The sequence below is a fragment of the Lysinibacillus sp. S1 genome, assembly GCF_044986265.1.
GTDB classification, from domain to species: domain Bacteria; phylum Bacillota; class Bacilli; order Bacillales_A; family Planococcaceae; genus Lysinibacillus; species Lysinibacillus capsici.
This window is the reverse complement of sequence record NZ_CP173154.1, coordinates 920,949-978,619: the sequence shown is the minus strand read 5'-3', so window position 1 is coordinate 978,619 and position 57,671 is coordinate 920,949. Positions and strand designations below refer to the sequence as shown.

Annotated in this window: 57 protein-coding genes, 1 pseudogene and 1 riboswitch (1 of these 59 only partly in view); of the genes and pseudogenes, 44 read left to right on the top strand and 14 right to left on the bottom strand. The window is 39.9% G+C overall.

Annotated elements, in window-relative coordinates:
- Positions 1-239 precede the first annotated feature (239 nt).
- The gene (locus ACHZEU_RS05285; RefSeq protein WP_404804138.1) at positions 240-2,144 is read left to right on the top strand and encodes an endonuclease MutS2; all 1,905 of its coding nucleotides are present in this window, start codon (positions 240-242) and stop codon (positions 2,142-2,144) included.
- A gap of 40 nt (positions 2,145-2,184) precedes the next feature.
- Here the strand turns inward: ACHZEU_RS05285 and ACHZEU_RS05280 are convergent, their stop codons facing one another.
- Positions 2,185-3,438, bottom strand: coding sequence for a helix-turn-helix domain-containing protein (locus tag ACHZEU_RS05280; RefSeq protein WP_404804137.1), 1,254 nt, complete (start codon positions 3,436-3,438; stop codon positions 2,185-2,187).
- Positions 3,439-3,559: 121 nt separating this feature from the next.
- On the opposite strand from ACHZEU_RS05280, the gene ACHZEU_RS05275 reads away from it, so the two are divergent.
- Complete coding sequence (locus ACHZEU_RS05275; protein WP_112117793.1) at positions 3,560-4,855, top strand: MFS transporter; 1,296 nt, start codon at positions 3,560-3,562, stop codon at positions 4,853-4,855.
- Positions 4,856-5,278: 423 nt separating this feature from the next.
- On the opposite strand, the gene ACHZEU_RS05270 is transcribed toward ACHZEU_RS05275, so the two are convergent.
- The 4 genes from ACHZEU_RS05270 to ACHZEU_RS05255 form a co-directional block, all read right to left on the bottom strand.
- Complete coding sequence (locus ACHZEU_RS05270; RefSeq protein WP_404804136.1) at positions 5,279-5,995, bottom strand: lactate utilization protein C; 717 nt, start codon at positions 5,993-5,995, stop codon at positions 5,279-5,281.
- A complete protein-coding gene (locus tag ACHZEU_RS05265) occupies positions 5,995-7,422 on the bottom strand; it encodes a LutB/LldF family L-lactate oxidation iron-sulfur protein (protein ID WP_048390194.1) in 1,428 nt (475 codons plus the stop codon). Before ACHZEU_RS05265 ends, ACHZEU_RS05270 begins: the two co-directional genes overlap by 1 nt.
- A gap of 15 nt (positions 7,423-7,437) precedes the next feature.
- Positions 7,438-8,154 carry a (Fe-S)-binding protein gene (locus tag ACHZEU_RS05260; RefSeq protein WP_048390196.1) on the bottom strand — a complete coding sequence of 239 codons (717 nt, stop codon included), beginning with the start codon at positions 8,152-8,154 and terminating at the stop codon, positions 7,438-7,440.
- A 141-nt stretch (positions 8,155-8,295) separates the two neighbouring features.
- Entirely contained in the window at positions 8,296-9,027 is a 732-nt protein-coding gene (locus tag ACHZEU_RS05255) for a FadR/GntR family transcriptional regulator (protein ID WP_048390198.1), read from the bottom strand.
- Between the two features lie 503 nt (positions 9,028-9,530).
- Between ACHZEU_RS05255 and ACHZEU_RS05250 the strand changes: the two genes are divergently transcribed.
- The 3 genes from ACHZEU_RS05250 to ACHZEU_RS05240 are packed head-to-tail and all read left to right on the top strand — an operon-like array spanning position 9,531 to position 11,182.
- Positions 9,531-10,241 carry a cytochrome c biogenesis CcdA family protein gene (locus ACHZEU_RS05250; RefSeq protein ID WP_016995208.1) on the top strand — a complete coding sequence of 237 codons (711 nt, stop codon included), beginning with the start codon at positions 9,531-9,533 and terminating at the stop codon, positions 10,239-10,241.
- Positions 10,242-10,275: 34 nt separating this feature from the next.
- The gene (locus ACHZEU_RS05245) at positions 10,276-10,662 is read left to right on the top strand and encodes a response regulator (protein WP_004229473.1); all 387 of its coding nucleotides are present in this window, start codon (positions 10,276-10,278) and stop codon (positions 10,660-10,662) included.
- A gap of 25 nt (positions 10,663-10,687) precedes the next feature.
- Entirely contained in the window at positions 10,688-11,182 is a 495-nt protein-coding gene (locus ACHZEU_RS05240; RefSeq protein WP_004229470.1) for a CcdC family protein, read from the top strand.
- A gap of 914 nt (positions 11,183-12,096) precedes the next feature.
- Here ACHZEU_RS05240 and ACHZEU_RS05235 read toward each other — a convergent pair.
- On the bottom strand, positions 12,097-12,525 hold the full coding sequence (locus tag ACHZEU_RS05235) for a DUF2621 domain-containing protein (protein ID WP_004229468.1): 429 nt from the start codon (positions 12,523-12,525) through the stop codon (positions 12,097-12,099).
- Between the two features lie 121 nt (positions 12,526-12,646).
- On the opposite strand from ACHZEU_RS05235, the gene ACHZEU_RS05230 reads away from it, so the two are divergent.
- The 7 genes from ACHZEU_RS05230 (at position 12,647) to ACHZEU_RS05200 (ending at position 16,107) form a co-directional block, all read left to right on the top strand.
- Positions 12,647-12,862 carry a DUF1659 domain-containing protein gene (locus ACHZEU_RS05230; RefSeq protein ID WP_048390201.1) on the top strand — a complete coding sequence of 72 codons (216 nt, stop codon included), beginning with the start codon at positions 12,647-12,649 and terminating at the stop codon, positions 12,860-12,862.
- A 14-nt stretch (positions 12,863-12,876) separates the two neighbouring features.
- Complete coding sequence (locus tag ACHZEU_RS05225; protein ID WP_048390203.1) at positions 12,877-13,101, top strand: DUF2922 domain-containing protein; 225 nt, start codon at positions 12,877-12,879, stop codon at positions 13,099-13,101.
- A 65-nt stretch (positions 13,102-13,166) separates the two neighbouring features.
- Complete coding sequence (locus ACHZEU_RS05220) at positions 13,167-13,289, top strand: YvrJ family protein (protein WP_004229459.1); 123 nt, start codon at positions 13,167-13,169, stop codon at positions 13,287-13,289.
- A 104-nt stretch (positions 13,290-13,393) separates the two neighbouring features.
- Positions 13,394-14,002 carry an SCO family protein gene (locus tag ACHZEU_RS05215; protein ID WP_048390205.1) on the top strand — a complete coding sequence of 203 codons (609 nt, stop codon included), beginning with the start codon at positions 13,394-13,396 and terminating at the stop codon, positions 14,000-14,002.
- Between the two features lie 115 nt (positions 14,003-14,117).
- Complete coding sequence (locus ACHZEU_RS05210; protein WP_048390207.1) at positions 14,118-14,633, top strand: RNA polymerase sigma factor; 516 nt, start codon at positions 14,118-14,120, stop codon at positions 14,631-14,633.
- Positions 14,626-15,507 carry a hypothetical protein gene (locus tag ACHZEU_RS05205; RefSeq protein ID WP_048390209.1) on the top strand — a complete coding sequence of 294 codons (882 nt, stop codon included), beginning with the start codon at positions 14,626-14,628 and terminating at the stop codon, positions 15,505-15,507. The genes ACHZEU_RS05210 and ACHZEU_RS05205 overlap by 8 nt, the downstream gene beginning before the upstream one ends.
- A 63-nt stretch (positions 15,508-15,570) precedes the next feature.
- Positions 15,571-16,107 (top strand): DUF1572 family protein, encoded by a 537-nt coding sequence (locus tag ACHZEU_RS05200; RefSeq protein ID WP_404804135.1) that lies wholly within the window; start codon positions 15,571-15,573, stop codon positions 16,105-16,107.
- A 30-nt stretch (positions 16,108-16,137) separates the two neighbouring features.
- Here ACHZEU_RS05200 and ACHZEU_RS05195 read toward each other — a convergent pair whose 3' ends face one another.
- Entirely contained in the window at positions 16,138-16,704 is a 567-nt protein-coding gene (locus tag ACHZEU_RS05195; RefSeq protein WP_004229454.1) for a hypothetical protein, read from the bottom strand.
- Positions 16,705-16,805: 101 nt separating this feature from the next.
- Between ACHZEU_RS05195 and ACHZEU_RS05190 the strand changes: the two genes are divergently transcribed.
- From ACHZEU_RS05190 to ACHZEU_RS05180, 3 genes are all read left to right on the top strand, one after another.
- Entirely contained in the window at positions 16,806-17,624 is an 819-nt protein-coding gene (locus ACHZEU_RS05190) for a hypothetical protein (RefSeq protein ID WP_288580259.1), read from the top strand.
- Between the two features lie 155 nt (positions 17,625-17,779).
- Entirely contained in the window at positions 17,780-19,459 is a 1,680-nt protein-coding gene (locus tag ACHZEU_RS05185) for a methyl-accepting chemotaxis protein (RefSeq protein WP_279494592.1), read from the top strand.
- 174 nt (positions 19,460-19,633) lie between these two features.
- A complete protein-coding gene (locus ACHZEU_RS05180; protein ID WP_404804134.1) occupies positions 19,634-21,595 on the top strand; it encodes a methyl-accepting chemotaxis protein in 1,962 nt (653 codons plus the stop codon).
- Between the two features lie 140 nt (positions 21,596-21,735).
- Here ACHZEU_RS05180 and ACHZEU_RS05175 read toward each other — a convergent pair whose 3' ends face one another.
- Positions 21,736-23,133, bottom strand: coding sequence for an alanine/glycine:cation symporter family protein (locus ACHZEU_RS05175; protein ID WP_404804133.1), 1,398 nt, complete (start codon positions 23,131-23,133; stop codon positions 21,736-21,738).
- Positions 23,134-23,357: 224 nt separating this feature from the next.
- On the opposite strand from ACHZEU_RS05175, the gene ACHZEU_RS05170 reads away from it, so the two are divergent.
- From ACHZEU_RS05170 to ACHZEU_RS05115, 12 genes and pseudogenes are all read left to right on the top strand, one after another.
- Positions 23,358-24,056, top strand: coding sequence for an aspartate/glutamate racemase family protein (locus tag ACHZEU_RS05170; RefSeq protein ID WP_048390223.1), 699 nt, complete (start codon positions 23,358-23,360; stop codon positions 24,054-24,056).
- Position 24,057: 1 nt separating this feature from the next.
- Complete coding sequence (locus ACHZEU_RS05165) at positions 24,058-25,116, top strand: P1 family peptidase (RefSeq protein ID WP_404804132.1); 1,059 nt, start codon at positions 24,058-24,060, stop codon at positions 25,114-25,116.
- A gap of 287 nt (positions 25,117-25,403) precedes the next feature.
- Complete coding sequence (locus ACHZEU_RS05160) at positions 25,404-26,135, top strand: M15 family metallopeptidase (protein ID WP_048390226.1); 732 nt, start codon at positions 25,404-25,406, stop codon at positions 26,133-26,135.
- A complete protein-coding gene (locus ACHZEU_RS05155) occupies positions 26,132-26,926 on the top strand; it encodes a M55 family metallopeptidase (protein WP_404804131.1) in 795 nt (264 codons plus the stop codon). The genes ACHZEU_RS05160 and ACHZEU_RS05155 overlap by 4 nt, the downstream gene beginning before the upstream one ends.
- Positions 26,927-27,229: 303 nt before the next feature.
- Positions 27,230-29,053 carry a peptide ABC transporter substrate-binding protein gene (locus ACHZEU_RS05150; RefSeq protein WP_404804130.1) on the top strand — a complete coding sequence of 608 codons (1,824 nt, stop codon included), beginning with the start codon at positions 27,230-27,232 and terminating at the stop codon, positions 29,051-29,053.
- A gap of 82 nt (positions 29,054-29,135) precedes the next feature.
- Positions 29,136-30,080, top strand: a complete 945-nt coding sequence (locus ACHZEU_RS05145; protein ID WP_054550857.1) for an ABC transporter permease — start codon at positions 29,136-29,138, stop codon at positions 30,078-30,080.
- Positions 30,080-31,054: an ABC transporter permease gene (locus ACHZEU_RS05140; RefSeq protein WP_404804129.1), complete on the top strand. Its 975-nt coding sequence runs from the start codon at positions 30,080-30,082 to the stop codon at positions 31,052-31,054. Before ACHZEU_RS05145 ends, ACHZEU_RS05140 begins: the two co-directional genes overlap by 1 nt.
- Positions 31,047-32,120: an ABC transporter ATP-binding protein gene (locus ACHZEU_RS05135; RefSeq protein WP_404804572.1), complete on the top strand. Its 1,074-nt coding sequence runs from the start codon at positions 31,047-31,049 to the stop codon at positions 32,118-32,120. The genes ACHZEU_RS05140 and ACHZEU_RS05135 overlap by 8 nt, the downstream gene beginning before the upstream one ends.
- The gene (locus ACHZEU_RS05130; RefSeq protein WP_404804128.1) at positions 32,113-33,060 is read left to right on the top strand and encodes an ATP-binding cassette domain-containing protein; all 948 of its coding nucleotides are present in this window, start codon (positions 32,113-32,115) and stop codon (positions 33,058-33,060) included. The genes ACHZEU_RS05135 and ACHZEU_RS05130 overlap by 8 nt, the downstream gene beginning before the upstream one ends.
- Positions 33,057-33,989 carry an LD-carboxypeptidase gene (locus ACHZEU_RS05125; RefSeq protein ID WP_404804127.1) on the top strand — a complete coding sequence of 311 codons (933 nt, stop codon included), beginning with the start codon at positions 33,057-33,059 and terminating at the stop codon, positions 33,987-33,989. The genes ACHZEU_RS05130 and ACHZEU_RS05125 overlap by 4 nt, the downstream gene beginning before the upstream one ends.
- Before the next feature lie 7 nt (positions 33,990-33,996).
- Positions 33,997-34,809: pseudogene (locus tag ACHZEU_RS05120) on the top strand (serine hydrolase).
- Entirely contained in the window at positions 34,778-35,608 is an 831-nt protein-coding gene (locus ACHZEU_RS05115) for a C40 family peptidase (RefSeq protein ID WP_404804126.1), read from the top strand. The pseudogene ACHZEU_RS05120 and the gene ACHZEU_RS05115 overlap by 32 nt, the downstream one beginning before the upstream one ends.
- On the opposite strand, the gene ACHZEU_RS05110 is transcribed toward ACHZEU_RS05115, so the two are convergent.
- From ACHZEU_RS05110 to ACHZEU_RS05100, 3 genes are all read right to left on the bottom strand, one after another.
- Positions 35,605-36,021, bottom strand: a complete 417-nt coding sequence (locus ACHZEU_RS05110; protein ID WP_404804125.1) for a hypothetical protein — start codon at positions 36,019-36,021, stop codon at positions 35,605-35,607. The two genes, ACHZEU_RS05115 and ACHZEU_RS05110, sit on opposite strands and share 4 nt — an antisense overlap.
- Before the next feature lie 106 nt (positions 36,022-36,127).
- Positions 36,128-36,886 (bottom strand): glucosaminidase domain-containing protein, encoded by a 759-nt coding sequence (locus ACHZEU_RS05105; RefSeq protein ID WP_048390248.1) that lies wholly within the window; start codon positions 36,884-36,886, stop codon positions 36,128-36,130.
- Positions 36,887-37,016: 130 nt separating this feature from the next.
- Complete coding sequence (locus tag ACHZEU_RS05100; RefSeq protein ID WP_048390250.1) at positions 37,017-38,405, bottom strand: hypothetical protein; 1,389 nt, start codon at positions 38,403-38,405, stop codon at positions 37,017-37,019.
- A gap of 146 nt (positions 38,406-38,551) precedes the next feature.
- Between ACHZEU_RS05100 and ACHZEU_RS05095 the strand changes: the two genes are divergently transcribed.
- The 11 genes from ACHZEU_RS05095 to ACHZEU_RS05045 all read left to right on the top strand — a co-directional run bounded on the left by ACHZEU_RS05095 (position 38,552) and on the right by ACHZEU_RS05045 (position 49,340).
- Entirely contained in the window at positions 38,552-39,610 is a 1,059-nt protein-coding gene (locus tag ACHZEU_RS05095; RefSeq protein WP_404804124.1) for an AAA family ATPase, read from the top strand.
- 3 nt (positions 39,611-39,613) lie between these two features.
- Positions 39,614-41,410, top strand: coding sequence for a DUF2201 family putative metallopeptidase (locus tag ACHZEU_RS05090; RefSeq protein WP_404804123.1), 1,797 nt, complete (start codon positions 39,614-39,616; stop codon positions 41,408-41,410).
- A 93-nt stretch (positions 41,411-41,503) separates the two neighbouring features.
- On the top strand, positions 41,504-42,460 hold the full coding sequence (locus tag ACHZEU_RS05085) for an ABC transporter ATP-binding protein (protein ID WP_404804121.1): 957 nt from the start codon (positions 41,504-41,506) through the stop codon (positions 42,458-42,460).
- Positions 42,450-43,970: an osmoprotectant update ABC transporter permease/substrate-binding subunit OpuFB gene (opuFB, locus tag ACHZEU_RS05080; RefSeq protein ID WP_404804120.1), complete on the top strand. Its 1,521-nt coding sequence runs from the start codon at positions 42,450-42,452 to the stop codon at positions 43,968-43,970. Before ACHZEU_RS05085 ends, opuFB begins: the two co-directional genes overlap by 11 nt.
- 118 nt (positions 43,971-44,088) lie before the next feature.
- Positions 44,089-44,727, top strand: coding sequence for a DUF2975 domain-containing protein (locus tag ACHZEU_RS05075; RefSeq protein ID WP_257961310.1), 639 nt, complete (start codon positions 44,089-44,091; stop codon positions 44,725-44,727).
- 11 nt (positions 44,728-44,738) lie between these two features.
- A complete protein-coding gene (locus tag ACHZEU_RS05070) occupies positions 44,739-44,957 on the top strand; it encodes a helix-turn-helix transcriptional regulator (RefSeq protein ID WP_004229412.1) in 219 nt (72 codons plus the stop codon).
- Positions 44,958-44,982: 25 nt separating this feature from the next.
- Positions 44,983-45,306: a multidrug efflux SMR transporter gene (locus ACHZEU_RS05065; RefSeq protein ID WP_048390263.1), complete on the top strand. Its 324-nt coding sequence runs from the start codon at positions 44,983-44,985 to the stop codon at positions 45,304-45,306.
- 13 nt (positions 45,307-45,319) lie between these two features.
- Positions 45,320-45,682, top strand: coding sequence for a DMT family transporter (locus tag ACHZEU_RS05060; protein ID WP_404804119.1), 363 nt, complete (start codon positions 45,320-45,322; stop codon positions 45,680-45,682).
- Positions 45,683-45,836: 154 nt separating this feature from the next.
- Positions 45,837-46,487 (top strand): HAD family phosphatase, encoded by a 651-nt coding sequence (locus tag ACHZEU_RS05055; RefSeq protein ID WP_257961308.1) that lies wholly within the window; start codon positions 45,837-45,839, stop codon positions 46,485-46,487.
- Positions 46,488-46,636: 149 nt separating this feature from the next.
- Positions 46,637-47,068, top strand: coding sequence for a hypothetical protein (locus ACHZEU_RS05050; protein WP_066037421.1), 432 nt, complete (start codon positions 46,637-46,639; stop codon positions 47,066-47,068).
- 79 nt (positions 47,069-47,147) lie between these two features.
- Positions 47,148-49,340, top strand: coding sequence for a YheC/YheD family protein (locus ACHZEU_RS05045; protein ID WP_404804118.1), 2,193 nt, complete (start codon positions 47,148-47,150; stop codon positions 49,338-49,340).
- A 76-nt stretch (positions 49,341-49,416) separates the two neighbouring features.
- On the opposite strand, the gene ACHZEU_RS05040 is transcribed toward ACHZEU_RS05045, so the two are convergent.
- Entirely contained in the window at positions 49,417-50,628 is a 1,212-nt protein-coding gene (locus ACHZEU_RS05040; RefSeq protein ID WP_048390271.1) for an ATP-grasp domain-containing protein, read from the bottom strand.
- Between the two features lie 140 nt (positions 50,629-50,768).
- On the opposite strand from ACHZEU_RS05040, the gene ACHZEU_RS05035 reads away from it, so the two are divergent.
- Positions 50,769-52,163 (top strand): UDP-N-acetylmuramoyl-tripeptide--D-alanyl-D-alanine ligase, encoded by a 1,395-nt coding sequence (locus ACHZEU_RS05035; protein WP_054550872.1) that lies wholly within the window; start codon positions 50,769-50,771, stop codon positions 52,161-52,163.
- Between the two features lie 156 nt (positions 52,164-52,319).
- Positions 52,320-53,690, top strand: a complete 1,371-nt coding sequence (murF, locus tag ACHZEU_RS05030; RefSeq protein ID WP_254660028.1) for a UDP-N-acetylmuramoyl-tripeptide--D-alanyl-D-alanine ligase — start codon at positions 52,320-52,322, stop codon at positions 53,688-53,690.
- Between the two features lie 341 nt (positions 53,691-54,031).
- Here murF and ACHZEU_RS05025 read toward each other — a convergent pair whose 3' ends face one another.
- Both ACHZEU_RS05025 and ACHZEU_RS05020 read right to left on the bottom strand, forming a co-directional pair.
- Complete coding sequence (locus tag ACHZEU_RS05025; RefSeq protein ID WP_404804117.1) at positions 54,032-54,973, bottom strand: C40 family peptidase; 942 nt, start codon at positions 54,971-54,973, stop codon at positions 54,032-54,034.
- 241 nt (positions 54,974-55,214) lie between these two features.
- Positions 55,215-55,580 (bottom strand): VOC family protein, encoded by a 366-nt coding sequence (locus ACHZEU_RS05020; protein ID WP_404804116.1) that lies wholly within the window; start codon positions 55,578-55,580, stop codon positions 55,215-55,217.
- A gap of 479 nt (positions 55,581-56,059) precedes the next feature.
- Positions 56,060-56,252: riboswitch (cobalamin riboswitch) on the top strand.
- A gap of 29 nt (positions 56,253-56,281) precedes the next feature.
- On the opposite strand from ACHZEU_RS05020, the gene ACHZEU_RS05015 reads away from it, so the two are divergent.
- The 4 genes from ACHZEU_RS05015 to ACHZEU_RS05000 form a co-directional block, all read left to right on the top strand.
- On the top strand, positions 56,282-56,404 hold the full coding sequence (locus tag ACHZEU_RS05015; RefSeq protein WP_004229388.1) for a hypothetical protein: 123 nt from the start codon (positions 56,282-56,284) through the stop codon (positions 56,402-56,404).
- A 62-nt stretch (positions 56,405-56,466) separates the two neighbouring features.
- On the top strand, positions 56,467-56,634 hold the full coding sequence (locus ACHZEU_RS05010) for a hypothetical protein (protein WP_167444835.1): 168 nt from the start codon (positions 56,467-56,469) through the stop codon (positions 56,632-56,634).
- 98 nt (positions 56,635-56,732) lie between these two features.
- The gene (locus tag ACHZEU_RS05005; protein ID WP_259948774.1) at positions 56,733-57,350 is read left to right on the top strand and encodes a TetR/AcrR family transcriptional regulator; all 618 of its coding nucleotides are present in this window, start codon (positions 56,733-56,735) and stop codon (positions 57,348-57,350) included.
- 15 nt (positions 57,351-57,365) lie between these two features.
- A protein-coding gene (locus tag ACHZEU_RS05000; RefSeq protein ID WP_054550874.1) for a 2,3-butanediol dehydrogenase crosses the window boundary here: on the top strand, positions 57,366-57,671 show its 5' portion. It continues 714 nt past the right edge of the window; 306 of the gene's 1,020 nt are visible here — the first part of the coding sequence; it begins with the start codon at positions 57,366-57,368; the stop codon falls past the right edge of the window.

The window sequence follows — 57,671 nt, the reverse complement described above, 5'->3', positions numbered from 1 at the left end:
CATGGATCTATTTCAACAACCTATGTAGATACCTACAATACTTTATTAAGCGTGGCAGATAGGATAGAAACTTCAATTAGCTGAAGTTTTATTTGTGATGCCAGGAAAACGCGCCTTTTAAAGATAGAGCTGTGGGGATTCCTCACAGCTTTTTTATTTTGTTTAAACCATCATTGCTATCTATTATTGGGTAGGTATCTTCATGTATGATAAAACATTACAATGAGGAGCAAAAAGAAATGAATAATACTACACTTGAAAAATTACAATATCATGAATTAAAGGACATCGTTAAATCCTATTGTGTCAGCGGGTTAGGAAAACAGCTTTTAGATAAATTAATGCCAAGCTCAAACTTAACAGTGGTAAAAAATCGGTTGAATGAAACAACAGAAGCTCGTGCAATATTGGATGCAGAGGGGCATGTTCCGTTTTTAGGGGTATCGAATATTGAGCATATTATGACAAAGCTTGAAAAGGGAATGCTTCTAGATCCCAGTGAGCTAGTGAGTATCTCTGATTTTTTACGAGGCTGCCGCAATATCAAAAAATTTATGTTAGATAAGGCATTTTTTGCGCCTGTTCTTTCCTCTTACGCTCATTCTATGGCTGAATTTAAAAGCGTGGAGGAGGAAATTAATTTTGCGATCAAAGCCAATCGTGTAGATTCGGCTGCTAGTCGTGAATTAAAACGCATCCGACATCATATGGAAACGACAGAAGAAAAAATTAAAGAACGTTTAACGAAATTTTTAAATAACAGTGCTAATAAACCGTATATTCAGGAATTTTTTATTAGTCAAAAGGATGATCGCTATACGATTCCGATTAAGGCGAMCTATAAAAATCATGTACAGGGTACGGTCGTTGAAATTTCCTCCAAAGGGGCAACCGTTTTTATGGAGCCAAGTGTTGTCGCTAAATTAAATGTAGAATTAGCTACCTTAAAGGCTGAGGAAGCCGTGGAGGAATACCAGATTTTAGCGTCTTTATCAGGGCTATTGATGGAACATCTTCATGCCATCACCATTAACATGGAGTTGATTAGTCAATATGATATGGTTTTTGCCAAAGCGAAGTTCAGTAGACAAATTGGTGGTAGGGAGCCACGTATAAATGATTACGGTTATATTCAACTAATCAATGGTAAGCATCCATTACTACCAGGAAATGCGGTACCCCTTCAATTTTCCATCGCGAAAGACTACCGTAGCTTAATTATTACAGGTCCAAACGCTGGTGGGAAAACAGTTGTGTTGAAAACCATTGGCCTCTTAACATTAGCTACGATGTCGGGCTTCCATATTGTAGCGGACGAAGGAACGGAAATGGCTGTATTTGATCATATCTTTGTTGATATTGGCGATAATCAAAGTATAGAGAATGCACTTAGTACGTTTTCTTCTCATATGAAAAATCTTTCCGATATTATGAGAGCTGCTAATAATCATACACTCTTACTGTTTGATGAAATTGGCAGTGGAACAGAGCCAAATGAAGGAGCTGCACTAGCCATTGCGATATTAGAAGAATTTTATCAAATGGGCTGTATAACTGTGGCAACTACACATTATGGTGAAATTAAACGATTTTCTGAAATGCATCCTGATTTTATGAATGCGGCAATGCGCTTCCATGCTGATACATTAGAGCCTTTGTACCAATTACTCATCGGCACCTCTGGAGAAAGCAATGCCTTATGGATTTCTAAAAAAATGAATGTCCGCGAAGGTGTTTTACAAAGAGCAAAGGATTATATAAATAATAAACAATATCAACTGACGATCGTTCAGGACAGTAAAATTCGAAAGCCTAAAGAAGAGAAAAAAAGCTTGGCAGCGGCTTATACATTTGCAAAGGGGGATCGTGTGAAATTATTGGACTATGATGATGTGGGATTGGTATATGAAGAAATGAATCCGTACAATAATGTCAGCGTATTCTATCAGGGGCAAATACTAGAGGTGAATGTAAAGCGGCTTGCCCTTGAATTACCTGCAACAGAGTTATACCCTGAAGGCTATGATTTAGAGACATTATTTGTAGACTATCAGGATCGGAAGCTTCAGCACGATATCGAACGTGGGTCGAAAAAAGCGTTACGCAAGATCCATAAACAAATAAAGAGTGATCGTCAGCAATAAAAACAAGGGATTGCACAGCCTCGTGCAATCCCTTTACTAATTAAGTTATGGAATCAATCTGTGCCGTAATCGTTCGATAGACTTCCTCAATTTTTCGTTTATAGGGCAAATCCACTAAATCCAGTGAATCTGTATAGGCCATTTTTGCAATTTCATAGGCTGTTGTTAGCTCACCAAAATGTGCATAGCAAAGGGCTTTATAGGAAAAGCATTCATTTAAGCTTAAAATATCATATGGATGATTAATATAGATCGGTCTGTGTTTATACTGTTCGAATGCAGCCTTCGCCTCCTCATATTGTCCTAGTAAATATAAGGATTTTCCTTTTTCAGCATAGTAAAAGTTTGGATCTAGCTTGTCTAAATAATCATCGTGTCTAAGCTGATAAAAACGTTCTATTTCCATCAGAGCCTGCTCATAATTATTGCTGTAATTATTACAATAATGTGCCTTCAATACAAAAATAAAAGCATCAACCTCAACACGTTCAGCAAATGCCTGATATTGCTCCAGTTTCATAAACATATGATTGGTTTGTTCAAAATCACGATCAATCATGGCACAATAGGCACCAATTCTGTACATATTATCAATCTGATAGAACAATTGGTTTTTATGAGCATTGGCAATCGTCTCTTGAATTAATTTTTTCCCTTCCTCATGCTCACCAATTGCAAGTTGGAAAATACTTGTATAATAAGTCATTAATAAGGCATCACGAGAATCGAGCTGATAGTCCTCTTGTTCGATAATTTCCTTTGCCTGTAAGATACGATCGTACGCCAATGTATATTGACGTTTTGCTGCTAAAATAGCCATCTCGAGGATAAAGGTTTTGAACCAATGGCTGAGTAAATTAATTTCCTTAAAAATAGTGCGGGCTTGCTGAAGCGGGACTTCCCATGTTGTTAATCCAGCTTCATACTGGGCATCTGCGTAAATATACAATAAACGGCCAGCTTCATAACTTTGAGGCAGGCCCTCCACAGACGGCTTAATTAAATCGACAATTTCTTGATGATGATGAGCATCACCACGTTTTACTTCTGCAAATAAACTTTCCACCTGCTCTAATAGCTGGCGTATGGAGGATGGGGTTACTTCTTCCAGTAATTCACTAGCTTTTACACCTAAACGTTCAGCAATATAGTCAAGGCTTTCCATAGAAGGCTTAGCCTTATCATTTTCTATTTGGCTTAACATTCCTTTAGTTAGACGATCACCGGCAAGTGCCTCTAATGTTAATTTTTGTTCTTTCCTTAATTTGCGAATTCGTGTGCCTAAAGAGTCCACTGCCTCGCCTCCTTTTGTTTAATTATATTAAACTTTCGCTTGCATGAAAAGAGGGAGCTGTGGTATATTTTGTTTAACATAATTAAACTTTTTAATTTAGTTAAATAATGGAGGGATTTAGATGAATGAAGCGGAAAAATTAAAAAAGGCGACCTATCACTTATGGACGTTCACGGCGAGTAAAATGATTGCCATGTTGGGTGCAAACGTCATGGCATTCGGTATTAGCTTGTATATTTTAGCGATGACTGGGTCGGCAATGAGCTTCGCTACCAATATGATTTGTTCAGTATTACCCCGCGCACTTGTGGCACCCTTAGCAGGCTATGTCGCAGATAATTTTTCAAAAAAACGCACAATATTAATAGCACAGGCAGGAACCATTTTGACAGTAGGGGGATTACTGCTTTATACAGAAACAGTAGGAATGTCCGTTTATGCTATATACATAGCTACTGTTTTTAATACTATTTGCTCAGCCTTTTCTGGTGTAACGTTTTCATCAGCAATTGCCACACTTGTCAATCCAGAGAGATTACAACGTGCGATGTCATTTAACCAAATGTCAATGTCCGTAGCTGCAATTGGAGGACCAGTCATTGGTGGTATGATGTATGGATTTTTTAATATGGATGTATTTTTAATGGTGAATATGGTGGCCTATGCGATTGCCTTTTGTTTAGAGGCAACAATGGATTTTAACCTTTATAGTACAAGAGGGGAAGATACGAAAAAAGAAAAGATGTGGGAAGGGCTGAAAAGTGGTTTTCATTATATCAAGCAACGTAACGTCATTAAGACCATTATGTGGGTAGCATTGTGGATCAACCTATTCTTTTCTGCCATCGCTGTTGGAGGAACGTACATCATTATTGAATTGCTAAAAGTAGAATCCACACACTTTGGCTTTATTGAAGCGTCTGGTGCATTAGGTATGCTCTTAGCATCCCTTTATTTCGCAACAAGATCTGAAGTAAAGGTCCCTTTACGCTTTTCGAAAATCAGCTTATTACTATTGGCGGGAAGTGTTGGCTTAGCAGTCATCCCTTTAGTTACTGATTTTACCTATATAGCTATTGTGATCTTCTATCTCATCATTTACTTTATTTTCGCAATTTTCGAAATGGGGATTAATATGCCCATCGGGGTGTATATGCAAAAAATCATTGCGGAAGAGTACCGTGGGCGTGTTTTTGGGCTAATGGAGACGATGGCGATGTCCATGATGCCGATTGGTATGGTAGTCTATGGCATGTTATATGATACATTACCAGCAACTATTATTTTACCAGTAACGAGTGTCATTATTATTATCATTTCACTTGTGATGCTGCGCTCATCTATTTTAAAAGAGGCACATCCAGAGTATTATGAAAAAGCAGCTCTCCCAGAAGGTGTTGCGAACACAACAACTTAAAATAACGAGGCTGGGACAGAACTCGATTATATTGAAAAACAATAAAAATGGATATTAGCTTTTTCACTTTAAGAAGTTAAATATGCCTTCCTAAATCAAAAAAATGTTAGACTAATTATATCTTGGTCTAACATTTTTTCTTTTAATAGGCTAATTTGATTACTACGGCTAGSTAGTATGAAAGATAAGGAAAAGCATCTTTTGCAGAATGGTTGATTGGAGTGGAGCCAGCGTCACTCCTAGGGGATTGAGCGTCACAGAGGAGACCCTGGAGCGAACGGAAGTGAGTGAAGCGGCTCATCGGACGCCCCCTGGAAAGGACGCTGGCGGAACGGAAATCAACCCCTCACCTTGCAAAGTTGCTTTTTCTGCAGTTGACATCATCTTTTTCAACAACAAGAACAGGCATGCGGTGAAATGCCTTTACTGATCATCAATAACAATATAGGTTGCTTGAATAGGGCCATGGACACCAACGATAAGAATCATTTCGATATCGGCTGAGTTACTTGGTCCCGTAACAAAGTTGATACAGGAAGCAATTTTTTCACCCTGACGGATTTTTTCACTAATCCAACGAGCTGCCTGTGTCATACGAGGCACAATTGTACTTTTAGGAATGATAATGATCGACTTTTCAGGTAAAAAGCTAATGCTTCTCCCTCTATCTTTGCTACTAAAAAGCACGGCAGTTCCCGATTCTGCTAACGTCATTTCACTAATTGTCACGCCAATATTTGCTTTTTCAGCTTGACGGATATTTTCCTCAGGTTGCTGTGAATCCCATTCATAAAGCTGAATATTGGCTTGTGGCCATTGTTCGTTCATAAGTGCGGATAACCCGTAGTCCTGGAACCGTTTATCCTTCCATGTAATAACAGACTGACCTCCATACTTGTCAACAACGTCCTGTAAATCCTCTGGMAGTGTGGCAGTATTAGAAATGACAATATTGGTATGGATGTTGGCACACTGCTTAATTAATATTTCCACCAATTCATCCTTTGTCGCATCTTTGAGCACACGATCTTGTGGCTGATACTGCCAAGTTGGTCGTGGTAGTTTTGTCTTAGGCGAACGTCCGAGCTGCTTCGCAATATTTGCTAAAAAGGTTTCTCGACGCTGAATCATACCAGTCATTATTGCCCGCCTCCTTTTGGACGATGCTTCATCCAGTCTCTAAAGCTGTCTTTACTTGGTGCAGGGAAATCCCTTGCCTCAGTCCATGCTTTTAATGGGCCTGGACCATTAGAAATAGTCTTGTTTTTGATAAATGGAGACATGGCAGGTGCAGCCATTTTTGTCGCCATTTTATAAAGGGTAGGGGAGGAAGCCCCTAGACCAAATGCCTTCATTAAAAGCTTTTCAGAGATAGGTGCCTTGCCCTCATTTTCAACAATGACCTGACGATGGCGATGAATGAGCTGATGTAATGGAATTTTAACAGGGCAAGCATCTGTACAAGCACCGCACAATGTAGAAGCATAGGGCAGTTCTTTAAAATCATCGTAGCCTCCTAAAAGTGGAGAGAGCACAACACCTACAGGTCCAGAGTAGATAGAGCCATACGTATGCCCACCAACATGACGATAGACAGGGCAAGCATTAACACAGGCAGCACAGCGAATGCATTGTAAAATAGGCTGGAATTCACTACCTAAAATAGCCGAGCGTCCATTATCAACAATAACTAAATGAAATTCCTCTGGTCCATCCGTATCCTCTTCGTCCTTTACGCCTGTTAATGTTGTAATATAGCTCGTTAGCTTTTGACCGACAGCACTTCTTGTTAATAAACTAACAAGGACCTCCATTTCTTCAAATGTAGGAACTATTCTTTCCATTCCCATAACTGTGATTTGTGTTTTTGGTAGCGCTGTTACTAAATCAGCATTGCCCTCATTCGTAACGAGTGTAATCGATCCACTTTCAGCAATAGCAAAATTACAGCCTGTAATACCAATATCGGCTGTTAAATATTCCTGTCTTAATTTTTCACGTACATAAAGGGCAAGTTCCTCTGGCTTTTCTGTTTGGCTGTAGCCTTGTTTTTCCTTAAAAACATCTCGAATTTGCTCCTTATTTTTATGCAAGGCTGGCGCCACAATATGCGAAGGGGGCTCGTGATCTGCCACCTGCAAAATATATTCACCTAGGTCTGTCTCAATCACTTCACAACCAAGCGCTTCTAAAGCCGTATTTAAGTTAATTTCTTCTGTCACCATTGATTTGGATTTCACAATTTTTGCCGCATTTTTCTTTTTAGCAATGCTTTGAATATAGTCGGTTGCTTCCTGTGCAGTTTGCGCAAAGAACACATGCCCACCTCGTTTGGCAACATTTTCACTTAATTGATAAAGATAATAATCAAGATTTGCTAAAACATGCTTGCGAATTTCCTCTCCATGAGAACGCCATTCTTCCCAATGTCCTAATTCCTCTGCTTGTTGAAGGCGACGTGTTTGAAAACGTTCTTGGGCACTCGAAACCGCACGACGCATAAACTGATTATCTAGCTCTTTCGTGACACGTTGTTGAAACCGTTCATCACTTGTTTTCATGGCCATGTTTATTTCCCCCTTTTATCGGCAATTTAACACTTCTGCAATATGCATCACTTTAATTGGCTTACCCTGACGTTGAATGCGGCCACCGATATTCAATAAGCAGCCTGCGTCAGCTCCTATCAAAATGTCAGCGCCTGTTTCTTCCACATTCAGTACTTTTTCATTGACCATTTCTCCAGAAATATTGCCCATTTTAACAGAAAATGTACCACCAAATCCGCAGCATCGATCCTTACCAGGGAGATCCACATAATGCAAGCCCTTGACGTTCTTTAATAATCGGAAGGGTGCCTCTGTTACACCAAGTAATCTTGTCATATGGCATGACGTATGATAAGTAGCTTTACCTTCTAGATACGCTCCTACATCTTCTATCTTTAATACGTTGACAATAAACTCTGTGAATTCATAGGTTTTACCTGCTAATGCTTGCGCTTTTGGCTCCCATATGGGGTCTCCTTTAAAAACTTCTGGATATTCCTTCAACATATAAGCGCAGGAACCAGAGGGAGAGACTACATATTCAGCATGCTCAAAGGCTGTGATCATTTTTTTTATCGCATTTTTCGATTCTTCGACATAGCCGCTATTGTAAGCAGGCTGTCCACAGCAAATTTGATCCTCTGGAAAGTCGATGTCACAGCCAAGTCTTTCTAATACTTCAACAACTGCTTTTCCCACATCCCCTTGAAACATATCCACTAAGCAAGTGGCGAATAGTGTGACTTTCATATTTCATCGCTCCTTTTATAAACAACTGGTCATCAGATGACTTTTTGATAATTTAATCTTACAACAAATTTGAAAAAGTGAAAACGTTTTTTTTATGAATTTTCAGAAAAGAAAAACTACCTAGCTTGTACTAGGTAGTTTTTAGTGTGAATTGGATTCTGTTGTTTCGAAATATTGTAATAGCACTTTTTCAACGTTGCTTAAATGAGATGCCATTGCATGTTTGGCTAGCTCTTCGTTTTGCTGTTTAATCGCGAGGAAAATCTGCATATGTTCATCATATAATTGTTCGCTCGTTGTTTTTTGTGAATACAACCAAATTCGCCGTGTCTCTTTCATCGTTTCGATCATTAAACCAGAAATTTGATCTAAAATTGTAGTGAGTAGGGGGTTTTGAGAGGCATTGGAAATAGCTGCATGAAATTGATAATCTGCTTTTTCACCAAGCTCGCCATCACCATGTGCCTGCTTCATATCCTCTAAAATTTGTACCATTGCCTGAATATCCTGATCTGTACGTTGGAGGGCTGCACGTCCTGCTGCTCCCACTTCAATAATTTTGCGCACTTCTAGTAAATGAGCAATATCCTGTTTATTCGTTAACATAGCGGTGGATAAAGGAAAGTCAAGCTGATGGGCTGGCACACTTTTGACAAACGTTCCAGAGCCTTGTTTGATTTCAATCAATCCCATTGCTTTTAACGCAGATAATGCCTCCCGTACAGCGGAACGACTCACTTGTAATTGCTCGGCAAGCTGCTCAACTGAGTCAAGCCGATCACCTGGCTTTAGGACACCAGCTCGTATTTTTTCATGCAAGATTTCGGATACTTCTTCATAGATCTTTTTTGGTCGAATCTTTCTTAATTCCAAGGGCTACACCTCTTTTTTCGCTCATTTGCTATCATCATTATACATGAAAATAAGTCATTTACTCATGGTTTACCATGAACACTTTGTGTAGAGTAGAGGACTGTCGAAATTTAAAGAAATAATAATTAAACATATAATAAGGTCATCAGATGACTGTATTTCCAGATGATTTAAAAGATGAGTATAAAATAAATAGTTTCTTACTATAACATGGGCGTGATAGTGTCTATGAAAAACAGAAGCTTCTTTCAACATTAATGACAAGTAATCGACACTGTCAAGAAAAAGGTAGAAAAATTAGCTATGCTCCTTTTGGAAAAGGGGGAAGATTGGCGGATTTTGTTGACAGAAAATCAACAGGAGCGCATAATGCAGAAGTAGCTTGGTGGGACTTCTCAGAAATCTCATCATTTTGCCATGAAACGTTCACAAACTAGAAGGGCGCTTTTTATTTTGTTTTTTGGTACGATGGATGCAGTAACTGTAAGGAGCGAATAAAAAATATGGGATCTGATATTAACGTATTTTTAGCTTTTGGTGCAGGGTTCTTAAGTTTTATTTCACCATGTACTCTTCCACTATATCCAGCATTTTTATCGTACATAACGGGTATGACATTAGATGAGCTAAAATCAGAAAAAGGTATGCTACAAAAACGTGCCATTTTCCACACACTATTCTTTTTACTAGGCTTTTCCATTATCTTTATCATTATTGGACTAAGTGCTTCATATGCAGCAGAATTCTTCCTAAATTATCAAACATTATTACGACAGGTTGGGGCTATTTTAATCGTCGTATTCGGTTTAATGATTGTGGGATTATTGCAGATAGACTTCTTAATGAAGGATCGAAAGTTCCAATTTAAAAATAGACCATCTGGCTATTTTGGGTCTGTCTTAATTGGTATTGCCTTTGCGGCAGGCTGGACACCATGTACAGGACCAATCCTTGCATCGATTATCATGTTAGCAAGTACAAACCCAGGTGCGGGCTTTAGCTATATGTTTGCGTATTATTTAGGATTCGCCATTCCATTCTTCGTGCTATCTTTCTTCATTTCACGAATGACTTGGATTCGTACACACAGCCAGAAAATTGTAAAAATCGGCGGTTACATCATGATTGCCGTTGGGATTTTATTATTCTTTGATGGCTTAACGTATATTACACGCGTTTTACAGCCTATTTTCGGTGGATTTACAGGGTTTTAATTTGTTAAACTAAAGAGGCATACCGAACTTTAACGTGGAGGGAGATGAACATGTGCCTACAGTTTTAGTAGTAGATGATACGCTATTTATGCGTGTTGCAATCAGTAATATGTTTACAGAATGGGGCTATGAGGTAGTCGGTAAGGCAGTAAATGGTAAGGAAGCTGTGGCGATGTATCGTGAGTTACAACCAGATTTAGTCACAATGGATGTAACGATGCCCGTTATGACAGGTATTGCAGCCGTAAAAAAAATCATCCCAGAATTTCCAGATGCAAAAATCATTATGGTAACAGCATTAGGGCAGCAAAAATTAATCGTAGAAGCGATTGAGAGTGGGGCAAAGGATTTTATTACAAAGCCTTTCGAGCCAGAACGATTAAAGGCTGTTGCTGATCAATTACTTGGACAAAATTGTTAATTAGACATTAGAGGAGGATTTTTTTATGTTAAGCAGCATCCCTTCTCACTATTATGTTATAGGGTCGACCATTATGGCCATTCTTATGGGGAGCTTTGTGATGGTCATACGAATGAGAGCTTCAAAAATGCCGACAAATGAGAAGAAAATTATTATTCCACCAATAGCGATGTCCTCAGGTGCACTGATGTTTTTATTCGAGCAATTCCGTGTACCACCGATGCAAATCTTAGAGGCGGCAGCTGTAGGAATGGTATTCTCGACAATATTAATTGCTACTTCTAAATTTGAAGTAAAGGGTCGAGATATTTATTTAAAACGTTCAAAAGCATTCGCTTTTATATTAATCGGATTGTTAATATTCCGAGTGGTGGCGAAAATGATTTTAAGTAGCTCCATCGATGTCGGTGAATTAGCAGGTATGTTCTGGATATTAGCCTTTGCCATGTTGGTACCTTGGCGTATCGCAATGCTTATCCAGTTTAAACGCGTCAAAAAAACAATTCCAAAACTACACTAGTGCTGAAGCTAGTGTAGTTTTTTTATGCATTTAAGCGCTGGAGGAACTGGATAGCCTCATAAAAGTGGCGGATAAAGCAGCAAAGCGCGGTTAGAAGTCCAAAAAAAGAGGATAAAGCTATCAAAGTGCAGGATAACTTCTTAAAAGTGGCGGATAAAAACTCAAAAGTAGAGGATAGAGCAGCAATGCGCGATTAGAAGTCCAAAAAAAGAGGATAAAGCWASCAAAGKGCAGGATAGCMTCATAAAAGTAGCGGATAGAGCAGCAAAGCGCGGTTAGAAGTCCAACTAAAGAGGAAAAAGCTAGCAAAGTGCAGGATAGCCTCATAAAAGTGGCGGATAGAATCCCAAAAGTAGAGGATAGAGCAGCAAAGCATGGATAGAGGTCCAACTAAAGAGGATAAAGCTAGCAAAGTGCAGGATAGCTTCATAAAAGTGGCGGATAAAAATTCAAAAGTAGAGGATAGAGCAGCAAAGCGCGGTTAGAAGTCCAACTAAAGAGGATAAAGCTAGAAAAGTGCAGGATAGCMTCATAAAAGTGGCGGATAGAATCTCAAAAGTAGAGGATAGAGCAGCAAAGCGCGGTTAGAAGTCCAAAAAAAGAGGATAAAGCTATCAAAGTGCAGGATAACTTCTTAAAAGTGGCGGATAAAAACTCAAAAGTAGAGGATAGAGCAGCAATGCGCGATTAGAAGTCCAAAAAAAGAGGATAAAGCTAGCAAAGTGCAGGATAGCCTCATAAAAGTGGCGGATAGAACCTCAAAAGTAGAGGATAGAGCTAGCAAAGCGCGGTTAGAAGTCCAACTAAAGAGGATAAAGCTAGGAAAGTGCAGGATAGCTTCTTAAAAACACAGGTTAGGACAATAATCCCATAGCTAAGTAAAAACGCTGCACAAAGATTTGTGCAGCGTTTACTCATTCGAATAGATGTTCATAGGGGGAGATGTCAATTTGCATTTGCTCTAATTTTTTGCGTAAAAATTTGTGATCGCGTTTTGGTGTTGCTTGGATATAGCCGCGAATAATGAGGTCATTGTTAATGGCAGCTGCTTTTTCTTCTAATGCGAGCTCGCCAATTTTTCCTGCAATTTTTTCCTTCGCCACTTGTCTAAAAAGCTCAGGGACGGGGCTTACGAGTTCATAGAGTAATTCTTTTTCAGCTTGTCCCCACAAGTGAACAGTTTTATCTAAATAATATTCTTGCCAATCTAAATCAGATTTTCCATCCTGCTTTGGGAGTGCCTTTAAAAATTTGCGGAACATGAARAATCCGCCAATAGCCATCAATGAAATGAGGACGACAACCCAAAATAAAATAAACCATAAAAACCAACCTTGTAACAAATCGTTCACCTCTTTGCCTTCTCTCACTCTATTATAAAAGCTTCCGAAAAAAAATTCATCCTTAATGTCCCTTTTTTAGCAATTCGCCTTTATATAGTGTGCAGAAGGGAGGTGATGCTACATGGCTAATGTTAACTTTGTAAATGCTACACTGCGTCTCAAGTATGTGGATGGCTACGATGAGAACAATGAACCTACGTTCACCACGAAATCGTATCTAAATATTAACAACACACATAGCGCGGACGATTTGTTAGCTGTTGCTTATGCTATTGCTAGTCTTTCATCACAATCACTGGCTGGCATTGCGAAACAGGAAACACACGATTTATCTTAAGGAGGGATCACAGAATGACACAAGTTCTAGAATTACAATTTGCCACAACTGATGGGAAAACGACAACCCTTTCGATTGATGCACCAAAGCCGAATATCACGGTGACTGACATTCAGCAGGCAATGGCAACGATTATGGCTAAAAATGTTTTTACTGGGCAAGGTGGTGCACTGTCAGCCATCAAGGGAGCTCGTATTGTAGATCGTCAAGTCACAGAATTTGAAGTAGTAACAGAATAATTCAACAATGGTCTTTGCTACGAGAAGTGCAAAGACCATTTTTAACGTGAGAGAGGAGGAGAAGGATGGAACAGTGGTTGAACATGATATCCGATATCGGTTTTCCGATTTTAGTGTCATTTTATTTATTGCACCGCGTCGAAGTAAAGCTTGATGCGATTCATGCTGCACTCGTTTCATTAAAATGAAATGGATTTCACAAAGATGTACGAAAGCTGTCACTTAGAAGTTCTTGTCAACGCTTACAACCTACGTTAGGATGGGGATAGTGTAGGTTAGGGAGAGTGTTGACATGAAACGTAAAATAATAGGGCTAGTGCTGCTGTTAGCCTGTGCATCTGTGCTAGGCGCATGTGGAAACTCAAAATTTAAAGCAGATTATAGTCTAGAAATACCCGATTTTGAACATGTTAATCAACGTGGTGAAACGGTTTCGCTTGAAAGCTTAAAAGGTAAGCCTTGGATTGGTATGTATATTTTCACAAACTGTGTGTCCATCTGCCCGCCCATGTCATTAAACATGGCACAAGTCCAAGAAAAGCTTCAGAAAAAAGGAGTAGAGGACTATAACATCGTTGCCTTTTCAGTAGATCCAGATGTTGATCAACCAGATGTGTTAGCGGATTATCTTAGTAAATACAATGTTCCAGATGAATCTAAATGGAACCTTCTTACAGGGTATTCACAGAAATATATCGAACAATTTGCGGTGAAAAATACAAAGATTTTAGTGAAAAACGACCCTAACAGTGACCAAGTCATTCATGGCAATCAATTTTTCTTAGTCGATAAAGATGGTGTCCTCGTCAAAATGTATAATGGTTATGCTGAAAACATTGAAGATGTACCGATTGATACGATAGCTTCTGATATCGAAACATATATTGATGAAAATTTATAAAGTAACAGTAAACCGTCTCAAATGCTTGAGGCGGTTTTTTTATGTATTTTTCTATCTGGAAAAATAATCTTTTTCTGGTTGTGAGTCGTTTATAGTGTAGAAGGAGGATGATGGTGTGTCTGATCATGAAAAATTCGAGCAGTTAATGGCTATACATACGGAGCAATTGTTTCGAATTGCTTATTACTATACAAAGGATTTACAAATAGCCGAGGATATTGTACAGGATGTGTTTATTAAGTTCTATCATCAAAAACAATATGAGGAACGAGGAGAGATGAAGGCATACTTAGCTCGCATGACAATCAATAAATGCAAAGATTATTTAAAAAGCTGGGCATACAGAAAAATAACATTTCAGCATAAATTTTTTACCAAACAAAAATCAACATTGCCGGACACACTGATTCGTCAAGATGAACAAGCGCTGTTAGATGATGCCATTTTAAGCTTACCTCTCAAACCACGAGAAGCAATTGTCTATTTTTACTTGGAGGAGATGACGATTAAAGAGATTGCGGAGCTACTTGCGATTCCTGAAGGTACTGTGAAATCACGTTTAAAGAAAGGAAAGGAGCTATTAAAAATAGAGTTACAACATATTGAATGGGAGGTGCTTTTCCATGGATAAGCATACAATGCAGGTACTACAAGATGTTTCAGCACACAAGGGAGCCATTATTCATAAGGTTCGACAACAAATTCAGCAAGAGCCTGTTATGCCCAAGCCAAGATGGACATATCGTGCCGTTACGATAATGATTACCTGCTCTATTTTATTATTCATTGCCTGGCAAGCTGCAAAACCGATGGGCGAGTTGGCTACACAGGATGAAGGAGAAACACCTACATTCACGGATTTATTTCAAACAGAAGTGGAGGGAAAAGCCACAGCATACAGTAATTTTCTTCCACTTGCTAATTATTTAAGTCAGGCAAAACATATCCAATATTATGCACCACTTCAAGGTTTAGAGGCGATGCAATCAGTAGCAACATCACTGGAGGATGTCGTTCATCTCACTGATCCTGAAAATTTACCATTTCAACCAAATATACATGAGGTCTATGCAATTTCAGCAAAAATGGAGGATGGTAGCCAACAAACGCAATTTCAATTTAGCTATAAAGAAAAATCCTCTACTGGGGTGGATTTACAATTTATTAATTTTACCGTGACAAATGTAAAGTATAATCCTTTAGCGAGCTATGTGAAGTCTAAAAATATGGAAGAAACTTTAGGGATGAAAGTTTCGAATATAGGCTTAAATTTTATGAATCCCCTGTTTTATCGGGAGATGTCACCAGAACGAGGTTATGTATATACTTATTATAATTATGATGAGACGGATAAGCGAATCTTTCAAATGACTACTAGAGCCAATGAGTTTTATTCTTACTATAACGGCTATGTCTATCATATCGGGTATCAACTTGATGGAGAACCACAGGAGGTTCAAGAAAAAATGGCAATCCTTGCAAGAGATTTTATTCTTGGCGAATAAGTCATGAGACATTTCAATTGAGCTATAATAGAATGATAGAAAAGAGGGGATGGAGGTTCGACTATGACAATTGCACAAACCTATTTACAAGTTGTTCAGAAAAGATTTCAAAGTGTGAAAGAGCTAGGGGATAAAACACTTGCCCAAATGGAAGAGGCACAATTGCACTGGGCATACAATGAAGAATCCAATAGTATTGCAGTGATTGTAAAGCATATAAGTGGAAATATGGTTTCCCGCTGGACAGATTTTTTAACGACAGATGGAGAAAAGCCAACGAGAAATCGAGATGATGAGTTTGAGGATAGTCTTCACACCAAAGAAGCAATCATCTCAGCTTGGGACAAGGGGTGGCAAGTGTTTTTAGAGGCCTTGGCGAGTTTAACAGAATCCGATTTACAGGGACATGTCACGATTAGAGGGGAGCGGCTAGCAGTCATTGATGCTATTGRAAGACAAATGGCACACTATGCACAGCACGTCGGTCAAATCATTTATATCGCCAAATTGGTAAAGGGCTCTGATTGGCAAACACTCAGTATTCCTAAAGGACAGTCACAAGCTTTTACTGAAGCCATGCTAGATAAACATCAACGCTAAAGAAGAAAGATCGTAGTCAAGTAGTAGGTGCTACGATCTTTTTTCTGCTAAATAGAGCTTGTATAAGGCTGTTTCTAGGTCGGTCGCTTGAGCGAGTTCAAATGCCTCCTGCTGACTTCTATGATTTGTGATTATCTCATAGAAAAAGTGAATTAGAAACATGAGATTAGCATTACCCTCAATATAATCATCAGGAGCTAGGTAGGAATGACAGCCACTCTCTAAAAAGGCTGTCGCTAGCTGCTGCCAGCCTAATGTACAGCCTGCCGCAATGACCTTGACACCCTGTAGCTGACAATAGGTTAAGACATCTTGAGGGTCAAAATAGATACTCCTTGGTTCATTTTCTTCATATACCTCTTCTCCTAGCTCAGGCAGACAAAATCGCCCCTCATCGCCGTGAAAGTTTAATAGCAAATAATCCATTTTGTGAGGAAGATCATTTCCAGATAAAATATCAATTAAATCATTTGGTCTGCCAATTAAATCGAGTGTCACTCCTGCACCAAAAGATTCCAGTGCTGCTCGAATGGCCATGGATTCAAAATCACAGTCAGGACCAACTACTAAATGTACGTATAATTCTGGTCTACTCATACATCATCACCTCTATTTAAGTATAGCTGAAACTTATTAGAGTAGTAAATCGTATATGACAATAATTACTATAAATGTAAAGTGGTAAAGGAGGTGATAAAGTGTACAAGAGTGGTTATATTCATACACTTATTCTGGGCATTGTTCTAAGTATAAGCACACTACTACTCTTCATTTACAATGAAAGGCAGCGGGAGGAGCTAGTGCCGCTGCATACTCCCATTCAATCAATTAAAGAGGCTTGGTATTTGTCTGGAAGTAATGGCAAAGAGCAATATTTATATCCATTAAAGCAAGTATTCTACGTCGACCGCTATGAGGTGAAAGATACAGATCGCCTTCAGCAAGTTTTACAAACTAAAAAGGACCTTAGCAGTCGACCAGCAGACCATGAAGCAGTAAGTGATTTATACATACACTTCCATAATGGCAAGGAAACGGCCTTGAAAGTAATAGTCGAGGATGAACGATTCTTCCTAATGGATCAAAAAACAGGATTGTATTATGTACTGCAAGCACAAGAAGCTGAGGATTATTTTCATTTGTTAAATGAGAAAAGCAAAATGTCGTGGCTATTATTTATTGTTTATACAATTTTATTTTTTGGTCTTGTCTATATGCTTGTAAAGAAACTAATAGCCGCTAAATCCACAGAGAAAGAAAGCATTCCCTCCGATACGAGGGAAAAAAGATCACTAGCAGATTCTATTTATCCAGCCATCCTGCCCTTGGTCATCACATTCTCTATGCAGATTTATGGGGCTCAACATAGCTTACTATTACTGAGTGCGATGATGCTAACTTCAGGCATTCGAGAGTTTTTAGAAAAAAGAGGTCATTTTCTGAAAATGCTCCTACTTCTTCCGCTCTTTTGGTGTTATCTCTATGGTTTCCAAATGATTACTTCCTATTTCAACTAGTAAAATAGTGGATATTATTGTCAATAGATTAGATGCGAAATTCTCATTATTGTTAAATTTTAGCGATAGTTTAGGAGGAGGAGCATAGATTTTATAGGCTAATAGGTTTAGGTAGGCTATACTCAAGTGGATTATAGAAGAATAGAGGGAATCATATGAGACTAACTGTGGAACGGAAATTGCAATTTGCTTTTGGTATTGTCCTCATCTTTTTACTGCTTATATCAGGGATTGCTATGTACTACTTGAATAATAATAATCAGACATTAGCAGAAATCGAAGACAATACGGAATTAATCCATTTATATCAAGATATCTCGTTCCAAACCGTACGAGCGAATGCGGCTATTCGTGGGTATATGTTATATGGCAAGGAAGAAATGCTCAACAATCATCATGAAATCCGAAATACCTTACATACGTCGATTAATCGACTTCAAGAAGTAGGCGATAGTAATCAAGATTTTGATCAATTTTTATCGCAGCTTGACGACTGGGAAAAGGCTATAGATGGGCAGATTGTGCCTCTTTATCAGCGAGGGGATCATCAGCAAGCACAACAAATGGCTTTACCGATTTTAGGTGAGGGCTCTCAGAAATTGGTTGTCTTTGGAAAAACGATGGCAACAGCTCAGCAAGAAGATATGCAGGCTCATATTGAGGCTACCAAGCAAAAAGGAGAAAGAAGTGGCCTGGAAATTATGATTCTAGTGGCTATTTCTCTACTTATAAGCATTATCATTGCAACACTATTTGGTAGACGAATCGCAAAAAATATTCAACAAACAGTAGTTGAAATGGATAAGTTTTCGGAAGGGAATTTGCATACGCATTTACAATTTAAAACCAAGGATGAGTTTGCGCACTTAGCCGATTCCTTCAATAGTATGTCAGAAAAGCTTCGACTGATGATGAAACAAGTCGGAAACTCCTCTGAGCAAGTTGCCGCAACATCCGAACAGCTAACAGCAAGTAGCATGGAGGTTACACAGGCGACAGAGGTGGTAACAGAATCTATTCATGATATTGCACAAGGTATTGATCAGCAGGATACATTAACAAGTGATGTACGAAATTTATCTGCCCATATTTTGAAGAAAATGAATGATATTTCTACAAGCATACAAAGCGTGAATCAAGCAACAGTCAACACGAAAAATATGGCACAAACAGGTCGTTCTTCGGTACATGATGTTACAGCGCAAATGAATGAAATTTCTACTAACACAAGTGAGCTAAATACACGTGTGCAAGATTTAGATGACAATACAGCGGCGATTGTATCAGCAGTAAATGTCATTAAGAGTATAGCGACACAGACCAATTTACTAGCAATCAATGCCTCTATTGAAGCCGCAAGGAGCGGGGAGCATGGGAAAGGCTTTGCGGTAGTGGCAGAGGAAGTCCGCAAGCTAGCAGATGAGTCAAATCTTGCTGCAGTCGATATTGAAAAAGTAGTGGCCCAAATTACAGATAGCACGAGGATTATCGAGGAAGATATGGTTAATAGTAATGATTCTGTCCATGTAGGTCGTGAAAAGGTTAATGTGGCAAGGGATAACTTTATACAAATTGATGATGCCATTAATGATGTACAAGCACAGACCGAGCTAGTAACGGCAGCCATTCAAGCAATTCATCAAGATATTGAAAAGTTAGTGCAGGAAATGGACTATATGAGTGAAGTGTCGATAAAATCAAGCCATCATGTGCAAAGTGTTGCAGCCTCTTCAGAGGAACAAAATGCAGCTATGGAGGAGGTAGCAGCAGCCTCTACCCATCTAGCAAAGATGGCAATAGACCTGCAAGAATCCATTCAATCGTTTAAATACTAAACTCAATTGACCCCTGTCTAGTTACAGGGGTTTTATTTGTCGGTAAAGCCTGAATAATATGAAAATCGTAAAAATGTTAGAAAAAATTTTTTTCGTCCGATAAAAGCTTTGGGAGAAATGTTAAGCAGATAAAGAGAGGGAGAGGTTTAGAAAAAATCAAAAGGAGATTGATATATGAAGAAACTATTTAGCAGTTTTAAGGGCAAGCTTTATACGCTATTCGCGCTAGTATTACTGATCCCTGTCATATCTGTTGGGAGTTTGTCTTATTTATCTGCAAAAGACTCGATTGAAGAAGAAATTTTATTTAGTGCCAATGAAAGTGTAGGCATTTTAAATAAGCTCATTGACAAAACGATTAGTGAGAAAATGAGTGACATCAATGTATTTAGTAGTGAAATAGATGCGCGTCAATATGAAGAAGCACAAGCTTCGATTGTGGCTAAATTTCAGCAATATACAAAGCTTAATGCAGATGTATTGAGTGTTTATATTGGCATGAATGACGGTCGATTTACACAGGAGCCAAAATTGAATGGTGCAGACTATAATCCATTAGATCGAGATTGGTATAAAGAGGCCACAGCTTTAAAAGGTGAAACCTTAATCACCAACCCTTACAAGGATGCGGGGACGGGTGATATGGTGGTAACAGTTGCTAAGCAGACGAAGGATCATGCTGGAGTTGTGGCAATCGATATTAAATTAACCGATCTTCAAAAAATTGCTGATTCAATTCGAATCGGAAAAAATGGGTATCCTTCAATTTTTGGAGAAGACAAGATGGTCATTTCACATCCTACACTTGAAGCGGGAGGGGAGCTGAAAGAAAGTTTCCTTGATAAAATGTACGAAAGTCCATCAGGTACGTATGAATATGTCTTTAATGGTGATGATCGTCTATTATTCTATACGACAANTGAACTGACAWATTGGAMAATRACAGGAACGATTTTTGCTGAAGAAATTGATGAGTCTGCTTCCTCGATTTTATACCATACGATTCTAGTCCTCATAGCAGCAATTATCATCAGTTCCATCATTTTTTATTTTGTAATGAGGGCTGTCATTAAACCAATTAAAGCCTTAAAGGATAGTGCGGTTACGATCAGCAAAGGGGATCTCACGGAAATGGTAACGATTACGTCAAAAGATGAGATTGGCCAATTAGGACAAGCCTTTAATGATATGCAAGAAAGCTTACGGACACTAATACAAAAAATTGAACAAAATGCAGAGGAGGTTGCTTCTTCAGCAGAAGAGCTAACTGCCAATGCCAATCAGACAAGCATTGCAACAGAAAAAGTGGCGATTTCCATTCAGGATGTTGCAACAAGTGCTGATTCTCAAACGATTAGTGCCAATAAAAATGCAGCTTCTTTACACGAGCTTTCTACTGCCATTCTGCATATTGCTGAAATCTCCTCCGCTGTGACGGACCTTTCACAGCATGCGACATTACAGGCGGATGAAGGCGGACAAGCTGTTCAAAATACAAAGAATCAAATGCAATCCATTCATTTATCCGTAGCAGACTCCAATGCGAAAATCCAGACATTGCATGAACGCTCTCAGCAAATTACATCCATTTTAGATGTGATTACAAGCATTGCAGATCAAACAAATTTACTAGCTTTAAATGCAGCTATCGAAGCAGCGAGAGCAGGAGAGCATGGGAAAGGCTTTGCAGTCGTAGCAGACGAAGTGCGTAAGCTTGCAGAGCAATCACAGGAATCAGCTAAACAAATATTTGAGCTTATCCGAGGGATTCAGCAAGAAACGGAGCAATCTGTCAGTATTATGGCGAAGGTTACAGAGGATGTGCAAAGTGGATTGCATATTTCCGATGAAGCCATTGCAAAATTCCAAGTCATTATGACAAGTATGAATGAGATTACCCCTAAAATGGAGGAGGTCTCCTCAGCCTCTGAACAGATGTCTGCAGGTGTTCAAGAGGTAGCGGCAGTAACAGAAGATTTGGCATTCTCCGCGAAAGGCAATGCAGCGGCGTCTGAGGATGTAGCGGCATCAACAGAGGAGCAATTAGCCTCAATGGAGGAAATCAATGCCTCTGCGCAAGCACTCGCACATATGGCGGATGAATTAAAGCTACTGATTAGTCAGTTTAAATATTAAAGCACAACGCCACTCCAAAATTTTGGGGTGGCGTTAAGTGTTGATTACTAGTAGAGCAAAGTAACCGTTTTTTATAAAATTACCATTTATTTAAATATCGAAAAAACGCCAYTCTAATTTTAGAAGTNGCRTTCAGTATTTTATCGATCTTCTTCTTCCCAACAGTCTGTATTTTTTAAGGTTGGGATTGATTTTGCATAGAAGACAGGATTTTTTCCTGCTCTACGTTGCTCAGTAAAGTCGTCTAGCACAAGGAAGGCAATTTTACCGAGCATCATAATGATGGCGATATTGATAAGTGCCATCAGCCCCATAAAGAGGTCAGCGAGATTCCATACAAGCTGTACCTGTGCGATGGAGCCGAACATGACCATAACTAACACTAAAATTCGATAGCAAAACATCCAAGCTTTATGGGCATCCATAAATTCAATATTGGATTCACCATAATAATAATTACCAATAATCGAACTAAAAGCGAAGAAAATGATGGAGATGGCAATAAAATAAGGAGCCCAATCACCAACATGAACAGCTAAAGAATTTTGCGTMAAAATAATACCATCACTCTCACCTTTATCATATAAGCCCGCTAAAATAATGATAAAGGCAGTGGCTGTACAAATCATAATCGTATCAAAAAAGACACCTAAGCTTTGTACAAGTCCTTGCTTAGCAGGATGCGAAGTATTAGCAGTCGCAGCAGCATTCGGTACACTTCCCATCCCTGCTTCATTGGAAAATAAACCGCGACGTACGCCCTGCATGATTGCTGCCCCAATTGCGCCACCAGCAGCTTCCTGTAGGCCAAATGCATGAGTGAAAATTAATGAAAAAACATGTGGGATTTCCGATAAATTAGTCACCACTACAAAAAGAGCTACAAGTAAATAGAAGATGGCCATAACTGGAACAAGAACTTGTGTCACCTTTACAATTCGATGGACACCACCAAAAATAATTAATCCAGTTAAAATGACAAGTATAGCCCCGATTATCTTTGGATTTACATCGAAGGCTTCGCCGACTGAAGTGGCAATTGTGTTGGATTGCACAGCATTAAAAATAAAGCCAAAGCTTAATGTTAATAGAATACTAAAAATAATGCCAAGCTTTCGCTGACCTAATGCTTTCTCCATATAGTAGGCGGGCCCACCACGGAATGTATCGCCATCCTTCACTTTATAGACCTGTGCTAAGGTACTTTCAATGAAGGCAGTGGCCATCCCTAAAATCGCGATTATCCACATCCAAAATACTGCACCAGGACCGCCTACACCAATGGCTAAGGCTACCCCTGTAATATTTCCTGTGCCGACACGTGAAGCAGCACTAATGGTAAAGGCTTGGAACGGAGAAACCCCCGAATCGCCCTCTCTTTTTTCTACAATTAAACGAAACATTTCTGGAAAAAGACGAATTTGTACAAACTTCGTACCGAATGAAAAATATAGTCCTGCTGCTAAAAGTAAGATAATGAGGATATATGTCCATAAAATATTATTTCCACTGTCAACTATTGTTGAGATCCATTCCATAAGTTGTCCTCCTTTCACAATACGCTTTAGTCTACACTGTTTTTTTATTAAAAATCAACTTTTCTAAAATAATGAATTATACTAAAATTTTGATATTTATAATTTATTAATTGAGAAAACTCATTTTATCTACTATTTTCCAATCCTTATATATTATTTTTGGAAAATTCCCTTATTTTTGTGTGAGGGAGGCGTATAATAATAGAAAAAGGAGTGATGTAGACATGAAAACAATCGGCTTAATCGGTGGGATGAGCTGGGAGTCATCTGCTGAATATTACAGACTTATCAATGAACAGGTTAAACATAGGCTAGGGGGCCTACACTCTGCGAAATGTATTTTGTTTAGTGTAGATTTCCAGCAAATTGAGCATTTTCAAGCTAGCGGGGAGTGGGACAAAGCAGGTGAGGTTCTAGCTCAAGCTGCACAAGCACTTGAGCGGGCAGGCGCAGACCTAGTCATCATTTGTACCAATACAATGCATAAGGTCATTGATGTTATCGAGTCTGCTATAACCATCCCTATTTTACATATTGCGGATGCCACAGCTAAGCAAATCAAAGAAGCGGGGTTACAGAAAATAGCGCTTCTTGGCACAAAGTACACAATGGAGCAAGCGTTTTATAAGGCAAGGGTAGAAAGCTTTGCCATAGAGGTGATTGTGCCTGACAGCAACGACCGAATGGAAGTAAACCGAATTATTTACGATGAATTGTGTCTTGGTACCATTGTACCAGCATCTAAAACGTACTATAGCCAAGTGATCGAGGAGCTTGTACATGCGGGGGCGCAAGGGGTAATTTTGGGCTGTACGGAAATAGGCTTACTGATTCAGCAGGAGGATGTCAGCATTCCCGTGTTTGATACAACGGCTATCCATGCACAGGCTGCTGTGTTAATGGCGATTCAGGAGGATGCATAATATGCAGGGAAAAGTAAGACAATTGGGTATTGAAATTGGTGTGTTACCAGTTGGTCAGAAAAACTGCATCACCGATGTAGAAGGAGTTCAAGTGGGGCATGTGACATTGGATGAGCCATTAGATCAGAATGGGGCCTATGCGTGTACAGGCGTTACAGCTATTTTACCGCATGGAGGCAATGTATTTCAGCAAAAGGTAACAGCGGCAAGCTATGTACTAAATGGCTTTGGGAAAACAACGGGACTTGTGCAAGTGAATGAACTAGGTGTACTGGAATCGCCCATTATGTTAACCAATACTTTTGGCGTACCCGCTGTGACACAAGGTACATTAAGCTATATGCTTGATAGGAATGAAGACATTGGACTGACAACAGGAACCATTAATCTCGTTGTGGGCGAGTGTAATGATAGTTATCTTAATTCGATTCGAGCTTGTCCAGTGACACCTGCGCATGCCATAGAAGCCATTCGTCAAGCCTCTACAAAGACGGCACAGGAAGGCGCTGTTGGTGCAGGAAAAGGGATGATGTGTTTCGGCTACAAAGGAGGAATTGGTTCTTCCTCTCGCATCGTCAAAGTAGAATCAAATGAAGTGAACTATACAGTAGGCTGCCTAGTTCTTAGTAACTTTGGACAAGACAGGGAGTTTTTAGCCGAGCATTACAAAGTCTCAACTATGCAAAACCAATCTACTCTATCACCAACAGATGGCTCCATTATCATTGTCCTTGCGACAGATGCCCCGCTAAGTAATCGACAATTAACACGTGTCATTAAACGCTGTGGTATCGGTTTGGGACGGACAGGCAGTCATTTTTCACATGGTAGTGGCGATATTGTGATTGGCTTCACGACSGCACATTGTATTCCTCATACCGCTGATCAGCTTATTGAGACTAGAACTCAGCTTCGTGAGGATCATCCCATCATGAATCAACTGTTTACAGCCGCAGCGGAAGCGACAGAGGAAGCGATACTAAATTCATTATCCCAGGCACAGACAACAACTGGCCGCAATGGACATACTGTACAAGCTTACTCCTTTCAACAGGCATAAAAGAAAAGGCTATTGAAACAGCAATTGTGTTTCAATGGCTTTTTTTAGGCCACCAAACAGTTTTCGTTAATTTTTTAGCATGAGCGAGCTATAAGATGAATAAAATCCTTAATTAGAGGATATAAGTGGTTTTTCGACCCGTCAATTGCTGGAATATGTATCATTGTAAGAATATATCCATTATTTTGTAATTATTCTTTTTTTATCTAGTCAATGGTAGAGAGATATGATAACATTCAACTTAAAAAACTGAATTATCTAACTATTTAAAGGAGGGTTCTGTTATTATGAACCTTTTTCAACCGATAGCACCCTCTCTAAATGGAAGCCCCTCGCCATCACCAGTTGTCTGTGAAAACAATGAGCCGCTTATCCAGCTTACAGGTGCTCATCCTAGGATATTTATGGAACCCATCTACTATCAGCAACAGATTTCTAATAGTTTACGAGTTATTCATGTAAGAGAAGGAGTCTATGAGCGTTTGCAACAGGTGTTAACATTATTACCTCAAGAGTATTGCTTATTACTTTATGATGGCTATCGTCCATTTCAAGTACAGCAGCATTTGTTTAGCCATTTTTCTCAGCAATTAGCAAAAAGGATGCCGCAGTTAACATCACAAGAGATTGTGCAGGCGACCAAAAAATATGTAGCATTTCCAAGTAAAGATGCAGCCCATTTAGCCCCCCATTTAACAGGGGGTGCCATCGATGTAACACTGGCTGATGTTCATGGTAAAGCCCTCGATCTTGGGACAGCGTTTGATGAAATGAATGAAAAATCCGCGACCCGTTATTTTGAACAACATACGCATGAAAATCCGCTTGCCTGTCAGTACCGACGTTTGCTGTATAACTGTATGACACTTGCTGGATTTACGAACTATGCGGAGGAATGGTGGCATTATGATTATGGCAATGTGGCATGGGCTAGACGTGTTCAAGCGCAGGCAGCGCATTACGGAGCAGTACACGCAACAATTCAAAATCACCATGTAAAGGAGTTTCGATTTCTATGAAAGTTTATATTAGTGCAGATATTGAAGGGATTACAGGTACAACTTCGTGGAGTGAGACCGAGTTAAACGCACCTGACTATCAGTTTTTCCAAAGACAAATGACACGTGAAGTAGAAGCTGCCATTGAAGGAGCGATAGCGGGGGGCGCAACCGAAATTTTAGTAAAGGACGCACATGATTCAGCCCGCAATCTAGACATTTCCAATTTACCAATCAACTGTAAAGTTATCCGTGGCTGGACATACGACCCTATGTGTATGGTAGCGGGTCTCGATAAAAGCTTCGATCGTRCTATTTTTATCGGCTATCACAGCAAGGGTGGCMGTGAGCGTAACCCACTAGCCCATACACTTTGCACATACGCGGATGTCAAAATCAATGGCGAATATGCGAGTGAATTTCTGATCAATACGTATGCAGCAGCCTTACACGGTGTTCCTGTGTCCTTTGTGAGTGGGGATGTGGGGTTAACAGAAGAGATTCAGGCCGTAAACGAACACATTGTCACATTTGCTACTAAAGAAGGAATCGGCAATGCGACGATTAGTGTCAGTCCACAACTAACTATCATGGAAACCAAGCGNCTGGTAGAGTCKTCTATGAAGATTCCTCGTACCGCATTACAGGTAACGTTGCCAGAACACTTTAGGGTAGAGCTTATTTATCGTGATCATACACGAGCCTATCGTAATTCATTTTATCCAAATGCCAAATTCAAACCGCATAATACCGTGGAGTTCATGACCCATGATTTTTATGAGGTGCTGCGTGTCCTGCAATTTTTAACATGATGGAAAGGTTTAGTGAGAGCTTTTAAATCAAGTGAGGATTCTAATTCATGAAAGGTGAGAAGTGATCAAAAAAGTGGTGGACCCGCTCAAAAAGCAGTGGGACACGCTGTCTGAGTGGTTTGGTAGTTGATAGAACCAACAATTTAATCTCATAACTGTGACAATGAGTATGTACCGTTGTTCATTTCATCGATAGATGGTCAATTTAGACAGACCTAGCTTATGTTTGAATGATCCTATTGAAGATGCAATCCATCCTACCAATAGGATTTTCATTATAAAAAGATGACTAGGGGGATGCTTGTGAGAAAATATTGGTTGCTGTTCGTATGTCTGGTCGTATTATTTTGTGTAGCCTGTAATGACAAATCAGCGAGTGAAAAAGCATCGGAATATCGAGTGGTGTATTCAGGGGAAATTAAAACGTTAAATTATTTAAAGACGTCAGAAACAAATGAATTTGCGGTAGCTGCGAATATGGTGGATGGGCTCATTGAATATGACAACTATGGGGTGGTCCAACCAGGATTAGCGAAAGAGTGGTCTGCGAATGAGGATGCTACGGTGTGGACATTCAAATTGCGTGATGACGCAAAATGGGTGACACATGAGGGCAAGGAATATGCTGATGTTGTGGCACAAGACTTTGTGGATGGCTTACACTATGTGCTTGATGCTAAAAATGAATCGTCGACAGCTTGGATTGCGACGGTGGTGAAAAATGGGGAAGCCTTCTATAATGGCGAGATGAACGATTTCAAGGAAGTAGGCATAAAGGCGCTAGATGAACATACAGTAGAATATACTTTAGAGGCGCCGACACCTTATTTTCTTTCTATGTTGAATTATGTTTGTTTCTTCCCTGTGAATGGCAAGTTCATTGCGGAAAAGGGAGAGGATTTTGGCACAACACGTGAAAACTTCCTCTATAACGGTGCCTATATTTTAGATAAATTTGAGCCACAAAATGAACGCGTTCTTGTGAAAAATGAAACGTACTGGGATAAAGACAAGGTGCTGATTGACCGTATTCGCTATAAATACAATAAAGAAGCGGCAACTGTGGCGCCTGAGCTATTTTTACGTGGCGAAATCGATTCGGCTAGTATYCCGACCTCCATCATTGATGAATGGTTTAAAGATGAAAAGAAAAAATCTCAGGTTCGTCAAACACAAAATAACTTCTATACCTACTTTTATGCACTCAACTTCAACCCACAATTTGACGCTCAATACGAGCCTGATAACTGGAAAATCGCCGTCAATAATAAAGATTTCCGCAAATCCTTATTCCATGCGCTTGACCGTGTCTCCGCGATGCTAACGGTTGAGCCATATAATCCAGCAGATTTGCTGAGCAATACCATTACACCGAAAAACTTTGTTGATGTGGAAGGAGTGGATTATACACAACTAGCACCCCTTACATCCATTTCCAATGAGGATTCCTTCAATAAAGAGCTGGCCCTAGAGTATAAAGAAAAGGCAAAAACAGCGTTAGCAGGTAAGGCCACATTCCCTGTAAAGGTTTTAATGCCTTATAACGCTGGTATGCCAGATTGGGCTAATCGCTCTCAAGTAGTCGAGCAGCAAATGGAAAAACTACTAGGGACAGATTATGTCGACATTATTGTAGAGGCTGGTCCATCGACAGGCTTCTTATCAGAGGTACGTCGTCCAGGTAAATTTGCCCTCTTAGAGGCGAACTGGGGTCCTGATTTTGCAGATCCATCTACGTATACAGATCCTTTCACAGTCGATGGTACTTACAATAAACCAGAATTAGCAGAGGGCTATAAAGAGGCKAMTGGTAAAACMACTTATCAAAATCTTGTGGATCAAGCGAAAGAAACAATTGACACAGCCAAACGCTATGAGCTATTTGCGAAGGCAGAAGCGTTTTTAATTGAGGAAGCCTTTGTTATTCCATATTCAGTTGGTGGTAGTGGCTATATGGCATCTAAATTAAATCCATTCGAGGCGCAATATTCGCCATTTGGTGTAACGGCAGAGAAATTTAAAGGCCAGCAAGTGCTAGAAAAGCCAATGAGTAATGAAGAATTTAAAAAAGCGCTTGCAGAGTGGGAGCAAGAACGTGCGGAAGCACTAGCCAATGCTGAAAAGTAGTAGAATTTCGTAGATGAAAAGGAGATACCGAAAAGAATAGTCGGCATCTCCTTTCGTCTTTTTGACAAAGGAGGATGGCGCGATGTTGCAATATATAGGAAAACGACTATTACAATCCGTTTTAACCCTTTTTATTATCATCACCATTGTCTTTTCATTATTACGGCTAATGCCAGAGGAAGGCTATTTAGGAGCGGCAGCTGATAAAATGTCACCTGCTCAGCAGGAAATTTACTTAACAAATCTGGGCTTGCGAGACCCAATCCTTGTCCAACTAGGGAATTTTTACAAGAATTTACTGCAGGGGGATTTGGGTAAATCAGTGACTTATCGTACCGATGTCCCAGTAGTGACGATTATTGCAGATAAAATCACGTATTCTCTGCTCTTTGGTTTAGGAGCAGTCGCTATATCACTCCTGATTGGTGTGCCGCTAGGAATAATGATGGCCTATCGTAAGGGACGTTGGCTGGATCGACTTGGGACAGGCTATATCGTATTTGTTGTTGCAGTCCCTGCGGCCGTTTATTACTTAGTTATTCAAATGTATATTACAGAACTCTTTCAATTACCGATGCTGTTTGATGAATACAGGCCGATTACTTGGATTCTTCCACTTACGTCAATGGCATTGGCGCCAACTGCCTCCTACGCGATGTGGATGCGACGCTATATGGTGGATGAACTGAACAAGGACTATATTAAGCTGGCTAGGGCAAAGGGCGTAAAGGAGCGGACACTGATGTTCAAACATGTATTACGTAATGCCTTTATTCCCATGGCACAATATTTACCTGCAACGATTCTGTTTACGATTACAGGCTCGATTTATATAGAGTCGTTGTATTCCATTCCAGGGATGGGGGGCTTACTTGTGGATGCTATTCAGCGACAGGATAATACGATTGTTCAAGGCCTAGTGTTAGTGTTCTCTTCCCTTGGTATCATTGGCCTTATTTTAGGGGATATTGCCATGGCACTTGTCGACCCTCGTATTAAATTAGGCAAGGGAGGGGGTGTGCGTTAATGGGGATGTATACAGATGAAATCAMTAATATTTCAAATAAAKCASGTGARACYCTAWTTGAATTTGCCGAAGTGGACGCAAGACAGGCGGAGGAAACGGGCTATTCAAATTATTCTTATTGGCGATCTACATGGCAATCCTTTTTGAAAAATCGACTAGCCGTTTTTTTATTAGTTGGGGTGATCATCATTGTTGGCTTTACGATTCTACAGCCCTATTTACCTGCGCAAAAATCACCAACTGAAATTTACTTGGATGAACAAACAGGGATGCAGGCACGTAATATTGCACCTAGTGCAGAATTTTGGTTTGGCACGAATTCAATCGGTCAGGATTTATGGTCTCGTATTTGGGCGGGGACGAGAACCTCACTCTTTATTGGCTGTGTTGTCGCCTTAGTGGAGGCAGTGGTGGGCATTACAATTGGCACSCTATGGGGCTTTTCACGGAAATTAGAAGCGCCTATAACACAGCTTTATAATGTTGTCGATAATATCCCCACAACCATTGTGCTTATTTTAATGTCCTATATCTTACGGCCAAGTATTTCAACCATTATTATTGCCATGTGTATTACGGGGTGGGTGGAAATGGCGAGGTTTATCCGCAATCAAATTGTTATTTTGCGTGACCGCGAATATAATCTAGCCTCAAAGTGCTTAGGCACACCTGATTATCGTATTATCCTAAAAAATCTATTACCTTATTTAATTTCTGTCATTATGCTACGCATGAGCTTAGCGATACCCTTTGCAATTGGGGCCGAAGTCTTTTTGACGTATATTGGTTTAGGGCTTCCGATCAGTGAGCCATCCTTAGGAAATTTAATTAATGAAGGACGTGTCCTTATGATGTCACCAGATCTAAGGTATCAGCTTATTTTCCCAAGTATTGTGCTAAGCGTTATTACGATCGCATTTTATATTATTGGTAATTCCTTTGCAGATGCAGCAGATCCGAAAAACCATGTATAAGGAGAGGAAGCGAGTGACAGTGAAAAAATCAAGCATATTAGGCATCCAAAATTTAGTGATTCAGTTTACGCTACGTGGTCGAATTTTAACAGCGATTCGCGGTATTTCACTCGACCTTTACAAGGGAGAGAGCTTAGCCATTGTGGGTGAATCAGGTTCGGGTAAATCCGTGCTGATGAAATCCATTATGGGCTTGCTCGATAAAAATGGTCGTATTAAGCAGGGACAAATTATTTACAATGCACAGGATTTAGGCAAATTCACAACAGAGCAAGAATGGCTAGGGATTCGTGGTAAGGAAATAGCGATGGTGACACAGGATCCGATGACATCGTTAAACCCGCTCAAAACCATTGGAAAGCAAATTGAAGAATGTGTGGTTATGCATCAAGGCTTAAGAGGTAAGGAAGCCTATACAGAAACACTAAAACTGTTAACAGATGTCGGCATTACCGATGTGCAAAAGCGCTATAAGCAATACCCCCATGAATTTTCAGGAGGGATGCGCCAACGTATCGTTATTGCGATTGCCATTGCGTGTAAGCCGAATATTTTAATATGTGATGAGCCCACGACAGCTTTGGATGTAACCATTCAGGCACAAATTTTACAGCTCTTGAAAAGTCTTCAGCAAAAATACGGCTTAACAATCGTCTATATTACGCACGATTTAGGCGTAGTCGCAAAAGTGGCTGACCGTATTGCCGTGATGTACGCGGGCGATGTCATCGAGGTTGGGGAAACACATGAAATTTTCTTTCATAGTAAGCATCCTTATACGTGGGCGCTTATTTCCTCTTTACCACAGCTTGGCTCAAAAGGGGAACAATTGTATTCCATCAAGGGCACACCTCCGAATCTTTTTCAGGAAATAAAGGGAGATGCCTTTGCCCCACGAAATCCATATGCATTGAAAATTGACTTTATCGAGCGGCCACCTTTTTTTCAGGTCAGTGATACCCACTATGCTCGTACATGGTTATTAGACCCACTTGCACCAAAGGTAGAGCCTCCAGCAGCCTTACAAGCATTTTTTGCAGAGGGGAGGCAGTATGCGAATGACTGATAAAGAGGTGCTTGTAGAAGTAAAAAATTTATCTGTTGTTTTTGGCAAAGGGAAAAATAAGTTTACAGCCATTGATGATGTCAGCTTTCAAATTTTTAAAGGCGAAACATTTGGCATTGTAGGTGAGTCAGGCTCAGGGAAGACAACGATTGGTCGAGCGATTATGCGCATCAATGAGGTCACAGAGGGACAAATTTTGTACCATGGCAAAAGTATTCAGGGGAAAATCCCTAAAGATTGGGATAGAGAAATTACGCAAAAAATCCAAATGATATTCCAGGACCCTATGGCATCTCTAAATGAACGAGCAAAAGTAGATTATATTGTCTCAGAGGGCTTATACCCYTCGAAAAAATATAAAGATGAGGCAGATCGACAACAAAAGGTGCGCGATGCGTTATTGAACGTTGGGCTACTTCCAGAGTTCTCAAGCCGCTTTCCGCATGAGTTTTCAGSAKSTCAACGCMWACGWAYTRSCATTGCTCGAGCGTTAGTGATGGAGCCTGAATTTATCATTGCAGATGAGCCTATATCTGCTTTGGACGTATCCATTCGAGCGCAAGTATTAAATTTATTAGCAAGCCTTCAACAGCGAAATCATTTAACGTATTTATTTATTGCCCATGATTTATCGATTGTCCGTTTTATTACGGATCGTACGGCGGTCATTTATAAGGGGAAGATTGTGGAGCTAGCGGAAACAGAAAAGCTTTTTGCTCATCCGCTGCATCCTTATACAAGGGCTTTGTTATCAGCAGTACCAGAGCCGAATCCCTATAAGGAGCGGGAGAAAGTTGTAGAAGTGTATGATCCGTCACAGCATCGCTATGAGGAAAATCCCCCCTCATTTGTTGAAATAGAGGAAGGTCATTTTATTTTAGCCAATGAAGAGGAACTGGCCCATTATCGTACTTCACTGAAAAGGGAGGAAAAGATATGATTTGTCCAAAGGCATTGAAAAAGGGTGACACAATTGGTCTTATTAGTGCTTCTGGAGCAACGCCACCCGAAAAGCTGCAACCTGCTATTGCTAGTATCGAAAAGCTAGGTCTCAATGTGGTCGTTGGGGAGACCTGTCACGCAAGACATGGCTATTTAGCAGGCACAGATGAATTACGGGTAGCAGATGTTCATCGTATGTTTGATGATCCAATGATTGATGGTGTTTTTTGTATACGTGGGGGCTATGGTGCGACGAAAATTTTAGCCCAATTAGACTTTGACTTGATAAGTGCCAATCCCAAAGTATTTGCTGGCTATAGTGATGTGACCGCTCTACATATAGCTTTTAATCAGCTATGTGGCTTTGTAACCTATCATACGCCGATGCCATCCACAGAATTTATTAGACAGGAGATGGATGACTATACTTGGCAGTCGTTCATTCAGCTGATTATGGAGAATGAAAGAAAGGCGTATTACTTAAAAAATCCCTCTCACCAGCCCATGTCTACACTGGTTCCTGGGAGCGCTTCAGGTCAACTCATCGGTGGCAATTTAACATTAGTGACAGCTTCACTTGGCACACCCTATGAAATTGATACACGAGGTAAAATTCTGTTTTTAGAAGATATCGATGAAACGGAGCAACGGGTGGATCGTATGCTGACACAATTAAAACTGGCAGGAAAGCTAGATGACGTGGCAGGCATTTTATTGGGCGCTTGGACAAATTGCGAACCTGAAAATCCCGAAAAGCCAGCTCATAGCTTATCATTACAAACTATTTTTCAAGAAATTCTAGTGCCTTTAGGGAAGCCTATGATTGCAGATTTGGCATGTGGTCATTGTTTACCAACGATGTCGCTTCCTTTAGGAAGAAGCGTCAAGATGGATGCGGACAATCAGCGTATCCATGTAGTTGGATAGGTGGTCTATGGAGCAGAGAATTACTACACTTATTCAAGAATCGCCCTATAACGTACATTTGTTTATTAAAAATCTAACAACGAATCAGTTGCTCATCAGTCATCAGCTAGAGACTTCATTTTCAAGTGCAAGTTTAATCAAAGTGCCGATTCTGTTAGCCTTGCTCTCATATATATAGAAAAACAAATTATCACTTAATTCTACGCTTACGATTTCACCAACTGATTGGGTGGATTTTAGTGTGATTAGTGAACAAAGACTTACACAAAGCACTTTCTATGATCTGCTATTGTGGATGATTATTACTAGCGATAATACAGCTACGAACGTCTTAATYGATGTAGTTGGCATGGAATATTTGAATGACTATTTTCAKCATATCGGTTTACAGGACACACTGCTACAGCGAAAAATGATGGATGTGGAGCGGCTAGCAAAGGGCATAKATAATCGCACATCAGCAAGGGATATGGCACATCTTTATACGCAAATCTATCAGCAAGAGCTTTTATCGCCTCCCTACAATAAACTAGTCATTGATATTTTAAGCCGTCAGCGTATACATGACTCCCTAAAGCGCTATCTAGTAGAGGATGTGAGGCTGGCACATAAAACAGGCGGACTGGATACAGTCGATCATGATGTAGGGATATTTTACACGAATGCAGTCGATTATAGTATGGGTGTTTTTATAACAAATGTAACGGACAATGATCAGGCGCGCCAACTCATTGGTCGTCTATCAAAAGTTGTCTATGACCAGTTGGTGAAGCGGAAGGGGGAGAAGGATGAAGGCTATCGTTACAACCATGATTGCTAGTTTGCATGCCATGCCAGATAAAGATTCTGAACTAGTCGATGAAGTGCTTTATGGGATGACCGTAGAGATCATCAGGGATGTCAATGAAGCTTGGGTTTCTATTCAAACGGCCTATCGTTACGAGGGTTATTGTCAGAAGGCAGACTTACTGCAAGAGGAAGCACTAGCATCTACATGGCAACAAGATGCACAGTATGTAGTGTGTCAAAGCTTTGCAGATGTTTTGCAGCAGCCACGTATTCAAAGTACAAAGCTGCTAACGCTTGTAAGAGGCTCTTCCATTCGTGTGATGTCAGACGAAGCAGTACCTGAAGAATGGTCGGCTGTACAGCTAGTGTCAGGACAAATAGGGTATGTTCGAACAAAATGGCTACAACCAAAAATAACAGCACATTCATTATCGGAGCAGCAGTTCCGAGAAAATGTGGTGGACACAGCGCTCAGCTACTTAACGGCCCCTTATCGCTGGGGCGGCAAATCGCCACTGGGTATTGATTGCTCTGGTTTATGTTCAATGGCCTATATGTTAAACGGTGTCTATATTTATCGTGATGCCCGAATAGTAGAGGGCTTCCCTATTGTTAACATAGACCAAGACCAAATGCAGAAGGGTGATTTAATCTATTTTCCAGGTCATATTGCTCTATACATGGGTGATGATTTGTATGTCCATTCATCGTTAGGTGGTAATGAAGTAACCATTAATAGTCTAGATGCCAAACATCCTCTCTATCGACAGGATTTAGCCACGACCATACTAGCAGTAGGTACTTTATATAACTCACAGAAGACTAGTTAAGCTTTTTTAAAGGTCAGTCCCATCTTGAGGATGATAAATGTACTGAGATGGATCAGTGCTAACACGATAAACTGCCAGAGCCCAATTAAAAATGTACTCATGCATAAATCAAACACTGCTTCACCTGGGGGCATATCTGGATAGGGCTCTAGTTGCCCATAATGCCACACAAAATAACAGGCTATAGAAGTGCCTTGTCCCACATAGATAAAAGTCCAATGGATAGAGGCTGCTACTCTTTGCCAACTACAACATAGTAAGAGGTTCGATAAAATAATAAGAGCGGGCAAAATAATAAGATAAAAGGAACCCTCTGCTATTTTTGTTATGAAATATAGGTGGTAGCTAAGCTGAATCAATGGCAATAGCATAAGGTTAACGGCGAGAAGACTGAGCAATTGTGTACGCTTCACTGTGTTCCTATCCTTTCCGCATTTTTACATTAAGACGTTTAGACAAACGAATAAGTTTCATGAGAAAAAACGTCCATACTCCTTGATGAGTCATGGACGTTTTATGTTAATAATGATAAATATTAAGTTGCTGGCCTGCTTCAAGACGTTCTGTTCGAAGCTGATTCCACTGCTTAAGTGATGTCACCTTCACATTATAGGCTTCGGCAATCTTCATAAGTGAATCTCCATCAGCCACCGTGATGGTTTTCTTATCTTTTACAGGGCTATCATATTGCTGAAGGTCATATTTTGCGATCAATGTATTTAATTTTTCATTGTAAGCCGAATCAGTTGCATAGGAGCCTGTTAAAAACTTGGTCGCATCTGTATAGGTAGTTGTGTTGCTTTTGAAAACGCCTGCGTAAAAATCTTTATTCCATGACACGCCATTACGCATTAATTTTACATAATCCTGCATGGATGCTTCATAGGAAGGGTATTTGCGGAAGTCAGCCATGATGGTAGAAAGGTTGCCTGACCCATCATCCTCTGTGGTTTCGAGTGTGACGGAATTATTTTGGTAGCTGCCTTTCATTCCAAAAAGATTATAATTAGGGGCAGAGCCAAGTCCACTTTGCCCATGCTCACTTTCTAGAATCGCCTGAGCAATCATCACGGATGCATATAAGTCATTGTCAGCACCAAGATCTCGTGCGGTCTCTGCAATCTCACCGATAAACTCTTCCACACTTGGACGATCATCAATAACCACAGACTCTTCTCTTTCAGTCGTATTAAATAACTGTGTCACCATATAAAACGAAATACAAATAACAACAACGGCAATCATAAGTCCTTTAAAAAAGTTTAGCACGTATTTCATTGTAGCTGGATGTTGGTCGTGACCACATCTCCCTCCCTTCTATTAAAAGTTTAGCTATCTCTCATTATTACAGAGAGTGAAAGAGATGTATAGTTGAATAGACTTCATCATTCATAGAACGTTTCTTGCCTTAATTAGTTCCTAAATCTATCTTAAAATTCTGAGACATAAATTGTTTGAATCTCTCAAAATATCGCTCGGACGCTTCCCATTGAATCGTATTTAAATAAGATAGCTCTTGTCGACCAAAAACGTTAGGAGGCTGATAGTGGCGAGCAACATAGGATTGATTTTCGAGCGTATAAAAATAATACGCTTCATCAGGCGTCATAATTTCAATGCGAGCATGTATCCTATCGCCTTCATCATCCAAATAGGTTTGACGGAAGCTATAGCATTTGGAACCATCCCACAATCCATCATGTTCATCGTCTAAATCCAGAATCGTAGGATGCTGGAGAATTTGTTGTACATCTCGCACCTCGATACTATGCAAGTAAAGTTCTGCTACATTGATGCAGGTTAACAACATCAGCCAGTGCTGTTGTAAATCCACTAAATCCTCCTGGGGGGATGCTGTAATATCCCACCATTCAGCTTCTTCATCTAGTGTTTTTGTCAAGAGAGAGACGGATTGATCCTCATTAAGCCAAATAAAATAATGACACTGCGAGGTCAATATATAAATACTATCATTGCGTACATCTCCATCAGCATTGGTATGTGCGCGTTGGATCATAAAATAAACATCCTGTTCCGTCAAATCGAAAGAAGGTTTGTCAGGTGTCATCAGAATACATGAAGTCAGTTTCAGTATGTTTTCCGCATTGATCGAATGGTGCGTGAAATAAATAGGAGCTGCTATTGTCCTTTGAGGAACGCTTGTAAATTGAGTGAGTGCAGAACGCCCTTGTTTTAGAATTTCCACGAGTGAAGTGAAGGAAAAGCCGATGTCATCCTCATCCTCAGGTAAAAATATCTCGTCTACTAATACATCTTCAATACGGATAGGGAGTTCCTGAAAAACGCCATCTCCGTGCCATATATTTACGATACAAGGAATCGACTTCTGACCCTTTACGTTAATGCGATACTCATCATCTTGAACCAAAATTGCTGCCTGAAGATTGCCATTAACGATCGTTTCGCCATGATTGTAGGAGCCACATAATATATTCTCGACTGTCAGATGCCCGTGCACATAGATTTCCTGACCACCTACAGCTATATTTTTAGAAAGTACATTGCCCATCACTATCAGCCCAATTGCCCCATCTGTCTCTAAATTATAGAGGGTGTCTACGGTTAGATGACCATTGATGAAAATGAGAATGGTCTTGTCCTGTTGTGGGAATGGCATATCCCAGTCCAAATCAAGAGAGGGAAGTGTTAAATCCCCCTCATAGTACGCTACTAGATCATCCTCACTAAAATCCTTGTAAAACTTTGCCCACCAAGAGTCTGCTGGAAACCTTTTTGCTAGTTGTGAAATCGCCAAAAACTGAAAGCCATTATGCATAGGTCACGACCTCTCTACTACAATTTTTATTATTTTCTCACAGCTAGTAATTGGCAGTCAATTTCATAGAATGGTAGAGACAAGATTAATTTCATAGAAAATGGTATTATTAACCTTTAAAACAATGAGTTGAAAGGGCGTTTTGATTGAATACGATTTTTAATGTGACACAAAAACAGCTATATGATTTTCTGCTGAATGTAGCGACAATAAGACCAGTTTTTATTTGGGGAGCACCTGGCATTGGGAAATCAGCGATTGTTGAAAATTTTGCTAGTGAATTAGGGCTACATTGTGTATCGTTATTGGGCAGTCAGCTAGCACCTGAGGATATTATTGGTGTTCCGCAGATTAAGGATGGCTACAGTGTTTTTTGTCCACCCAAAATGATTGCACGCGATGAACCTTATTGCCTTTTTTTAGATGAATTAAATGCTTGCTCACAGGAAGTACAAAAAGCGTTTTATAGTCTTATTCAGGAACGCAGAATTGGAGAGTTTACATTGCCAGAGGGTACGATTGTTATTGGTGCAGGCAATCGGGCTCAGGATAACGCGATTGTGAAGCCGATGTCCTCCGCATTAATCAATCGGATGGTTCATGTTCAGCTGAGGGCATCGCATAAAGATTGGCTTGAATGGGCCTATGCACATGAAATACATCCATATGTGATTGAGTATATTCAAATGCGTCCCGATCATTTATGGAACGAACCACCGAAAACAGAAGAACCCTTCTCCACGCCTCGTTCATGGCATATGTTAAGTGATTGTTTGTATGCATATGGCAATAGCTTACAAGAACAAACAATTGATCTATTAGCAAGTAGCTGCCTATCCGCGCATACTGCCAGTCAATTTAAAGCCTTTATCAAGCAAGTGCAAAGTAAATATGATCTCGCTAAAATTATTCAAGGAGAATTACGTTGGCCCGATCAACCTGATGAAAGAGATTTGCTTTATTTCATGGCACAATCCTTCCGTGCTCAGTTACTGAAGGAGCTTCCGAACGAGCATACGACATTGAAGGGCAATCAACGGCAATTAGCCTTTCGAGCCAAAGACTTGATCAAGGACTTATCATCCATCAGCTTAGAAATTGCACAGATGGTTGTATCAGAGCAAAAGGGTGAAGCATTGCCTGCCTGGTTTATGCTGGAGGTTATCCGAGATTTACCTCGTTTAGTAGCCAAAAAGGAAGGGTAGCTTATGGCCAAAAAGAAGAAAGCATCACAGCAGGAGCATAAAAATGAGAAAGCCATCGCACGTGGGCATGACATCGTCTCTACACATCCCCTGTTCGAGGCGTTATGTCATGCTGTTTACATGCAATACGAAAGCATGCCCCAAAAGGATTGGGCTTACGTTACAAGCGCAGGTGTTATTTATGTGAATCAGGATAAAAAAGGTCAGCCAAATGAATGGGCTTATGTGATAGCGCATTGCTTGCTACACCTAGGCTTACATCATCATCAACCAAAAGAGCAGCAGGAGCTGTGGAATATTGCCTGTGACTGCTATATAACAAAATTTTTAGCAGAGCTAAAATTTGGTCAAGCACCAAAGGAAATGAGTAATCCTCTTTTTGAGAACATTAGCTCTGAGGAAAAATTATATGAAAGATTTTTACGCGAAGGTGTGCCAGATGATTTGAAAGGCTATAGTACAATGCCAGGTCAAGTGGACTTTGTTATATCACAAAATCAAACAGGCTATCTTTATCGAGGGAATAGTAATTTCGCTACATTATTTGCACAAGGTTTATCGAAAGCCGTGCAAAGTGCCATTCGAGTAGCGGGTGGGGTAGAAAATACATTGGGAGGCACAACGAGGGTAACACAAGCACAGCGCGCAAAGGCTTGGTTTATGAGCTCCTATCCCTTATTTGGTGCTTTGGCAGCAGATTTTACGATCATTGAAGACCCACTTATTTGCACAAGAATGGATATTTCGGTCGCAGCCATTGCAGTTGAAACAAAGGAAATTTATTTGAATACGGCGGTGGGAATGACCGATGAGGAAATGCGGTTTCTCATGGCACACGAATTGCTGCATGCAGGTTTAAGCCATGCGACCCGCAGACAAGGACGTGATCCTTACTTATGGAATGTTGCTTGTGATTATGTTATCAATGGCTGGCTCATCGATATGCAAATCGGCGAGATGCCAGCATTTGGCGGGCTATATGATCCAGCATTAAAAGGACTTTCAGCCGAATCTATTTATGATCGTATAGTTACAGATATTAGGATGTATCGCAAATTAAGAACCTTTCGAGGGCAGGGCATAGGAGATATGATCGAAACGAATCCGCCAGATTTTTGGGAAGGCAAGGTTGGCGTGGATTTAGATGCTTTTTATAGAAGGGCATTGAGTCAAGGGTTAAGCTATCATATAACCCAAGAGAGAGGATATTTGCCACAAGGGCTCATTGAGGAAATTCGTAGCCTAGCACAGCCTCCTATTGCCTGGGATGTGGCATTAGCCAAATGGTTTGATCGGATGTTTCAACCGATAGAGAAAGTTAGAACGTATACCCGCCCCAGTAGAAGGCAAGCATCGACACCTGATATAGCTAGACCAAGATGGATTCATCAAAGTGGTGAGGAAGATGGACGTACTTTCGCAGTCCTTATTGATACATCAGGCTCCATGGACCGTCTCTTACTAGGAAAAGCACTCGGCACAATAGCGAGCTATAGCATCGCTAGAGATGTCCCCTTTGTTCGCGTTATATTTTGTGATGCTGTTGCCTATGACGCGGGCTATCTAGCCCCTGAAGAACTATTAACGAAAGTGAAGGTAAGAGGTAGAGGAGGCACAGTGTTACAGCCTGGTATACAGCTACTTGAAGCAGCACAGGATTTTCCAAAGGATGGTCCTATTCTGATTATTACAGATGGACAATGTGATCGTTTAGCCATTAAAAGACAGCATGCCTTCGTACTACCACATGGGGCCAAGCTACCGTTTGTGCCCAAAGGCGAGATATTTAGAATGAAATAGTTGCAGCTATCTACAAATGTTTGAAATGATTTTTGTTGGTGAAATATAAAAAGTGAACGCATTTCATGAGCACATATTTAAAGGAGATGACAGATGATTACATTTGACAATGTCTCAAAACAATATGATAACAACCAAATAGCTGTCAAAGCGCTAAATGTAGAAATTAAAAAGGGTGAATTCTTTGTTATTATTGGCCCTAGTGGATGCGGCAAAACTACTTTGTTGAAGATGATTAATCGATTAATACCCTTAACAGCAGGCACCATCTGGATCAATGATAAAAGAATTAGCGATTATAATATCCATGAGCTGCGTTGGAGTATTGGCTATGTACTACAGCAAATCGCCCTATTTCCGCATATGACAATAGAGGAAAATATTGCGGTTGTACCAGAACTGAAGAAATGGAGTAAAACGAAAATCCATCAGCGTGTAGACGAACTATTAGCGTTGGTGGGTCTGGAGCCAGCGAAATATCGTCAGCGTAAGCCAAAGGAGCTGTCAGGAGGCGAACAGCAAAGGGTTGGCGTTGTTCGTGCCTTTGCAGCTGACCCAGAAATTATTTTAATGGATGAACCCTTTAGTTCGCTAGACCCTATTAGTCGCACCAAACTACAGGATGATCTACTAGAAATGCAGCGTACCATCCAGAAAACCATTGTATTTGTATCACATGATATGCAGGAAGCACTGAAATTAGGAGATCGTCTCTGTATTATGAAAGATGGCGAAATTGTTCAGATAGGCACTCCACAGCAATTACTACAAAATCCTGTAAATGATTTTGTCCAACAGTTTATTGGAGGTAAGCAGTCGGATCAATTGTTTACGATCCATGATGTGTTACAGCCAATCACAGTGACAAACGACTTTGGGCATACCATTCCTGTTGATGCCCCATTTCCGACGATTCTTGAAAAATTAGCCGAGCATGACGTGTTAGGTGTCGAAGAGAATGGCAAGCTCATTGGCATGGTGACAAGAGCTTCCACGCTTCGTTATTTAGCAGCGGATTCTAAGAAAAGAGGGCATGTACATGGTGGCTAATGTGGTAGATGTATTTCAGGAACGGAAGGCACAGCTGCTGGCTGCATTACTAGAGCATATCCAAATCTCTTTTATTGCGCTATTTTTTGCTGTCCTCATCGCTATTCCCCTAGGTATCTATTTAACCAATAAAAAGAAAATAGCCGAGAGTATTATTGGAATCAGTGCTGTGCTGCAAACGATTCCTTCCTTAGCGTTGCTCGGCTTATTAATCCCTTTATTCGGTATTGGGAAAGTTCCCGCAATTATTGCGTTAGTCGTCTATGCGCTGTTGCCTATTCTACGAAACACCTACACGGGCATCAATGAAGTTGACCCATCACTGAAAGAAGCGGCATTAGCTATGGGAATGAATCGATCAAAGCGTTTAGTAAAGGTTGAGCTACCACTTGCTATGCCTGTTATGATGGCTGGTATTCGGACAGCAATGGTGCTGATTGTGGGGACAGCAACATTAGCTGCTTTAATTGGTGCAGGAGGCTTAGGAGATATTATATTACTTGGGATTGACCGAAATAACACGGCACTCATTCTTATAGGAGCCATTCCCGCTGCTATTTTAGCCCTGATTTTTGATGTGGCGCTTAAAAAGTTAGAATCTCTGTCCTTTAAAAAAACAATAACGACGTTGAGTCTCATTAGTTTAGCGGCACTGGTAATGATTTTCTTCCCGCTCCTAAGCAGTAAACAGCAAGATGAAATTGTCATTGCAGGAAAGCTTGGTGCGGAGCCTGAGATTCTCATCAATATGTATAAATTATTAATTGAGCAGGAGACCGATTTAACGGTGACATTAAAGCCAGGGCTTGGTAAAACTTCATTTGTATTTAATGCATTGAAATCGGGCAGCATTGATATTTATCCTGAATTTACAGGCACCGCTATTTCGGAGTTTTTAAAGGAAGAAGCCATTAATAATAACCAAGAGGACGTCTATCTTCAGGCAAAAGAGGGGATGCAGGAGCAATTTGATATGGTCATGCTAAGCCCCATGAACTATAACAATACGTATGCACTCGCTGTATCAGAGGAGCTGGCTGAGAGCTATCAACTGCAAAAAATCTCTGATCTTAAACCGATAGAGCAGAAGGTGAAAGCAGGCTTTACATTAGAATTTAATGACCGTGAGGATGGCTATGTTGGCATACAAAAACGGTATGGGATAGCCTTTACGGCACTTGCAACGATGGAGCCAAAGCTTCGCTATCAGGCAATACAATCAGGTGATATTAATTTGCTAGATGCTTATTCAACGGATAGTGAAATTCGTCAATACAAGCTACGTGTATTGGAGGACGATCAAGCATTATTCCCACCATACCAGGGAGCGCCTTTACTAAGGAAAGAAACGCTGATTGACTATCCAGAGATTGGAGAAGCGTTAAATCAACTAGCTGATCACATTACAGATGATGAAATGCGAGAAATGAATTATCAGGTGAATGTAGAAGGAAAGCTTGCAGCAGAAGTAGCAAAAGAATATTTAGTAAAGATAGGATTATTAAAATAAACCCTCTACCTTTAGAGGGTTTATTTTTATCAATAATTTATTAATGATAAACATTAAAAAATTATTGATAGAGATAAAAGGGGATGTATAATAGAGAGAAAGGAGGGAGAGGTTGATAATGGGGCAAACAATTCAAAGTAAAGAATTTCGATGGATGACAAAGGGGCTTCGTACCGCTTTTACCATCATCATGGTGATGATGATTTTTGTCTTGACGATGCTCGCGATTTTTATGGTGGGAGCAATGGTGGTATCAGAGCAACAAGTGAATCATTTATTAGCAAAGGGCAGTGTGACCGCTGCCGTTCAGTTAGAAGGATTGGAAATGAAGCTGGCAGACCATGTGACAAGGGACATTCACTATTCAAAAAAAGATGTCATGACCTTTCTATTTACTGCTACAATATACATAGCTATTTTATTAATGATTATTGTACAAGTGAGGAATATATTAAGTAACTTATCAAAAGGTATTGTATTTTCACTCGCTAATAGTAAAAAAATGGAGAGAATTGCCTACTGTGTGATTGTATTGAGCTTGACAGTAAATGCATTTCGTACATATACCGTCTATCTGATTATGCAACAATTCCAATTGGAGTCCCGATTTGTAGAGACGGGTTTGATCAAGGGGATTAGCTATCATTTTACAGGCATTCACTGGACTCTTTTACTATGTGGTGTGGTGATTTGGACCTTTGCACGTATTTTCCGATACGGTGCATTCCTTCAGGATGAATATGATGCAACAGCTTAGGAAGTGAAAACATGACCATAATTATTCGACTAGATCGTATGCTAGCGGATCGTAAAATGCAGCTGAGTGAACTTGCAGAGAGGGTAGATGTTTCGATTGTCAATCTCTCTAATTTAAAAACAGGCAAAGTAAGGGCCGTACGTTTTTCTACATTAAATGCCATTTGTAAAGCTTTGGGCTGCCAGCCAGGAGATATATTGGAGTATGTAGAGGAAGAAGATGACATCTAGAAGCAAAGCAGAAAGGATTTTTTGAATGACGGCTTTTAGTTTTTTAATGCTCGCTATCATAGCAGAGGTTTTTGCCAGTTCCTTGCTCAAGCGTACTGAGGGCTTCACACGAATTGGGCCATCAATTGGCGTAGTAGTAGGCTATGGAACGGCATTTTATTGTTTAGCCTTAACATTAAAAGTGATTCCTATTGGCACAGCCTATGCAATTTGGGCAGGTTTAGGGACAGCGTTAACCGCTATTGTGGGAGTTGTCCTCTATAAGGAACGATTTAATCGCAAGAAGGTATTAGGGATTTTATGCATTATCTTGGGTGTTGTGGTACTCAATCTTGCTGGTGGTCATTAGGAGGCTGAACAGGATGAAAGGCTATTTATTTTTAAAACTATCGATTATAAGCGAGGTCTTTGCAACAACCATGCTGAAGTTCTCAGACGGCTTTACTGTCCTCGTTCCATCCTTGGCGGTAGCAATTGGCTATGGTATTTCGTTTTATAGCCTATCCCTCTGCTTAAAAACCATGCCATTAAGCTTGGCCTACGCTATCTGGTCAGGTGTCGGCACAGCTTTAACCGTTCTGGTAGGCATTGTCATTTGGCACGATATTTTTACTGTTTATTCTGCGATCGGTATTGTCCTCATTATAGGAGGCGTTATCTTGTTGAATCAGGGGGATAAAGGTAAAGAAGTGGTGGATAGCCTAGCAAAAGGGTCAGATGCTTGAGGAGATAGGCGGATAGAGATACGAAAGTAGTCGATAGCGGGTCTAAATTGATGGATAGGATTAGCAAAGTGATGGATAGGATTAGAAAATCGACGGATAGGTCTGCCAAAACCTAGGCTTAGTTCAGTGCAAACCAATAGAATGGGGGAATTTGATGATAAAAGCTCTAATTTTTGATTTTGACGGTACAATCATTGATACGGAAACAGCATGGTATAACGTTTTTAAGGATGCCTATGCACAATATGGTGTTGAATTATCGTTAGCAACCTATGCTAAGTGCCTTGGGACCAATCTTCAAACCTTTAATCCCTATACATATCTTGTTACACATCATCACATACAACTGGATGTGGAGGCTTTTCAAACATCCATTCAGCAACGCCATGCACAATGGATGGAAACGGAAACGCTAAGACCTGGTATTTTAACATTGCTACAGCAGGCAAAGGAAGCGGGTTTGAAGATTGGACTTGCTAGTAGCTCCAGTCGTCAATGGATTGATGTGTATATGGATCGGCTGGGTATCCGACATTACTTTGATTGCTTTTGTAGCGCTGACACGGTGACAAATGTTAAGCCTGATCCAGAGCTTTACTTGCAGGCGCTTGAACAATTAGGAGTAGAGGCTGGTGAGGCCATGGCAATTGAGGATTCACCGAATGGCGCACAAGCCGCTGTAGCAGCGGGGCTTTATACAGTGGTCATTCCGAACGAGATTACCAAGCAATTACCATTCAATACAAAACACCATACCGTTACTGCATTAGAACAATATACAATACATGATCTCCTCGCAACATAAGCTTTTGCAAAAGCCTCCCCCTCATTGGTGGAGGTTTTTTTAGTTTCTTTAGGAAGAAGTCGCCATATTTTTTGTCGCAACATATGATAACGAGAGGGCAACTTACACGGATCAAATCGTATAGTCAAACTAAGAGAGGGGGCTACGAATTGAATAGTGATAAGAAAAGAAATCACTTTTTATGTGAAGCTTTAAGTGATTTAAAGGATCTTCAGGATATTATGATGAATTTTCATTCTAAATATTTTGGTCAGCTACTTATTAAAATTGTCGGGAGTGATACGATTCCATTTTTTTTAATTACACATAGTGGTGCTCATTTAAGCTTATTGGATACAGTGAAACAGTTTGAGACAGAGTTTTTCCGCATTGAGGATGTTGATAGAGAGCGTTGCCGTGGCACAGTATCATTGTTGCGTGCTTTTGATTATGAAGGAAACGATACAAATTCGATTGCAGATGTGGTGAGGTTAGAAAAAACAAGTACAAAGAAATCTATTGAACTCAGTGGTATATCGGCCATTCAGCTCTTAAAACCAGACATGTTGAAGGGAAAATTTATCATAGAGCCGAAATGGTAGTACCATATTAAACTACTAAAGCTAGAGCATCTGTCTATATGCAAGGGATACAAAGTGAATGTAATAGAGAGAGAATCTAATGAAAGGAAGTTTAGCTATGACGATTATTGGTATGCTGCATCATCGACTTGATCCAACAACAGTGCTCAAGTCCTATGCCTTTGCAGCAGTTGCGAAAGCTGAAGGCGCAACATTTTTTTACTTCACACCTAAAAGTGTGGACTTTGCCAAACGTTCTATTCGAGCAAAGGTCTATGAGAATGGACAATGGCAAGAGAAAACAATGCCCTTTCCTGATGTTATCTATAATGCAGGAAGCCCTGAGAAATTATCTGTCTCGAAGGAGATTATTGACCGTTTAAAAGAGGAGATTCCATTCACAACCCATTCAATCGGGAACAAATGGAATGTGATGAAACGATTAAAGGAAGCGAAGGAATTTGAACAGTATTTGATTCCCTCTGAAATTGTAAAGGATGCCGATTTATTTCATAAGTTCGTTAATTATTATAAACGAGTGGTGTTTAAGCCAATTGATGGACGAAAAGGGAAGGGTATTTATTTTATAACGAAGGCGGGAGCCAAATATTTTGAGGTGCGAAAGGATAGCACCACGACAACCTATACAAAGCCACAATTGGATGCATTGATAAAGGAGCAACTTGCGTCTGGCACCTTTATTATGCAGCCGTATATTCAATCTGTTACAAAATCTGGTCAGGTCTATGATTTCCGCCTGCATGTTCAAAAAAATGGAGAAGGTAAATGGGTAGTGACAACGGTGTATCCACGCATTGCACCGAATGGCTCCATCATACCGAATATTAATAACGGTGGCTATACCAATTATTTAGATCCTTTTTTGGAGCAGGAGTTTAAGGATGAGGCCTATAATATTCGGCGAATGCTTGAGCATTTTTCACTGGCGCTGGCACATCATCTGGATGAAATTCAAATGGCGAAATTTGGGGAAGTTATTGATGAAATTGGCATTGATGTAGGGTTAGATCAAAATCAAAAAATTTGGATGTATGAGGTCAATTGGCGCCCAGGCTGTCCTCCTGCCTTTTACTTGGAATTAGATGTGGTCATCCATTCTATCCGTTATGCCATGTATCTTGCCAAAAATCAAAAACCGCTGAAAAAGAAAATTGTCCAACAAAAAACGAAGCAGGTGGAGGCAAAGAAAACCCTACCTATTATTGCGATTACAGGAAGTGCAGGGAAAACCACAACAAAGGCATTTGTGGGTTCGATCTTATCGAAAAAGTGGAATGTATTTGAATCAAAGGATTATTGGAATACGACGGAGCATACGAAAAAGCATAAGGAAGAAATCAATGATACACATCAGGCCGTTGTATTAGAGTATGGTATGGCTTACCCAGGCATTATTACCAATCACTGTAGCATCATCCAGCCGAATATTAGTATTGTAACGAATATAGGCTTAGCCCATGTTGGGAACTTTGATGGAGATGTAAGGGGTGTTGCCAAGGCAAAATCGGAATTGATTCATGGCATGGATCAACAGGGATTACTCATTGTCAATCAAGATGATGACAATTCAAGATACTTAGAGACATTGCAATATAAAGGGAAAATCATCACGGTAGGCATTAAAAAAGAAGCGGATTACCGTGCATATGATTTGCAATATAAAGATGTCGGCATGTCCTTTAAAATGAAGCTGCATGGGCAAGAAATAGAATTATATATTCCTATTTTAGGAGAACATCATGTATACAACGCATTGAATGCAGTGGCAGTGGCTGATCTTTTAGGATTTAGTCCACTTGATATTCAGGCAGGGCTCAACTTTAAAAAACCACCAAGACGTTTAACGATTTATAATTGCCGTGATGATATAACGGTTATTGATGATACAGTACACTCTCATCCGCAGGGGGTTCGTGCTGCGCTCGATGTACTGAAGAATATCGCAACAAATCGCAAGGTAGCCATTATTGGGCAAATGCGAGAACTTGGTGTCTTGAGGGAAGAGGAATATCGTAAGGTTGGAGAGTACGTGTATGAGATCGGCATCGATGAATTTATTACCTATGGCTTTAGGACAGATGAAATGAGTAATGCTGCCATCGCGAAGGGCATGGACCCATCCAGAGTACATCATTTTATTAATAAAGATCAATTGCATGCCCTCCTTGAAAAGCTCATTAAGCCCCATGATACCATTCTTGTGAAGGGTGCAAGTAAAACCAATATGTTTGAAACCGTGAAGTTTTTAGATCAAACGTTTAAAGAAGAATAATCGTTTACGACTGATGAAGATAAAAAAGCCCGAGTAACTGTCCACTGGCAAGCGGCAATTATTCGGGTTATTTTTTTCAAACTCTCAAAATGAATTTTATTTCCTTCGCTGCAGTGATTGCGTGATTTCTTGCTTCCTTCAAGGTTGCTCCCTCTGCAATGACATAGGCGTAACGATGACCCATCGATAAAGGTGGGGTGAGGAGGGTGCCTCTTCTCGGTTTGACATATACTTCAACGACGCCAGTTGATCTTGTCGCTCTTGCCTTGCCAATAACCTTTTCTAAAATTCCTCTACTTTCCACAATGACATATTTTGTATACACAAATTTTTTATGTCTTGGTTGCAGATTAGGCTGTTCTCCTAGCAAAATCTTCAGTGTTTCTTCTACTAAACTAAAACCTAGAGCTGCTTGTAGCATATTATTCATAGCGCCACCTGAAATTCGAGGATTGATCTCGATAAGTTTCCAACCATTTTGGGTTAATCGAAGCTCTAAGTGAAGAGCCCCATTCTCAATACCAAAGGCTTTCACGATGGAATGGAGTACCTCCTCGATGCCTGATTGGATGTCTTTAGGGGCTTTCACTAGAACACCATAGCCAGTAATGATAAATCGTTTTCCTTGCGTAATTTCTTGCTCAATTATACCAATGACATGTGGTTGTCGTTGATAAACAACCGCCTCTACTAAATATTGAGGGCCATCTAGATATTCTTCAATCATGATGGTTTCATAGGGATTTTTACTGCGTAGTGCTTTGAGGTGGTTATTGAGCTGGTCGGCATCCGTTGCTAGTAAGACATCTTTTGAGCCAGTTGATTTAGGAGATTTTACGATTAATGGAAAGGTTAAATTTTTAGCTATAGGTTCGTTCGGTTTCATGAGCGAAAATTTTGGTGAGTATGGTTGGTCTTGTAAAAACTTTCTTGTTTTTTCTTTATCCTCCATAGTTTCAATGGCACTGGAGGATGTATAGTTCTGACAAAATTCATCACATAGTATTGAAGCAATATGGACAAATGGATCAACAAAACTAACGATACTTTTAATATTTAATCCAGCTTTTCCTAGTTTCTCAATTTCATCTTTCATGCTCTCGATATCAAAAGTATCAATGAGTATCATTTTATGGATGTCGGGGTAGGCTCTGCGCTGCTGAAGTTGTTTTTCATTATTTGTGAAAAGTACTGTGAAGTAGCCTAATTTTTCTGCTGCCCTTGTTGCTTCACGACTAGACCCAGATTTGTTTGTACCGATAAATACAATGGCTTTCAGGTATATCACTCCTTCTATTGGTACTTAGATACTTAATCACCTTTATATATATGCAATGAAATAGATTTCCTCTAGTTATGTATCTTGTCTACATCCAAGCAACTTTTAAAAGGTTACATATACTAGAAAAGAAAGGAGGGAGAAAAGATATGAAGCCTCTTTCGGTGAAAAATTTAGCAATGATTACGGCAGGCTATCTAGTGCACGGGTCAGAGGATACACTGATTCAGCATGGGGCTTATCGATTAAAGCAAGTGAAAAAGTCCAATACGGCACTTTTTACAAGTAAACGTATTGTTAATTGGAAAAATCTTGAGCCACTTTCTCCTCTAGTGCTAGTGACCGATAGAGCTTATCGGCCAACTGACATTCCCAATCATGTCATTATGATACAGGTAGCGAATGCAGAAGAGGCCTATTGGAAATTTGTCCATTTTTATCGCAGCCAGTTTCATATTCCGATTGTCGCGATCACAGGTACATCAGGCAAAACAACGACAAAAGAGATGATTAAACATATTCTTTCGGCTGATCGGAAAGTGACTGCGACGACATTGAGCAGCAATTCTAGAACGGCTTCTTTGCAATATTTACTGGGCATTGAGGATGAAACCGAGGCTGCCGTTTTTGAAACAGCAGTGGGCTCACCTGGAGACGTTACGAATGCAGGGAGATATTTCAAACCGACAATCGGTATTATTACGAATATCGGAGCCCATCATTTAAATTATTGCAAAACATTAGAAGGCTATATTCAAGCAAAGGGAGAAATGCTAGATATCATTCATCCAAAAGGTACATTAATTATCAATGCTGAAGATATGAATACGAAAAAAATAGATGTTTCGAGATTTCGTGGGCGTTTGATTAGGGTAGGAAAGCATGACTCCTGTGATTTTCGCGCAAGCCATATCCACTACTATCAAAAAGGGATGAAATTTATTCTGCATCATGATAGAAAAAGCTATGACATACTTGTACCAGGGTTTGGAGAGCATCAGGTTTATAATGCTCTTGCTGCCATTGCCGCGGTCCATGATATGGGGATCCCTATTCCAGTCGCAGCACAACAGCTTCAATCATTCCGTCAATTAAAAAAACAACTGCAACTCTTTGAGGGCATTAATCATTCCATGTTATTGGATGATACATGGAGTATTACAACCACTTCCTTAGAGGCTGCCTTAAAAGTGTTGAATGAATTAGGTGACGGAAAGAAAAAGATTGCAGTTATTGGTACGATTACCGATTTAGGTTCATGGGGCTACATTATTCACGAACAGGCGGGTGAATTAATTCAACGTATTGGCGTGGATGTCCTGATTACCATTGGAGAACACGCAAGGATTATGGCTGATCATGCAGTAAAGCTAGGATTTAGCGCGCCTGTTTATACATTTAAAAATAGTACGCTAGTCTATCCGTTATTGCAGAAGATTGTGGATGAAAATACCATCATTCTCATAAAGGGAGATATGTATAGCAAACAGGTCTCTAAACTAGCAACGGAGCTAAAGCTAAAGCCTCCACCACCTGCTGATTAGCTTTTTTAATATAGGATATTGACTGTGCCACATAGAAGAGCTTTCTAATAAGGTATAGTAATTGATCAAAAAGCAGCACGCTAGATCAAGAGAAGAAATAAGTCATCTACAAGATTGATAAAGAGAGGAGGCGTAGTACACTTGCAATCCATTAGTGTGCAGAAACTTAGGAATGTCCTACAGGGAAAGCTCATTCACGGATCAGAACAATGGTCTGTTAAGCAGGCGATCTACTATAATCGGCATGATTTAACAAAGAGCCATTCGCTCCTGTTTGTTAGTCGAAACGATCAAATCAATTGGCAAGAGATTGATCGGAAAGGTCCGTCTCTTATCATATCCGATAAACCGTCTACAGAGTTAAAAAATGCACTGGAGAATACAACCGTTTTACAAGTGAAAAGTGTTGCACAGGCATATTGGACATTTATCGAGTATTATCGTGGGCTCTTTGAAATTCCCGTTGTGGCTTTAACAGGAACTTGTGGGAAAACAACGACAAAAGAGATGTTAAAACATATTGCTAGTAAGCATTGGCAAGTGCAAGCATCCATCAGTAGTAAAAACGAGCCAAGGCAATCATTACCTTATTTAACAGGCATTGACGATAAAACACAAGCCGCTATCTTTGAATTAGGCTTAGGGAATACGGGGAATATTAAACATCAATGTATGATCTATCAGCCAACTATTGGCATCATTACAAACATTGGTGTGCATCATCTAGATGGCTGTCTCAATTTGGAGGGCTATATTAAGGCCAAGGCAGAAATTGTGGAAGGCATTAAAGAAGATGGCACGTTAATCATCAATGCTGATGATGCCAATACTAAAAAAATCTCATTGAAAAGATTTAAAGGGAAGATTATCAAGTTTGGCTTACAGGATACGGCAGATTACAAGGCTTCGAAAGTGGAGTTTGCCAATACGGGCATGAAATTTGTTTTAGAGGTAGCGGATGAAACATACAATGTGTTTGTCCCAGGCTATGGAGAGCATCAGGTCTATAATGCCTTAGCCGCGATTGCAGCTAGCCATGAAATGGGGCTGACCATTCGTCAGGCAATCGCAGGACTAAGAACATTTAAACAGATGGCAAGACATTTAGAATTTACGACAGGACTTGGTGACAGTACGATTATTGATGATACATGGACAAATAACCCAACATCTGTAGAGGCAGCCTTAAAAGTGCTAGATACGGTGGGAAAAGACAAAAAGGTCATTCTTGTTTTAGGGGATATAAAGCGATTAGGCAATTTTGAAGAAAAATATCATCGCGAAATCGGCTCCATGGTAGCAGTAAGAAAGATCGATACATTGATTACCATCGGCAAAAGGGCAGAGAAGATTGCCGATCAAGCGCAAAAGGATGGAACCAGCGCAGAGGTTCATACGTTTAAAGAGGTAGCAGGCGTTTTAGAATTATTGAAACCAAAGCTAGATGCGGACACGATAGTTTTAATTAAGGGACCGATGTCTAGTAGATCCATGATCGAATTTGCCAATAAACTAAAAAACGCATAGAAAAAGGGTGTCTCAAAATGAATGAGACACCCAATTCTTACTTATTTTAAAACACGCCGAGCTGTTACCCATGTTATGCTTAAACTTTGTTTCACAACAGTTCGTAGTCATATTAATATATTAATATATTGATTACTCCCTATAATAGATCCTCGTTTGTGTGATTTCTATTGGTAGAGATGAATAATAAATCTACTTTTTGAAACTGAGATTTTTGAATACGTTTACCAACTAAAGCTTGTGTTTGCTAATTTATTCTTCAACTCAATACCATGTTTCTTAAAGACATAGTAAGTAAAACCTGTACTTGTAAAAGTCAGTGCACTTAACAGGGCGTAGAGTTATTTAGTAGAGATAACGCGCTTCGCAGTAATATAGTGTTGAGCATAATAATCAACAAATAATACTCTTGTCATGACACCATCGGAATTAGGGATGATGATACGGTGATCGCCTGCATAAATCCCTACAAGAGAAGGTTTTTTTGAACCTTTCACACTATTAAAGAAGACTAAATCACCCTTTTTCAAATTAGCACGCGCTACAGTTGATCCTTTGCTCATTAAACCGCTTAAAGAAGTTGATCCGAGTTTAACGCCACTTTTACGATAGATGAAATCGACAAATGCTGGAGCGGTAAAGCGTAGACTTGACTCATTTGTTGTCGAGCTAATCGATACTTTATTTTTATAAGTCAGCGCATTCTCAACAATTTTATCGCCTTTTGTTGCAGGGTTGGCTGATAGCAGAGTAGGTAATACTCTACGTGCCGATACATAGTTTTCTTTATAATACGGCTTACTATTTAAATCAGAGATAACTATATTTTGTTTGGTATCAGCCATATGGATGATTTTATTGTCGCCAATATACATGCCGACATGGTCGGGATCAGTCCCTGTTTTTTTACTTTTAAAGAACAATAAATCGCCTTTTTGTAATTGGTTTCTCGCTACATAAGTCCCTTGCTGAATCATATAATTTTCATTATACGTACCAAGGTCTACCCCGTTTTTCTCGAAGATGTACATTAAAAATGAAGCACAAGAAAATTTGTATGGGTATGTAGGCTTGTAAACCGAATTGCTGTATGTTGCTTGCCCCATTAAGCTTTTACCAGTCTGAATTAATTGGTCTGCTTTTGCAGCTACCGCCTGTGCGTTGTTCTGAGCATTTGTTGTCGCAGCCTCTACTTGTATTGGCTGGATCGCTGTTTGCACCATTCCAAATGAACTAAATCCAATTGTTAATGCAAGTGTTGTAGATAAAAATCGTTTATTCATGTTGTGTAACCTCCTAAAGCATCTAGTAGGATTTCTCCTGTATACCTTTGCCATGGAAATAATCGTAGCATGAAAAAGTAGGGCTTCTGAGCGGTAAATGTTACCAGGGTAACTGAAGGGAGGGCTTCAACACTTGCTATAAAAGGCTTTATCAAGGGAATTTACAGTTTTATTACAAATGTTTCAGTAAGATGTAATATGGAACAATTCCATGAAAAAAGCTGCCCCAAAACGAGGCAGCCTACACGATTTTCTGTATCATCTCTACACTATTACCAAAGGAATCACGGAATTCAAAACGCGCGTAATGAGGAATAGGCACGGAGTCGAGTATCTTGATTTGATGAGCTGCGAGTTTCTTCCGCCAATACTGAATATCCGCTACTTGATACGCAATATGCGCCTTTGTGGTCAAACGATCGAAGCCATCCTCTGTCCCTACATGGACCTCCTGTTGACCAAGCTGTAACCAAAATCCCCCACGTCCTTTAAGAGAATCAGGCTTCTCTAATTCTTGAAGTCCTAAGACATGACAATAAAAATCCTTCCCTTGCTCCTCACAACCTTTCGGAATTGTAATTTGAACATGATGTAAACCCATTATCATCTCAGACCGCCCCCTTTTTTTCTTAATTATAGAGTAATTTCTAAATATTTGAAATGGATGGGAGGATAGAATTTGAACTGGTGGATAGAACTTCAAAAGTGGAGGAATGAATTCAAAAACTGGCGGATAGAATCATCAAATGGAAGGATAGAGTTTAAACTAGCGGATAGAACTTCAAAAGTGGAGGATAGAATTCAAAAACTGGTGGATTGAATCATCAAATGGAAGGATAGAGTTTAAACTAGCGGATAGAATTTCAAAAGTAGAGGATAGAATTCAAAAACTGGCGGATAGAATCATCAAATGGAAGGATAGGGTTTAAACTGGTGGATAGAACTTTAAAAGTGGAGGATAGCGCTTCAAATTAAGTGKATAAAACCTCAAAAGAGAGGGATAGAGCTCTAAATCTAATCTTTAGAACTTCAAAAGCCCAATATTTCTATTCTGTTAAGATTTAATACTATGGTATAATAATAAAAACGGAATAATAGGATAGAGGTACAAATTAGATTTTTTAATTTGTTTAAAAGGGAAGATCGGTGTGAATCCGACGCTGTCCCGCAACTGTAAATGGGAGCACATTTCAAAAGGCCACTGTTACGAGTCGTAATGGGAAGGTGAAAGGTGTGATGAACATAAGCCAGGAGACCTGCCTTTATCTAGTACAGCCAAAAAACCTACGCGGATAGGGGGTGTTGAGTGTGACTAGAGAATTTCTCCTGCATGCTCATAGTACGATGATTGCTAAAAAGGGTGCTTCTATGTTTAATAGAAAGCTTCTTTCCATCTGGCAATCACCGTATTATGTCGTGTATTTGTCATAGTAGACATCTTTCTGATGAGGGAAAGATGTTTTTTTATGTAAAAAATTAAAGGAGCGGTCCACATGAATCCACAAGTTGTTGAGTACTATGAAAGCTTATTCAAATTTGAAATTATGCAAGAGCCTAAACCCTTAAAGGAGCTTGTCGAACAATATGTTGGGCATGATGCTTCACATGAGCAATCTATTTTAGCAGCGTACGCAAATGTTTTGAAAGAATTAAGAGGATAGATATTTGGCTACTTCGAAAAACGAAGTAGCCATTTTTTAATAAGCGCATGCTTTGACAATTAATAATAGTAGGCGTACAATTTCGTTGAACAATTGTTTTGAACGTTTGTTCAAAAAAAGAGGTGAGAACTATCGATCAAAAAGAAAAAAATAAAGAGGTAAAGGATCAAATTTTACAAGCGGCAAAAACCTTGTTTTCATCAAGGGGCTTTGATGGCACCACGGTGAGACAAATTTGTGAAGAAGCAGATGTGTCACTTGCACTTGTTTCCTATCATTTTGGTGGCAAGGAAAATGTCTTTAATGCATTATTTGAACCGCTACGCCACACCTTTATGAATGCTCATTATGACGTTCAAGATTCAATCGGTGCGCTTCGTAGCTTTTGTCGTAACTTTGTTCTTTACCGAATCCAGGAGCATGAGTTAATTGATATATTACAGCAAGAAATAGTCATGAATAGTCCTAGGCTTGAGATGCTAAAGGATGTGTTTTTACCTTCCTGGGAGCAACTTCGGACAATTTTATTGGCTTGTCAGGAGCAACAGACCATCTACTTCGAGTCACTTGATGTTGCACTGAACTTTATTATGGGAACATTAATGTATTCGTTGAACAATCCCTTTTTAAACCGTTCTTCATTACAAGCAACACCCGATCAGATTGCGGAGCTTGCAGTGAACTTCGTGTTACATGGTCTTCAAACAAACTTATAAAAAGAAGGTAATAGAATGAAAGCAGCAAAATTTTACGGTGTAAAAGATATTCGAGTAGAGGAGGCACAACTGCCAGCACTAGAACCAGGCATGGTGAAAGTAAAAGTTGCCTTTGCAGGAATTTGTGGTAGTGATTTACATGAATATGTTGGTGGGGCTTATGCATTCCGTACACAACCCGTATTAGGGCATGAATTTGCAGGTGTCGTTGTAGAGGTTGCAAAAGGCGTTACACAGACAAAAGTAGGAGATCGTGTGGCAGTGGAGCCACCAATTCCATGTGGTAAATGTGATAATTGTCGACGTGGCTATTCCAACTTA

Coding starts and splice junctions, on each gene's coding strand:
- ACHZEU_RS05135 (WP_404804572.1), top strand. CDS start 31,047: ATGTATAAGGAGAGGAAGCGAGTGACAGTGAAAAAATCAAGCATATTA.
- ACHZEU_RS05025 (WP_404804117.1), bottom strand. CDS start 54,973: ATGAATAAACGATTTTTATCTACAACACTTGCATTAACAATTGGATTT.
- ACHZEU_RS05010 (WP_167444835.1), top strand. CDS start 56,467: ATGAATCCACAAGTTGTTGAGTACTATGAAAGCTTATTCAAATTTGAA.
- ACHZEU_RS05115 (WP_404804126.1), top strand. CDS start 34,778: ATGAAGGCTATCGTTACAACCATGATTGCTAGTTTGCATGCCATGCCA.
- ACHZEU_RS05070 (WP_004229412.1), top strand. CDS start 44,739: ATGACCATAATTATTCGACTAGATCGTATGCTAGCGGATCGTAAAATG.
- ACHZEU_RS05060 (WP_404804119.1), top strand. CDS start 45,320: ATGAAAGGCTATTTATTTTTAAAACTATCGATTATAAGCGAGGTCTTT.
- ACHZEU_RS05230 (WP_048390201.1), top strand. CDS start 12,647: ATGGCTAATGTTAACTTTGTAAATGCTACACTGCGTCTCAAGTATGTG.
- ACHZEU_RS05225 (WP_048390203.1), top strand. CDS start 12,877: ATGACACAAGTTCTAGAATTACAATTTGCCACAACTGATGGGAAAACG.
- ACHZEU_RS05105 (WP_048390248.1), bottom strand. CDS start 36,886: ATGAAATACGTGCTAAACTTTTTTAAAGGACTTATGATTGCCGTTGTT.
- ACHZEU_RS05265 (WP_048390194.1), bottom strand. CDS start 7,422: ATGGCCATGAAAACAAGTGATGAACGGTTTCAACAACGTGTCACGAAA.
- ACHZEU_RS05065 (WP_048390263.1), top strand. CDS start 44,983: ATGACGGCTTTTAGTTTTTTAATGCTCGCTATCATAGCAGAGGTTTTT.
- ACHZEU_RS05250 (WP_016995208.1), top strand. CDS start 9,531: ATGGGATCTGATATTAACGTATTTTTAGCTTTTGGTGCAGGGTTCTTA.
- ACHZEU_RS05260 (WP_048390196.1), bottom strand. CDS start 8,154: ATGAAAGTCACACTATTCGCCACTTGCTTAGTGGATATGTTTCAAGGG.
- ACHZEU_RS05195 (WP_004229454.1), bottom strand. CDS start 16,704: ATGAGTAGACCAGAATTATACGTACATTTAGTAGTTGGTCCTGACTGT.
- ACHZEU_RS05185 (WP_279494592.1), top strand. CDS start 17,780: ATGAGACTAACTGTGGAACGGAAATTGCAATTTGCTTTTGGTATTGTC.
- ACHZEU_RS05220 (WP_004229459.1), top strand. CDS start 13,167: ATGGAACAGTGGTTGAACATGATATCCGATATCGGTTTTCCGATTTTA.
- opuFB (WP_404804120.1), top strand. CDS start 42,450: ATGGTGGCTAATGTGGTAGATGTATTTCAGGAACGGAAGGCACAGCTG.
- ACHZEU_RS05275 (WP_112117793.1), top strand. CDS start 3,560: ATGAATGAAGCGGAAAAATTAAAAAAGGCGACCTATCACTTATGGACG.
- ACHZEU_RS05055 (WP_257961308.1), top strand. CDS start 45,837: ATGATAAAAGCTCTAATTTTTGATTTTGACGGTACAATCATTGATACG.
- ACHZEU_RS05100 (WP_048390250.1), bottom strand. CDS start 38,405: ATGCATAATGGCTTTCAGTTTTTGGCGATTTCACAACTAGCAAAAAGG.
- ACHZEU_RS05240 (WP_004229470.1), top strand. CDS start 10,688: ATGTTAAGCAGCATCCCTTCTCACTATTATGTTATAGGGTCGACCATT.
- ACHZEU_RS05145 (WP_054550857.1), top strand. CDS start 29,136: ATGTTGCAATATATAGGAAAACGACTATTACAATCCGTTTTAACCCTT.
- ACHZEU_RS05170 (WP_048390223.1), top strand. CDS start 23,358: ATGAAAACAATCGGCTTAATCGGTGGGATGAGCTGGGAGTCATCTGCT.
- ACHZEU_RS05215 (WP_048390205.1), top strand. CDS start 13,394: ATGAAACGTAAAATAATAGGGCTAGTGCTGCTGTTAGCCTGTGCATCT.
- ACHZEU_RS05075 (WP_257961310.1), top strand. CDS start 44,089: ATGGGGCAAACAATTCAAAGTAAAGAATTTCGATGGATGACAAAGGGG.
- ACHZEU_RS05020 (WP_404804116.1), bottom strand. CDS start 55,580: ATGATAATGGGTTTACATCATGTTCAAATTACAATTCCGAAAGGTTGT.
- ACHZEU_RS05205 (WP_048390209.1), top strand. CDS start 14,626: ATGGATAAGCATACAATGCAGGTACTACAAGATGTTTCAGCACACAAG.
- ACHZEU_RS05045 (WP_404804118.1), top strand. CDS start 47,148: ATGAAAGGAAGTTTAGCTATGACGATTATTGGTATGCTGCATCATCGA.
- ACHZEU_RS05160 (WP_048390226.1), top strand. CDS start 25,404: ATGAACCTTTTTCAACCGATAGCACCCTCTCTAAATGGAAGCCCCTCG.
- ACHZEU_RS05090 (WP_404804123.1), top strand. CDS start 39,614: ATGGCCAAAAAGAAGAAAGCATCACAGCAGGAGCATAAAAATGAGAAA.
- ACHZEU_RS05085 (WP_404804121.1), top strand. CDS start 41,504: ATGATTACATTTGACAATGTCTCAAAACAATATGATAACAACCAAATA.
- ACHZEU_RS05125 (WP_404804127.1), top strand. CDS start 33,057: ATGATTTGTCCAAAGGCATTGAAAAAGGGTGACACAATTGGTCTTATT.
- ACHZEU_RS05035 (WP_054550872.1), top strand. CDS start 50,769: ATGAAGCCTCTTTCGGTGAAAAATTTAGCAATGATTACGGCAGGCTAT.